42 protein-coding genes and 1 pseudogene (1 of these 43 running past the window's edge) are annotated in these 57,671 nt (G+C 45.8%); 35 read left to right on the top strand and 8 right to left on the bottom strand.

Translation table 11 applies throughout. The features are described from left to right. From H7708_RS00215 to H7708_RS00150, 14 genes are all read left to right on the top strand, one after another. Nucleotides 1-136, top strand: the 3' end of a protein-coding gene (locus H7708_RS00215) for a Na+/H+ antiporter subunit E (RefSeq protein WP_223668453.1). It extends 353 nt beyond the left edge of the window; only the last 136 of its 489 coding nucleotides appear in the window; its start codon lies beyond the left edge, outside the window; the stop codon is at nucleotides 134-136. Next, complete coding sequence (locus H7708_RS00210; RefSeq protein WP_223668452.1) at nucleotides 136-408, top strand: monovalent cation/H+ antiporter complex subunit F; 273 nt, start codon at nucleotides 136-138, stop codon at nucleotides 406-408. Before H7708_RS00215 ends, H7708_RS00210 begins: the two co-directional genes overlap by 1 nt. Beyond that, the gene (gene mnhG, locus H7708_RS00205; protein WP_223668451.1) at nucleotides 405-779 is read left to right on the top strand and encodes a monovalent cation/H(+) antiporter subunit G; all 375 of its coding nucleotides are present in this window, start codon (nucleotides 405-407) and stop codon (nucleotides 777-779) included. Before H7708_RS00210 ends, mnhG begins: the two co-directional genes overlap by 4 nt. Nucleotides 780-793: 14 nt before the next feature. Further along, nucleotides 794-1,783 (top strand): DUF4040 domain-containing protein, encoded by a 990-nt coding sequence (locus H7708_RS00200; RefSeq protein WP_407929709.1) that lies wholly within the window; start codon nucleotides 794-796, stop codon nucleotides 1,781-1,783. Next, nucleotides 1,780-2,148: a cation:proton antiporter subunit C gene (locus tag H7708_RS00195; RefSeq protein WP_223668450.1), complete on the top strand. Its 369-nt coding sequence runs from the start codon at nucleotides 1,780-1,782 to the stop codon at nucleotides 2,146-2,148. The genes H7708_RS00200 and H7708_RS00195 overlap by 4 nt, the downstream gene beginning before the upstream one ends. After that, nucleotides 2,145-3,623: a monovalent cation/H+ antiporter subunit D family protein gene (locus H7708_RS00190; protein WP_223668449.1), complete on the top strand. Its 1,479-nt coding sequence runs from the start codon at nucleotides 2,145-2,147 to the stop codon at nucleotides 3,621-3,623. Before H7708_RS00195 ends, H7708_RS00190 begins: the two co-directional genes overlap by 4 nt. After that, the gene (locus H7708_RS00185) at nucleotides 3,620-5,110 is read left to right on the top strand and encodes a monovalent cation/H+ antiporter subunit D family protein (RefSeq protein ID WP_223668448.1); all 1,491 of its coding nucleotides are present in this window, start codon (nucleotides 3,620-3,622) and stop codon (nucleotides 5,108-5,110) included. The genes H7708_RS00190 and H7708_RS00185 overlap by 4 nt, the downstream gene beginning before the upstream one ends. Next, nucleotides 5,103-5,453 (top strand): hypothetical protein, encoded by a 351-nt coding sequence (locus H7708_RS00180; protein WP_223668447.1) that lies wholly within the window; start codon nucleotides 5,103-5,105, stop codon nucleotides 5,451-5,453. Before H7708_RS00185 ends, H7708_RS00180 begins: the two co-directional genes overlap by 8 nt. Beyond that, nucleotides 5,440-7,131 (top strand): Na(+)/H(+) antiporter subunit D, encoded by a 1,692-nt coding sequence (locus H7708_RS00175; RefSeq protein WP_407929707.1) that lies wholly within the window; start codon nucleotides 5,440-5,442, stop codon nucleotides 7,129-7,131. The genes H7708_RS00180 and H7708_RS00175 overlap by 14 nt, the downstream gene beginning before the upstream one ends. A gap of 306 nt (nucleotides 7,132-7,437) precedes the next feature. Further along, the gene (fadR, locus tag H7708_RS00170; protein WP_223668445.1) at nucleotides 7,438-8,157 is read left to right on the top strand and encodes a fatty acid metabolism transcriptional regulator FadR; all 720 of its coding nucleotides are present in this window, start codon (nucleotides 7,438-7,440) and stop codon (nucleotides 8,155-8,157) included. Nucleotides 8,158-8,274: 117 nt separating this feature from the next. Next, a complete protein-coding gene (locus H7708_RS00165; protein ID WP_223668444.1) occupies nucleotides 8,275-10,434 on the top strand; it encodes a hypothetical protein in 2,160 nt (719 codons plus the stop codon). A 163-nt stretch (nucleotides 10,435-10,597) separates the two neighbouring features. Then, nucleotides 10,598-11,689, top strand: a complete 1,092-nt coding sequence (gene sohB / locus H7708_RS00160) for a protease SohB (protein ID WP_407929708.1) — start codon at nucleotides 10,598-10,600, stop codon at nucleotides 11,687-11,689. 7 nt (nucleotides 11,690-11,696) lie between these two features. After that, nucleotides 11,697-12,347 carry a methyltransferase domain-containing protein gene (locus H7708_RS00155; protein ID WP_223668442.1) on the top strand — a complete coding sequence of 217 codons (651 nt, stop codon included), beginning with the start codon at nucleotides 11,697-11,699 and terminating at the stop codon, nucleotides 12,345-12,347. Nucleotides 12,348-12,358: 11 nt separating this feature from the next. Next, nucleotides 12,359-14,275, top strand: a complete 1,917-nt coding sequence (locus tag H7708_RS00150) for a S9 family peptidase (RefSeq protein ID WP_223668441.1) — start codon at nucleotides 12,359-12,361, stop codon at nucleotides 14,273-14,275. A 246-nt stretch (nucleotides 14,276-14,521) separates the two neighbouring features. Here the strand turns inward: H7708_RS00150 and H7708_RS00145 are convergent, their stop codons facing one another. Then, nucleotides 14,522-15,052 carry a hypothetical protein gene (locus H7708_RS00145; RefSeq protein ID WP_223668440.1) on the bottom strand — a complete coding sequence of 177 codons (531 nt, stop codon included), beginning with the start codon at nucleotides 15,050-15,052 and terminating at the stop codon, nucleotides 14,522-14,524. A 19-nt stretch (nucleotides 15,053-15,071) separates the two neighbouring features. Continuing rightward, nucleotides 15,072-16,448 (bottom strand): dicarboxylate/amino acid:cation symporter, encoded by a 1,377-nt coding sequence (locus H7708_RS00140; protein WP_223668439.1) that lies wholly within the window; start codon nucleotides 16,446-16,448, stop codon nucleotides 15,072-15,074. A 347-nt stretch (nucleotides 16,449-16,795) separates the two neighbouring features. On the opposite strand from H7708_RS00140, the gene H7708_RS00135 reads away from it, so the two are divergent. Together H7708_RS00135 and H7708_RS00130 are read left to right on the top strand one after the other, a co-directional pair. Next, the gene (locus H7708_RS00135; protein ID WP_223668438.1) at nucleotides 16,796-17,191 is read left to right on the top strand and encodes a BlaI/MecI/CopY family transcriptional regulator; all 396 of its coding nucleotides are present in this window, start codon (nucleotides 16,796-16,798) and stop codon (nucleotides 17,189-17,191) included. Further along, a complete protein-coding gene (locus H7708_RS00130; RefSeq protein WP_223668437.1) occupies nucleotides 17,181-19,211 on the top strand; it encodes a TonB family protein in 2,031 nt (676 codons plus the stop codon). The genes H7708_RS00135 and H7708_RS00130 overlap by 11 nt, the downstream gene beginning before the upstream one ends. A gap of 69 nt (nucleotides 19,212-19,280) precedes the next feature. Here the strand turns inward: H7708_RS00130 and astB are convergent, their stop codons facing one another. Genes astB through astA form a run of 3 tightly spaced genes read right to left on the bottom strand, consistent with a single transcriptional unit; the run spans nucleotide 19,281 to nucleotide 23,174 of the window. Then, nucleotides 19,281-20,642 (bottom strand): N-succinylarginine dihydrolase, encoded by a 1,362-nt coding sequence (gene astB, locus H7708_RS00125; protein ID WP_223668436.1) that lies wholly within the window; start codon nucleotides 20,640-20,642, stop codon nucleotides 19,281-19,283. After that, nucleotides 20,642-22,108, bottom strand: a complete 1,467-nt coding sequence (astD, locus tag H7708_RS00120; protein ID WP_223668435.1) for a succinylglutamate-semialdehyde dehydrogenase — start codon at nucleotides 22,106-22,108, stop codon at nucleotides 20,642-20,644. Before astD ends, astB begins: the two co-directional genes overlap by 1 nt. A gap of 16 nt (nucleotides 22,109-22,124) precedes the next feature. Beyond that, nucleotides 22,125-23,174: an arginine N-succinyltransferase gene (gene astA, locus H7708_RS00115; RefSeq protein ID WP_223668434.1), complete on the bottom strand. Its 1,050-nt coding sequence runs from the start codon at nucleotides 23,172-23,174 to the stop codon at nucleotides 22,125-22,127. 233 nt (nucleotides 23,175-23,407) lie between these two features. Here astA and H7708_RS00110 point away from each other — a divergent pair, with 233 nt between their 5' ends. After that, the gene (locus H7708_RS00110; RefSeq protein ID WP_223668433.1) at nucleotides 23,408-24,616 is read left to right on the top strand and encodes an aspartate aminotransferase family protein; all 1,209 of its coding nucleotides are present in this window, start codon (nucleotides 23,408-23,410) and stop codon (nucleotides 24,614-24,616) included. Nucleotides 24,617-24,790: 174 nt separating this feature from the next. Next, nucleotides 24,791-25,465 (top strand): OmpW/AlkL family protein, encoded by a 675-nt coding sequence (locus H7708_RS00105; RefSeq protein ID WP_223668432.1) that lies wholly within the window; start codon nucleotides 24,791-24,793, stop codon nucleotides 25,463-25,465. A 323-nt stretch (nucleotides 25,466-25,788) separates the two neighbouring features. Here the strand turns inward: H7708_RS00105 and H7708_RS00100 are convergent, their stop codons facing one another. Further along, the gene (locus tag H7708_RS00100; protein ID WP_223668431.1) at nucleotides 25,789-26,460 is read right to left on the bottom strand and encodes an arylesterase; all 672 of its coding nucleotides are present in this window, start codon (nucleotides 26,458-26,460) and stop codon (nucleotides 25,789-25,791) included. Nucleotides 26,461-26,484: 24 nt separating this feature from the next. On the opposite strand from H7708_RS00100, the gene H7708_RS00095 reads away from it, so the two are divergent. From H7708_RS00095 to rlmKL, 5 genes are all read left to right on the top strand, one after another. Further along, on the top strand, nucleotides 26,485-27,189 hold the full coding sequence (locus H7708_RS00095) for an ABC transporter ATP-binding protein (protein ID WP_223668430.1): 705 nt from the start codon (nucleotides 26,485-26,487) through the stop codon (nucleotides 27,187-27,189). Further along, nucleotides 27,189-29,678, top strand: coding sequence for an ABC transporter permease (locus tag H7708_RS00090; RefSeq protein ID WP_223668429.1), 2,490 nt, complete (start codon nucleotides 27,189-27,191; stop codon nucleotides 29,676-29,678). The genes H7708_RS00095 and H7708_RS00090 overlap by 1 nt, the downstream gene beginning before the upstream one ends. A 206-nt stretch (nucleotides 29,679-29,884) precedes the next feature. After that, nucleotides 29,885-32,515, top strand: a complete 2,631-nt coding sequence (topA, locus tag H7708_RS00085; protein WP_223668428.1) for a type I DNA topoisomerase — start codon at nucleotides 29,885-29,887, stop codon at nucleotides 32,513-32,515. A 166-nt stretch (nucleotides 32,516-32,681) separates the two neighbouring features. Continuing rightward, nucleotides 32,682-33,710 (top strand): quinone-dependent dihydroorotate dehydrogenase, encoded by a 1,029-nt coding sequence (locus H7708_RS00080; RefSeq protein ID WP_223668427.1) that lies wholly within the window; start codon nucleotides 32,682-32,684, stop codon nucleotides 33,708-33,710. 11 nt (nucleotides 33,711-33,721) lie between these two features. Further along, nucleotides 33,722-35,878, top strand: a complete 2,157-nt coding sequence (gene rlmKL, locus H7708_RS00075) for a bifunctional 23S rRNA (guanine(2069)-N(7))-methyltransferase RlmK/23S rRNA (guanine(2445)-N(2))-methyltransferase RlmL (RefSeq protein ID WP_223668426.1) — start codon at nucleotides 33,722-33,724, stop codon at nucleotides 35,876-35,878. 58 nt (nucleotides 35,879-35,936) lie between these two features. Here rlmKL and H7708_RS00070 read toward each other — a convergent pair whose 3' ends face one another. Beyond that, entirely contained in the window at nucleotides 35,937-36,629 is a 693-nt protein-coding gene (locus H7708_RS00070; RefSeq protein WP_223668425.1) for a hypothetical protein, read from the bottom strand. Between the two features lie 139 nt (nucleotides 36,630-36,768). Between H7708_RS00070 and H7708_RS00065 the strand changes: the two genes are divergently transcribed. The 11 genes and pseudogenes from H7708_RS00065 (at nucleotide 36,769) to H7708_RS00015 (ending at nucleotide 51,402) form a co-directional block, all read left to right on the top strand. Then, the gene (locus H7708_RS00065; protein ID WP_223668424.1) at nucleotides 36,769-37,026 is read left to right on the top strand and encodes a glutaredoxin family protein; all 258 of its coding nucleotides are present in this window, start codon (nucleotides 36,769-36,771) and stop codon (nucleotides 37,024-37,026) included. Between the two features lie 206 nt (nucleotides 37,027-37,232). Next, on the top strand, nucleotides 37,233-37,862 hold the full coding sequence (locus tag H7708_RS00060; protein ID WP_223668423.1) for a TetR/AcrR family transcriptional regulator: 630 nt from the start codon (nucleotides 37,233-37,235) through the stop codon (nucleotides 37,860-37,862). A 31-nt stretch (nucleotides 37,863-37,893) separates the two neighbouring features. Continuing rightward, a complete protein-coding gene (locus H7708_RS00055) occupies nucleotides 37,894-40,341 on the top strand; it encodes an acyl-CoA dehydrogenase (protein ID WP_223668422.1) in 2,448 nt (815 codons plus the stop codon). 199 nt (nucleotides 40,342-40,540) lie between these two features. After that, nucleotides 40,541-41,683, top strand: a pseudogene (locus tag H7708_RS00050) (2-isopropylmalate synthase); the annotation flags it as partial. Between the two features lie 11 nt (nucleotides 41,684-41,694). Next, nucleotides 41,695-42,171: a hypothetical protein gene (locus tag H7708_RS00045; protein WP_223668421.1), complete on the top strand. Its 477-nt coding sequence runs from the start codon at nucleotides 41,695-41,697 to the stop codon at nucleotides 42,169-42,171. Nucleotides 42,172-42,173: 2 nt separating this feature from the next. Then, the gene (rimI, locus tag H7708_RS00040; protein WP_223668420.1) at nucleotides 42,174-42,632 is read left to right on the top strand and encodes a ribosomal protein S18-alanine N-acetyltransferase; all 459 of its coding nucleotides are present in this window, start codon (nucleotides 42,174-42,176) and stop codon (nucleotides 42,630-42,632) included. A 47-nt stretch (nucleotides 42,633-42,679) separates the two neighbouring features. Continuing rightward, entirely contained in the window at nucleotides 42,680-43,945 is a 1,266-nt protein-coding gene (locus H7708_RS00035; protein WP_223668419.1) for a mechanosensitive ion channel family protein, read from the top strand. Between the two features lie 86 nt (nucleotides 43,946-44,031). Beyond that, the gene (prfC, locus tag H7708_RS00030; RefSeq protein ID WP_223668418.1) at nucleotides 44,032-45,609 is read left to right on the top strand and encodes a peptide chain release factor 3; all 1,578 of its coding nucleotides are present in this window, start codon (nucleotides 44,032-44,034) and stop codon (nucleotides 45,607-45,609) included. A gap of 8 nt (nucleotides 45,610-45,617) precedes the next feature. Next, nucleotides 45,618-46,415 (top strand): TatD family hydrolase, encoded by a 798-nt coding sequence (locus tag H7708_RS00025; protein ID WP_223668417.1) that lies wholly within the window; start codon nucleotides 45,618-45,620, stop codon nucleotides 46,413-46,415. 160 nt (nucleotides 46,416-46,575) lie between these two features. Continuing rightward, nucleotides 46,576-49,497 (top strand): TonB-dependent receptor plug domain-containing protein, encoded by a 2,922-nt coding sequence (locus H7708_RS00020; RefSeq protein WP_223668416.1) that lies wholly within the window; start codon nucleotides 46,576-46,578, stop codon nucleotides 49,495-49,497. Between the two features lie 135 nt (nucleotides 49,498-49,632). Continuing rightward, complete coding sequence (locus H7708_RS00015) at nucleotides 49,633-51,402, top strand: GspE/PulE family protein (protein WP_223668415.1); 1,770 nt, start codon at nucleotides 49,633-49,635, stop codon at nucleotides 51,400-51,402. A 25-nt stretch (nucleotides 51,403-51,427) separates the two neighbouring features. Here H7708_RS00015 and mltF read toward each other — a convergent pair whose 3' ends face one another. Further along, a complete protein-coding gene (gene mltF / locus H7708_RS00010; protein WP_223668414.1) occupies nucleotides 51,428-52,906 on the bottom strand; it encodes a membrane-bound lytic murein transglycosylase MltF in 1,479 nt (492 codons plus the stop codon). A 175-nt stretch (nucleotides 52,907-53,081) separates the two neighbouring features. Between mltF and purL the strand changes: the two genes are divergently transcribed. Further along, nucleotides 53,082-56,978, top strand: coding sequence for a phosphoribosylformylglycinamidine synthase (gene purL, locus H7708_RS00005; protein ID WP_223668413.1), 3,897 nt, complete (start codon nucleotides 53,082-53,084; stop codon nucleotides 56,976-56,978). Nucleotides 56,979-57,671 lie beyond the last annotated feature (693 nt).

Genomic DNA, 57,671 nt, shown 5'->3' with positions numbered 1-57,671 from the left:
CATTACGTTAACCCCCGGAACTACGACTCTTGATATTGAAGGCGACACAATGATTGTGTACGCACTGTCCTATGATGCGATTGAATATCTTCAAGGCGGAGATATGGATCGTCGTGTTAAGCGTTTGGAGGAATAATGTTTCTAGCCGCTATAATTGCCATTTTGGTAGCCATGGCGTTGGCTTTAGTGCGCGCTTTTATAGGGCCAACGCTATATGACCGCATATTGGCCGTTAATATGTTCGGTACCAAAACCGTTTTATTCATTGCGATTTTAGGGTATTTGATGGGGCGCCCGGACTTTCTGGATGTGGCACTTGTTTATGCCCTGATCAACTTTATCGCCATCATTGGCGTATTACGCTTTTTTGAGTACAAAAAAGCTGATCCAGAAGAGGAGGTTAAATGAGCTTCTTTATCGATGGTTTAAGCTGGGCGCTACTCATCATTGGCGGCTTTATTTGCTTTTCCGGTGCGATTGGAATTCATCGTTTTCCTGAATTCTTTAGTCGCATGCACGCAGCAAGCGTGACGGATACTTTAGGCAGTGGCTTAATCCTGATTGGATTAATGCTTCAAACCGGAGGCGAGGTCATTGTCCTGGTTAAGTTAATATTGATTTTGCTGTTTATCTTAATTACCAGTCCGACGGCCAGTCATGCGCTAGCAAAAGCTGCACTGCATGGTGGTCTTCGTCCAATGCAAGGAAGCCATAAAAACGATAAGGAAGATGTATTGAACAAGTTCGGACGTCAAAATACGTCTGATGATGAACAATAATAAGGAGTCGAGTCATAGAAATTTTAATTAATGTCATATTGTTGGCGTTCTTAGCGATGACAGCTCTGTCCTTAGCCTTCACTAAGGACCTGTTTGCTTCAGTCATGCTAACGGGGATTTACAGCCTGTTATCGGCTGGGTTCTTTGTTTTAATGGATGCGGTTGACGTTGCTTTTACTGAAGCTGCGGTTGGCGCCGGTATTTCAACGATTCTGATGTTGACGACCCTGACCATGACCGGGCGCTTTGAAAATAGAAAGCTACACCATCCCAAGATAGCCCTCAGCGTGGTTATTGTGACGGGCATTATGCTCGTCATGGGTACGGTGGATATGCCGGCTTTCGGTTCGCCATCGGCACCGGCACAAACCCATGTCGCCCCTTACTATATTCAGCAGTCGGCACAGGATATTGATATTCCCAATATCGTTACTTCGGTGTTAGCCAGTTATCGTGGTTTCGATACCTTTGGTGAAGTAGTGGTGGTATTCACTGCTGTTATCGGTGTTCTGGCATTGCTTGAGTTTGCTCGCGTCGAGCGTGCAGACAGTGAAAAGCCCGTCCCAATGTTGCAGCATAAGATCTTACGTATCGTCAGCAAGATTTTGATTCCACCGATTATGCTGTTCGCCTTATACGTACAGTTTCACGGCGAATATAGTCCCGGTGGAGGATTCCAGGCGGGTGTGATTTTTGCTTCGAGCATTATTCTTTACGCCATGTTGTTTGGTATCGAGCAGACTCGAAAAGCTGTTTCTGTGCCTGTGGTTAAAGTGCTTTCGGCTTTGGGCGTACTGATTTATGGCAGCGTGGGTATCGCCAGTATGTTGAATGGCGGCACCTATCTGAATTACAGCGTATTAGCCGAGAACGATGTAACTGGCCAGCATATTGGCATTATCGTGATTGAGCTGGGCGTTGGTATCACTGTTGCAACGGCAATGATTTTGATCTTCTTAACCTTTGCCAGAAGAATTGGCAAAACTGAAGAGGAGACGGCATGAATTTTCTCGAACAGTACAATTACTGGATTGTAATATTACTAATGATGAGTGGGTTTTATATTGTTATCGCCCACGGTAATTTGGTCAAAAAGTTAATGGGGTTGACCATTTTTCAGACTTCAGTCTTCATCTTATACATCAGTATCAGTAAGGTTATCGGTGGCACTGCGCCCATTCTCGATGATCAATATGAAGTCTACACAAACCCTTTGCCTCACGTGCTTATTCTGACGGCGATTGTCGTTGGTGTGGCGACAACAGCTCTGGGCCTTGCTCTGGCTGTGCGCATTAAAGAAGCATACGGCACTGTAGAAGAAGACGTTATTCAAGAAAAAGACTTGCAGCAAGAGGGTTCTACAGAGTGATTCAACATTTACCGATTTTGCAGGTAATTATTCCATTACTTGCAGCACCGATATGTTTTATTTTGCGTGAAGCGAAGCTTGTTCGCTGGTTCGTGCTGCTGGCCAATATTATGGCTTTTGTCGTCAGTATCATGCTATTGCAGCAGGTCAATGTTCACGGCACCCTGGTCTATACTTTGGGTGGCTGGGAAGCACCTATTGGTATTGAGTACCGGATTGATGAGTTAAATGCTTACTTGCTGATTCTGGTCACTTCCATCAGCACCGTTACTTTGATGGCTGCTGGTTCCAGTCTGAACAAGGAGATGAAAGAGAGTAAGCAGACCTACTTTTATATAGCCTATATGTTGTGTTTGACTGGGTTGTTGGGCATTTTAGCGACAGGCGATGCGTTTAACGTCTTCGTTTTCCTCGAAATTTCGTCATTAGCTTCTTATACCATGATTGCCATGGGTAATGATCGTCGCTCACTTTGGGCTTCCTACCAGTATTTGATCATGGGGACCATCGGTGCGACCTTTATCCTGATTGGTATTGGTTTGATGTACATGATGACCGGTACGCTTAATATGCACGACCTGGCCGAGCGACTGGTTGAAGTGGAGCAGACTAAAACAGTCTTTACAGCATTCGCGTTCTTTCTGGTCGGTGTGTGTTTGAAGCTGGCTTTATTCCCGCTGCACTTATGGTTGCCGAACGCTTATGCTTATGCGCCCTCTATCGCTACCGTCTTTCTGGCAGCTACGGCGACCAAGGTGGCTATCTATATCTTGTTGCGCTTTATTTTCTCCGTGTACGGCTTTGAGTTTTCATTCTCACATCTGCCGTTGACTGAAATACTGGTGAGTCTGGGGTTAGTGGGTATTATTGCCGCTTCTATCGTTGCCATCTATCAGACCAATGTGAAGCGACTATTTGCTTACTCCAGTGTCAGTCAAATTGGTTATATGATCCTGGGACTGGGTATTGGCAACAAAACGGGCCTTACAGCGACACTGTTACACTTGTTCAATCACGCGTTAATGAAAAGTGCTATTTTCCTTGCGTTAGCTGGTGTGGTTTATCGAATAGGTAACGTTAATATAAAAAACTTCGCTGGATTAGGGCGTCAGATGCCCTGGACCATGGCTGCGATCGTGATTGGTGGCTTAAGCTTAATAGGCGTGCCGTTGACGGTTGGCTTTGTCAGTAAGTGGTATCTGGTTTTAGCATTGCTGGAAAATGGCTGGTGGCCCATTGCGGTATTGGTTTTGGTCGGCTCCTTGCTTGCCATCGCTTATATCTGGCGCATCGTTGAAGTGGCTTACTTTAAAGCACCATTGCAAAATAACCAGTCGCATAAGGAAGCGCCGCCGGCAATTCTTATCCCGGCCTGGATTTTTGTTATTGCAAATTTCTACTTCGGTATTGATACCAGTTTCACAGCCGGTTTATCAGAAAGGACGGCGGAATTATTGTTTGGGGTGGTGAAATGATGGAGCAAGAGTTATTAATGCAGTGGATCATCATACTGCCACTATTAGCAATCCCTGGGATCTTATTGTTCCATAAGCAACCGAATCTACGCGAAGCGATCACTTTAATCGCTGGTGCTTTGCTATTGGTTGCTGTGGTAGCTTTCTATCAGGGCTTTGACGCTGGTAATGCGCCTTATATCCATTGGTGGGAGTTGATGCCTGGTTTGGATATTGCATTTCGGGCTGAGCCACTGGGAGTACTGTTCACGTTAGTTGCAGGTTCATTGTGGTTAGTGACTTCAATTTACGCCATTGGCTATATGCGTGGCCATAACGAGGCTAATCAGACGCGCTTTTATGCCTGCTTCGCGGTCGCGATTTCGGCCGTGATGGGGTTGGCGTTTGCCGATAACCTGTTCACCTTGTTCGTGTTTTATGAGGTCTTGACCCTGTCAACCTATCCACTGGTGACACATGCAGGAACTGATAAGGCGCGTCACGGTGGTCGAGTCTATTTATCAATATTACTGACCACTTCGATACTGTTCCTGTTGTTTGGCATTATCGGCACTTGGAGCGTGACTGATACCCTGACCTTTGCCGAAGGCGGCATTTTTGACGACTCGGTTTCGCCTGTAGTAGCAGGAGTTCTATTGGTGCTGTTTGTTTTTGGTATCGGTAAAGCTGCGGTGATGCCATTCCATCGCTGGTTACCGGCAGCCATGGTCGCGCCAACGCCAGTGAGTGCTCTGTTACATGCCGTAGCAGTTGTAAAGGCGGGTGTTTTCTCCATTCTTAAGGTCTGTGTCTATGTATTTGGCATTGACCTGCTTAATGAGCTAACCATCACTGACTGGTTGCTGTATGTAGCCACCGCATCGGTTCTGTTAGCATCGCTGGTCGCCATGCGTCAGGATAACCTGAAAAAACGTTTAGCTTACTCCACCGTCAGTCAGCTGGGGTATATTACCATTGGTGCCTTATTGGCAACCCAGGCGGGAGTACTCGGGGGAGCACTGCACATTGTGGCGCATGCTTTCGGTAAGATTACGCTGTTCTTCTGCGCCGGCGCCATTATGGTGGCAGCGCATAAGACTGAAATCAGTGATATGCGCGGACTTGGCAAAACTATGCCGGTTACCATGATCGCTTTCTTTATCGGTAGCTTAAGTATTATCGGCTTACCGCCCGCGATGGGCATGTGGAGTAAGTGGTATCTGTTGATGGGGACCCTGGAAGCTGAGCAGTGGGCTGTGATGATTGTATTGATGATCAGTTCTCTTTTGAACATTGCTTACTTACTGCCGATTCCAATTCGCGCCTTTTTTGACGGTAAGAGAAGCGTCGTTTCCATTAATCGAGGTGAGATTAAAGAAGCACCCTGGCCGAGTTTGTTGGCACTGAGCATTACTGCCATCATGACCATTGTCTTCTTTTTCTGGCCACAGGTCTTTTACGGACTAGCAGAAACATTGGCTGGCGTCGCTGGAGGTACAAATGGCTGAGAATAATAATAGCGAAAAAAAGTACTTGTTCGATAAACCAAAAAACGTTAAGCGTTTACTCTATGGTTTGTATAGCTGCTGTATTGCCTTAGTGCTGTTGGAGTTTGTGATCCACCGCCATATCTATCACTCATGGGAAGAGCTTTTTGGCTTTTACCCCATCTACGGCTTTATCGGCTGTGTGCTTTTGGTACTGATTGCAAAGTGGATGAGAACTTTTTTAATGCGTGATGAAGACTATTACGACAAGCTTGAACAGAAGCAGCATCAGCTAAAGACAGATGCTGAGACATCTAGCGAATCAACGAAAGACTCGAAAGGGGGCAGCGATGTGGATGCCTGAGTTACCAGCTTTCGTCCCTTTTTTCATTGGTGCGGTACTTGCTCTTGTTACCAGCGGCAAAGTACGTCAGGCCATTCTATTAATCACGCCGGTACTGAGTGGTTTGCACTTACTTACCGTACCGGTGGGAACCATACTGAGCTTTGACTTCCTGAGCTTCCAGTTACAAGTTTTTGAAGTTGATAAACTAAGCCTGTTATTCGGTTATATTTTCCATATAGCAGCCTTTATCTGCATGCTCTTTGCGCTACACGTTAAAGATACACTTCAGCAGGTCAGTGGCCTGTTATATGCTGGCAGCGCTATCGGTGCTGTCTTTGCAGGTGACTTAATCACCTTGTTTATCTTTTGGGAATTGCTGGCGGTAACATCAGTCTTCCTGATCTGGGCGCGTCGCACAGAGCGCTCCTATATTGCTGGTTTGCGTTATTTGATCATTCAGGTTCTGTCTGGAGTAATCCTGCTGGTTGGTATTATTTTCTATGCCTATAAGAACCAGTCCATTGATTTTGAGTTTATCGGCCTTGGCGATACTGCCAGCTGGCTTATTTTCATCGCCTTCGGTATTAAGTGTGCCTTCCCGATGCTGCACAATTGGCTGACGGATGCTTACCCTGAGGCAACGCCAACAGGGACCGTGTTCCTGAGTGCTTTCACCACAAAAGTAGCGGTATACGCTCTGGCTCGTGCTTATCCGGGTACCGAGCTGCTGATTTATATTGGCGTTATCATGGCCTGCTTCCCAATTTTCTTTGCTGTGATTGAAAATGACCTGAGACGTGTACTGGCTTACAGTATGATTAACCAGATCGGCTTTATGGTAGTGGGTATCGGTATCGGTACGGCGCTGGCTGTCAATGGTGCCGTTTCTCACGCCTTTAACGATATCCTATTTAAGGGATTGTTATTCATGTCGATGGGCGCCGTCCTGCACATGACAGGTAAGATCGATGGTTCCCGCCTGGGTGGTCTCTATAAGACGATGCCGAAAACCGCCATTTTATGTATGGTTGGAGCCGCGTCGATTTCGGCTTTCCCGCTGTTCAGCGGTTTCGTCAGTAAGTCGATGGTGATGTCAGCCGCATTGAATAATGGTTATGGCTGGGCATGGGCTTTGTTGCTGTTCTCGGCAGCGGGTGTGTTCCACCATGCGGGTATTAAAATTCCTTACTTTGCCTTCTTCGCACACGACTCGGGGATTCGAACCAGTGAGCCGCCGAAAAATATGCTGATGGCCATGAGTATCGCCGCAGTATTATGTATTGCGATAGGTGTCTATCCACAGGCGTTATATAGCTTGTTGCCATTCGATACCGGATATAATCCATATGATGCTACGCACGTATTAACACAAACTCAGTTACTGTTCTTCTCCGCGTTGGCCTTCGTCTGGTTAAACTTGAGAGGTATGTACCCACCTGAGTTACCATCGGTGAATCTGGATATTGACTGGATTTACCGTCGACTGTTCCCGGCGATACTAACACCATTTTTCAGCACCTTTTGGGCCATTGATAGAGCCGTTCGTCGTGTCTTTATGCGTGGGGTTAACGGCCTATTAGATATGATCTCACGCCACGAGCCTGACGGTATTCTGTCACGAACCCAGCTATCTGGCAGTATGGTGGTTTGGGTCACCATTGTATTAGCGGTTTACCTGATACTAAGCTTTTGGTAGCTAAAATGGTTATTGTGATGAGAGAAGCCGGCTTTTGCCGGTTTCTTTTTGTGGGGTACTAACCTTGCTGGAATACAATACCCTTGACCGGCGAGGTTTATCTTTTCAGGGTTTTAGGGTATTTTACTGCGATGCATAACGATACTAAATCTGATAATTAGGCGCTAAGCCTGATCTGAACTTTGGGTTATTTCCTAAGGGTGTTTGTGTTACAGCTGGAAATGATCCCGACTATATGCTAAAAAACGAGGTGAGGGTTGACCTCTTACCAGTTATATAACATTACTAAATAAGCGGGGATAGCTGATGGCTTCTACAGCTAAAGCATTAACGCCAGCAGCATTTGCTGAGCAGTACATTGTTGAATCGATTTGGAATGGCAAATTTCCAGCAGGAACTATTTTACCTGCGGAGCGTGAGCTTGCTGAAATTATTGGAGTAACTCGAACCACGTTGCGTGAAGTATTACAGCGTTTAGCTCGTGACGGTTGGTTAACCATTCAACACGGCAAACCGACTAAAGTGAATGATATCTGGCAGTCAGCCACACTTAATGTCTTAGATACATTGGTGACTTTGGACGATGCCGGTTCCATGACGCTGGCGGATAACCTGTTAAGAGCACGCACATCCATTGTCAGTATCTTCATGCGTGATGCGGTAAAAAAAGAGCCTGAGAAGCTACTAGAAGTCCTCGCCGATTTGGATAAGGTTCCAAACACTGCTGAAGGTTATATTGACTTTGATTGGCATTTTCATCACTCAGCGACCCGAGCCTGTGGTAACCCTATCTATACATTGATGTTAAACGGGTTTGAGGCAATATATTACAAAATAGGTCGCTTTTACTTTGGCTGGGAACAAACTCGACGTCTTGCTCATAACTACTATCGCCAATTAGAAGAAGCTATCAAAGATAAAGATGTGGAAAAGGTTAACAAGATTCTGTGGGACTACGGTCATCAGAGTGGCGAGTTGTGGAATAAGGCCAAGGGTGAAATGACATCTTTTAGTGAAATCAGCTAGATTTCATCTGGTAAGTCCACTTGCCAATGGGGTATCTTACAGAGTAGGATTAAAACAATTTTTGAATAAAGATAATGAAATCGGTTAAAACCGCTCACTGATCAACGGGAGTTAGAAATGAAGAAAGCTTTTTACGGAGTGACGCTAATCGGCAGTTTAGTGCTGACTGCGTGTAGTGATGGGCCTGCTGAGCCTAAAATACCAGGTTCTGGTGATGGTAGTACTAAATTTATTGCTCCGGTATATGCTCCTGGGGACGGGGAAATTCCTGTTCCAAACGATCTATTATTCAGTGGTTCAACGGATTTAACGCTTAATATTCCAACCGGTGATCCTGCAGACATGTCGGATCCGCAAAATGCTATCAGTGGCTTAGATGGTTGGTCGACACATGCACCATTTAATATTGAGTTCCGCGGGGCTATCGATGGTGCTAGCGTAGTGCCTGGACAGACGGTACGCCTGTTTAAAGTATCGGTTGCGCGCGGTGAAACTTCGCCTGGCTCGGGTATCCCAAAACCAACCGGTCCAGTGACTGGCGTTGAAAGAGAATTGGCTGCTGGCACTGAGTTTGTTGCTGTGCCAAATGGCCCGGCTGCAGTTGCGGTCGTTCCGCTGACACCGCTCGATCCGCAAGCCAGCTATATGGTGATTGTTACTGACGGCATTAGCGACGTAAATGGCAATGCGCTGATTGAAGATCCGCAGTTCGCAGTCGCTAAATCACCGGATCCAATTCCTGAAGGTTCAGCGACAGCAGGTTTAGAACCGGTACGCCAACTGGTTAATGCGATGCTGGCAGCTGCAGAAGGTGCGGGCGTTGAGCGTGATGGTGTAGTTCTTGCCTATCAATTTACGGTGCAATCGGTCGCTGACTCTCTAGTGGCATCAAAATCTGTCTACCTTGATTCTGCTTTAGCTACCGCGGGTAGCTCGAGCTTTTCAAGCTTAATGACTGATACCACGCCATTTACCGGCATTGGTGCTGCAGATTTATACAAGGGTGCGGTGACATTACCTTATTTATTATCAGCACCTTCTCTAGAAAACCCGACTGCACCACTTAACAGTCAATGGATTGGCGCCGATATGGTTCCTACCGATCAAGGTTTGGTACCTAACCCACTAGCTGGTGCCAATATTACTTATGCCAATAAGTTACCGCAAAGAACGGGTGAAGAGTCTGTACCGTTATTGGTTTCTCTTCCAAAGAATATCCAGTGCCCCAAACCTTACCCGGTGATGATCTTCCAGCACGGAATTACTAGTGATCGTACAGCGATGCTGGGTATCGCTGACACCATGGCCAGTGCCTGTACCGCAGTTGTCTCGATGGATTTACCGTTACACGGAGTTGCCGAAGATAACCCCGTTCACCAAGGTTTGCAGCAAGCCACTGGTGGCGCCATTGGAATTTTTGAGGGGTACTCGCCAAACTCGGTCCGTGAGCGTACTTTTGGTGTGGATTATGTAGTTAACGACTCCAGTCCAACGCAGCCGGGGCAGGATGGTCAGCCTGACTCTTCGGGAGCGCACTTCATTAACTTACAAAACCTATTAGTTTCTCGTGACAACGTGCGTCAGGGTGTTTTGGACTTATTAGCCTTAGAGGCTGAAATTCCTAATATGGATATTGATGGTGATACGGTACCAGACTTTGACGGCTCGAAAATTAGTTTTATGGGGCACTCGTTAGGCGGTATAGTCGGTTCAGATTATATGGCTTTGACGCCCAATACCAAGCAAGGCGTGTTAGCAACTACGAGTGGCAGCATTGCGCAGTTACTGAATGGTTCACCAACCTTCGGCCCAGTTATTCGTGGTGGCTTATCAGCGGCTTCCGGTGTGCCAACGGATGATCCTTCGTTTGTTCCTGAAGTCTTATCGCCATTCCTGTTCGCGGCGCAAACGGTGGTTGATTCGGCGGATCCTGTAAACTACGCAGCGATTGCAGTAGCTAATAATAAACCTACTTTAGCGATTCAGGTTCAAGGCGATACGGTAGTAACTAATACTGTCGACGGTGCCCCTCTCGCGGGTTCAACGCCACATGCTGCATTATTAGGTTTGCCAGTAGTCGTCGAGACAACACAGACGTCTCGCGCTTCAATTAAAGTCTCTACCGGTACTCACGCTACACCATTGACACCAGCGGGTCCAAATGGTGCGACAGAGTTTATCAATCAGACCACGTTAATGCAGAACGCAATTGCCAAATTTATCGCTTCTGGTGGTACTTTGGTAGAAATTACAGACCCATCGCTCGTTGAAGAGTAGTCTGGAATCCATTAGGATGAAAAGCCCTCGTTAGGAGGGCTTTTTTTGTGGTGATTTAAAAACTATAGCATGGCGATTTTTATCCAATTTGTTTAGGTTTTACAGTAAAATCACTGCTTACTGATTGATAACGCCTGATGGGCATTAGTATAAGGTTGCTATGATTGAGTTTTTTACGGAATATGGGCTTTTCTTACTGAAAGCTGGAACTATCATTGTTGGTATCATGCTCGTTTTAGGCTTGATTATTAACGCTGGGCAAAAGCAGCAGCAGGCCATCCCAAAAGGGGAGATGAGGGTAACCAACCTGGGCGATGCTATTAAAGAGCGGAGCCAGGTTATTCAACATGAAGTGATGTCAAAGCATCAATTTAAGCAGGCTCAAAAACGCGACAAAGAGCAGGAGAAAGCGAAACAGAAGGAAGAAAAGCAGCAGCTGAAAGCCTTGAAGAAGGCCGATCAAAAAGTAGATTCAGGTGAGACTGCTTCTGAGACGAGAGCTCGGGTCTATGTGATAGACTTTGATGGCGATATTGAAGCCAGCGACGTGGAGTCCATGCGCGAAGAGATTACCACCATTTTATCGGCTGCAAATGAGGGTGATGAAATCATGGTTCGCCTAAAAAGTCCCGGCGGTATGGTTCATTCCTATGGCTTGGCTGCTTCACAGCTACAGCGGGTGCGTGAGGCAGGTTATAAGCTGACCATTGCCGTTGATGAGGTTGCCGCCAGCGGCGGTTATATGATGGCTTGTGTTGCTGATAAAATTACCGCTGCGCCATTTGCGATCATCGGCTCGATAGGGGTGGTGGCAGAGTTGCCTAATTTTAATCGTTTGCTGAAAAAAGCGAATGTTGACTATGAGCAGCACACCGCTGGTGATTACAAGCGAACACTAACCATGTTCGGCGAAAATACTTCTCATGGCCGTGATAAATTTAAGCAGGATCTGGAAGAAACACATCAGTTATTTAAATCCTTTATTAATGCTAACCGCCCACAGCTGGAATTGGATAAAGTCGCGACAGGTGAGCACTGGTACGGCACTCAGGCAAAAGAATTAGGCTTAGTCGATCATTTGAAAACCAGCGACGATATGATTATCGAGGCACTTAAAGAAAAAGATGTTTATGCGGTGAAATATACTATCAAAAAACCGATCAGTGAGCGGTTATCGGTCAGTTTCAGTCGTGGAATGGAACGTTTAGTTAATCGACTGCTCCACCGTTCTTCGCGTCAAGATTTATTTAAATAGGTGGCGCGTGGATTTTGAGTTTTGGGATAACTGCTGGTCTCGACCATCGCAACCATTCCATTTAAAGCAGACACACCATTTTTTATTGCGATATTATCAGCAGTACTTCGCTGGTAAAAAGAAGGCTCTGCTGCCGCTGTGTGGAAAATCTCAGGATCTTATTTTTCTGGCTCGGAATAATATGCATGCAGTTGGCGTTGAATTTAACCCTAAAGCTGTTGAATCTTTTTGGCAGGCCAATCAGTTAGAGCCAGAGTCTCGTGATGTTGCTGGGAAAAAGCATTTCCGAGCCAGCAACACCGAGCTGTGGCAGTGTGACTTCTTTGAACTCTCGATAAAGGATACAGGTGTATTTGACGTTATCTTTGACAGGGCGGCATTGATTGCTCTTCCTGAGCAACTTCGACAACAATACGCTAACCATTTGCAGAATTTCTTAACTACGGATGGCGTGTTACTAGTGGTGACCATGGATTATGAACCGAATGAGATGAGTGGACCGCCGTTTTATGTGTCGCTCGACGAACTGCAAGAGCTGTTTAGCGAAGCTACTATCACAGAGCTGGATCGTCATACTATTATTGAGTCCCATCCTCGGTGGCAGGAGCTGCAGTTAAGCTGGTTAGATGAGATCGTGTATGAAATTCGTTTTAATTAATTGAGTGATGTATGAGTGAACAACAAAAAATAGTTAAATCTTTTGGTCTATGGGAGTCTCCCATCAGCGCTGAACAGTTGGCCAGCAAGTCAACGCGACTTGGACAAATTCACGCTACTTCAAAAGCCGTGTACTGGCTTGAGGGGAGACCAGAAGAGCAAGGTCGAGGTGTTATTGTCCGCTGTATCAATGGTCAGCGCGAAGATATGACACCGGAGCCCTATAACGTTCGCACTCGTGTACACGAATACGGTGGGGCAGACTTCTGGCTCAATGAGGACTACCTGTTATTTGTCGATGATGAAGAGCAGCGGCTCTATCGACAGGACCTGAAGACGCTAACGATTGAGGCTTTGACTCCTGAACCGCCGACAAAAAGAAGTTGGCGCTATAACGATGGCTGTATTGCGCCGGAGGGGGACTATACGGTCTGTGTGCGTGAACGCCACGAAAGCAATGAGGTGATTAACGAGTTGGTCAAGATCCCCTTGGACGGTACTCAGTCGGTTGAAGTTATCGCGCAAGGTTATGATTTTTACTCCAACCCGCGCATCAGCCCTGACGGAAAACGTATTAGCTGGTTATGCTGGAACCACCCCAATATGCCGTGGGATGAAACCGAGATCTGGTGTGCTGACTGGACCGGCGGTGCTGTAGCAAACCCGCAGGCAGTTATAGCTCAAAAGAATATTTCTGCCTACCAGCCCGACTGGAGTCATGACAATCAGTTAATATTTGGTGCCGACTATGACGGTTGGTGGCACCTGTATCGGCTCGGTGCCGAAAAAGCGTTGCATCAATTTTCAGAAATCGAGTTTGGCCTGCCGCAATGGGTCTTTGGTTGTCATATCTGGCAACAATTGGACGCAAGCACCCTGCTGGCGATTGGTACTCGAAAAGCATCGCAGGCGTTATATCTGATTAACCTTGAAACGCGCTCGATAAGTCTTCTGACAGAGCAGTGGACGGCATTTAATGGGCAAATGGTCGTTAGTCGTTCCGACCAGGGCAGTAAGGTTTACTTTATCGCTGCCAACCCAACCCAGCCAGAGTCTGTTATTGAGTTATCCCTTAATGAGCAGCACCAGATTGAAAGCCATTCTGTATTATCCGAATTAGAGCAAAATACGCCTGAGGATGACATTTCCAAGGCGCAACATGTCAGCTTTGATACCTCGCATGGCGATATCGCACATGGCTTCTTTTACCCACCAACTAACAGTGGATACGAGGCTCCGGCTGGTGAAAAGCCGCCTCTGATCGTCATGAGTCACGGTGGACCTACTGCCATGGCAGACAGCGGATTAGATTCAAAAATACAGTTTTGGACCAGTCGCGGCTTTGCGGTTGCGGACGTCAACTACCGCGGCAGTACCGGTTATGGCCGAGCTTATCGTGACAGGCTGCGGGGCCAGTGGGGGCTGCTCGACGTCGATGACTGTATCGCCATGGGGCGTTACCTGGCGCAGCAAGGCTTGGTTGATGGTGAGCGCATGGCTATTCGCGGCGGCTCGGCAGGCGGTTATACCACCTTGTGTGCTCTGACATTCCACGATGCTTTTAAGGCCGGTATGAGCCGTTATGGCGTGGCGGATCTGGTGTCTTTATCGCAGGATAGTCACAAATTTGAAATACGCTACCTGGATAGTCTGGTAGGATCTTACCCGGAGCAGGCAGGAACTTATCAAGAGCGCTCCCCAGTAAATTATACTGATCAACTATCTTGTCCGATTCTTATTTTACAGGGGGTAGAGGATAAAGTGGTGCCACCGAATCAGGCTGAAGCGATGGTCGAGGCGCTTAAGGCTAAAGGTTTACCTTATGAGTATATTACCTTCGAAGGTGAAGGCCATGGCTTTAGAAAACCGGATACTATCATTAAGGCGTTTAATACAGAGCTGCGTTTTTATCAGCAATATTTGTTATAAGCTTTGATTATTTCGGTTAAGTTTATTGGAGATACTACAGAAGGGAACCGTAATGGTTTAGATAGACGTCGTTACCCCTGCTGAGCTGAATAGCATGGTGCAAACCTGGAAGACATTGATGTGATATAGTTCGTCTATGGTTAGTTAGTTGAACCTTCGTGACTTTAAGTGTCTTGGTAAAAGTCTTCAATTGAGGGGGCGTGTTGGACTCAGTGATAATAAAGACTTCTATGAGCTTTTTTGCCGTTATTCGTTTTGAGAAAATTGATAGTTGTCAATTAAGGTAAAGTAGCCGTCTTCTGGAACTAGCATTAAGTCAGCCTGAATCGTGAAGTGCTCCGGGGGACCTCCCTCAAACCTCCAGCTAATTGTAAAGTGGAATTTATTGTCGCCAGAGCGTGTATGCAGGGCTGGTGATTGCTGTAGCGCCCGGAACTCTTTTATCGCTGGCCCTGATAGCTTAAACACAGTGGTATGCTTCACTATTTTATTTCCAAGCCAGCTTTTTTCAGAAATTGCGTCATCGCTGATGATGTCCAGGCTAAGAGTTTTATCTATTTTATGATTCGGGGTTAAAAGTTTGAATTGAAGTTGAGTGCTATCCTTAACAAACTTCCTGGGGGTATTGGTGATGATTTTCGCGCGAATATCTTTAGCATCCAGCTCAACAAAATCTTCCTCATCAAATGTCGACATGCTGAGCATGGTGGATAGTGGGATGTGTGAGCACCCCACTATCAATAGGCACAGAAATAAAGGCCAAAGATTCCTTTTCATTGCTATCCTTTACAGTTGTTCAGTCATCGAAATTACTGTGGTTGAACGGATCGTTGAAGGTTTTCAGTTCAATTTCGTTTTCGGACTTTGCGACGATCGTCGTAACCGCGGCATCACCAGTAATATTGACTGCCGTTCGTGTCATATCCAGCAGACGATCAATCCCTAAGATCATACCAATGGCCTCCACCGGAAGGTTGACCTGAGTCAGTACACCCGCCAGTAAAATCAAACCAACACTCGGCACACCGGCTGTACCAATTGAGGCCAGTGTGGCTGTTAAGACTACTGTCAGTAGTTGCGCCATGCTTAGGTCGACACCGTAGGCCTGAGCGATAAACAGGGTAGCAATACCTTGCATGATGGCAGTGCCGTCCATATTAATGGTTGCACCGAGTGGCAGGGTGAAAGAAAAGGTGTTTTTATGAACACCAAGGTTCATTTCGGCGCAGCGCATTGTTACGGGTAAGGTTGCGTTACTGCTTGAAGTACCAAAAGCAGTAATCATCGCTGGCCACATACCTTTGAAAAAGTTAATTGGGTTGAGGCGGGCAAAAAGCGTAATTAGTACGCTGTAGCTTAGTACTGCATGTAGTATCAAGCCTGCTATAACCAGAATAAAGTAGCTGCCCAGGGAACCTACCAGATCGGAGAACGGGAAGGTGGCAAAGGTTTTAGCGATCAGGAAAAACACGCCGTAAGGTGCAAATCGCATGACGATATTAACCAGTTCCATAACGACTTTATTGGCGTCGTTAAACCAGTTGCCAATGCGTTTACCCTGTTCCCCAGATAAGGTAATAGCCAGGCCAATCAGAATCGCAAATACGATAATTTGCAACATATTGGCATTGAACATGGCTTCGAACGGGTTGGTTGGAATGATGTTGATAATGACATCGGTTAGAGGCGGTTTTTCGCTGGCATCAAAAGTGGCATCACCAACTGGCATGCCAATTCCGGGCTGGAAAATAGAAGCTAAGGTTAACGCCAGTGTTAACGCAATAGCCGTAGTAAGTAAGTACAAACCAATAGACTTTAAACTCAAACGGCCAAGTTTTGATGGATCGGCCAATGAGCAAACACCGCAAACCAGTGAGACTAAAACCAATGGAACCATTAACATTTTTAATGCATTGATGAAGAGGCTACCACCGATGTTAAACAGGCCTTCAACCATATAGTTATAAGCCCAGCTTTGTTCCTGCAAAATACTACAGTTGGCCTCGCCAGCGGCTAATAAAGCTTTTTTGCCGGCCCAGCTGTCCATGTCCAGTGCCATGGTTTTAGTTTGAGTTAAAAAACCAGAGCAGTCGTAGCCACCGAATTGCAGGAATAAAAAACCAACAATGGCTCCCACAACCATGAAAATTAGAATCTTAACGCTTAAGTTCATTGTTTTAGTCGTTAGTTGAAGATTTATGAACTCTAAGTCATTGCACAAAAAACTGCAAATCTATGGGGCTACTTATTCTCCATAAGTCTCCACTGCTGAGCAGTAAAGTAAGCTCAGCTTAAGGGTGTGCCTAAAAAACTATCACTCTTTGTTGTGAGCGACGGGTTGAGGGTGATAAACCTTGAGTCTCACGCCGTGATTGCTAGTTCTTTAGCCACAACAGAGAAGCCTTATGAAAAACAAGTAACTTCAAGCTTGACTGACAACGATTACAGGTGTAATCTTTAAGTTGTGGATTACAGCTGTAATCATAAATATAGAATGAAATTAACTGATGTGAGTCGAGTATGACGATCAGAGTGAGTGAAGCAGAAAAAAATGTGATGGATATTCTGTGGCAGGAATCTCCATTATCCAGTACTGAAGTGGTCGAAAAACTCCAGTCGCAGGACTGGAGCGAAAAAACGGTAAAGACCTTTTTGAACCGACTAGTCAAAAAGGGTGTCGTGACGTATCAGAAAGATGGTCGTCGGTATTTGTACTCTCCCGCCATAGAGCGAGATGAGTTCCTGGCCGATGAGAGCGAAGGTTTTCTGGATAAAGTCTTTAAAGGCAATATGAAAGAATTACTGGCAACGTTTGTCGAGAACAAACAACTATCAAAGGACGAATTGAATTATCTGAAAAGCTTGCTTGATGATCAGGAAGATAAGGATGACAAGGAGCGTGACGATGTTAAGTGAATTGCAGTTTAATGGCTGGCTGGATACCTTCTGGCAGTTTAATCTCGATCTGAGCGTTATCGTACTCACGGTGTTGCTGGTACGATTTTTTATCCGTAAAACGACTAAAAGCTATAATTCGTATTTGTTGTGGTTGGCCATTCCAGCCGGATTCCTGTTGGCGAAAATTATCGCTTCGATTGACTTTACCTCAGCCAGCTCTAGTTACATTGGACAGGCGGTTTCGGTTATGGTGATTAAGCCAGTCGAAACCCTGCAAAACTATTGGTGGCTAGGCGCTATCTGGCTGTCGGGAACAACGCTGTTATTATTACGATTATTGATCCAGCATGTTGAGTTACGACGAGATCTGAAGACGATCCAACGTGCGTTGACTGAGTTAACGGGATATGAGCTCTTTAAATCAAGACGCTATAACCTGATAGCCGTTGATCAGAAAGACATGTCACCAGCGGTTTATGGCTTTATCAAGCCCAAGATTTATTTCCCGCTACATGTGGCGGAGAAGTTATCAGTCCAGCAAATCCAGTTAATTATTGAGCACGAAGAGCAGCATATTAAGCAAAAGCACTTATGGCTCAATCTGTTATGGGATGTGCTGGTCTGTATTGGCTGGTTTAATCCACTGATTTATATTGCTCGAAAAAATTTCCGGCATGATCAGGAGTTGTTCTGTGATTATCTGGTGTTAAATAAAACCGATAGCTCACGAACCAAAGATTATGGTCATGCACTGCTTTCAACAGTTTCTGCCACTCACTCTGTCAGTTTGCTCTGCTCATGGAAGGTTTTTAACCAACTTGAGGAGCGTATTATGAATATCACAAAACCCATCAATCGTACCGGTAAAGTAGCTATGTCTTTAGGCGCGGCACTGGTATTAAGTTGTTGTGCGGTTTATGCAGCTAATAAGGAGATTAAAGAAGAAAGAGTTATCACCAGTGAAAATATTATGATCGATGATAGTGGTCATAAAAAAGTTATTCAAAAGTTTAGTAATGACGAGGGTATTGTTTATACACAAGAAGGTGATAAGTATTATATTATCGAAAACAATGGCAATAAACGTGCAATGACCGCTGCAGAGCGGGCAGAGTTCGAAAAGATTCATGAAGAAGCCGAGCAACAATTGCATTTGTCTGAAGAAGAGTTGCGTATGGCTGAAAAAGAAATTGAAAAGGCGCATCGCGAACTGGAATTGCATGTCGATGAAATTAAAATCGCCGAAAAAGAGGTGCAGCGTGCTCATGAAGAAATTGCCTTGGCACAGGAAGAAATTGTACGAGTGTACGAAAAGGGACAAATTTCTAAAGAAGAAATGAAGCATGCGAGAAAAGAGTTAGAGCGCGCAAAGAAGCAGATGAATGTCGAAAAGTTGCGCAAGAAAATTCGTATCGACGTTGAACGGGCTAAACGTGATCTAGAGAAAGCACGTACTGAAATTAGAAAGCAACGCGCTAAAGGTATGAAGGTTCCACCTCAGCCTTCAAGAGTTTTTGAAGCTAAGAATATTGATGTCAAAGTAATATCCGACGCTTCGGGTAAAAAGCGTAAAGTAGTTCGCTTGTCGAACGATAATGATAAGGTTTACTTAGTTGATGATGGACAGTATTTTATTGAAGAGAGTGGCAAGAGGAGAAAAATGACTACAGAGGAACGAGCTGAGTTTGAAGAGAAAATAATGTTCATCCCTCAACCCCCAAGAATGCCTGAGGCGCCGAAAGCTCCAAAACCTCCAAAGGCTCATAAAAGCGCGAAAGCTGATGATTTAACGGTACTTGAGCAACCTCGTGCTAACTACCCTGAAGAAGCGATGGCGAACGATATTGAAGGCTACGTGAATTTAACTTTTGATATTAACGGGCAAGGTAAGGCGGCCAATGTTCGAGTAAAAAGCTCTAGTGCTAATGGTATCTTTAATAAGGAAGCCATTGATGCGATTAAAAAGTGGCGCTTTGCTGAAAAGGACTACGGCAAGAAAGCTGTGTTGTATCAGATGAAGTTTGCTTTAGAGAATTAATATTCATGCTAATAAAAAGCCCGCTTTATCGCGGGCTTTTTTGTGTCTCTTACGTTTTAAAACTTAAAACTAGACAAGTTGGAACGGGTAAACCGAACCTAAGCTTAAGATCTGAGTTAACTCGTCTAATGCTGTGCGCGATTCTGTTAGTAAGCTTGGATCGGCCAAGTCAATTTCTTCCAGTGTCTCGCGATAACGCTTATCGACCCAGGTATTTAACTGGTTAAATAAGTCATCAGACATCAGCACGTTTTGGTTCATGGCGCTAACTTCTGTTTCATTAAGTACGACACGTTGACGCAGACATGCCGGGCCACCGCCGTTTTGCATGGATTGTTTCACATCGAAGATTTTCACTTCTTTGATTGGCGTGTCTTGCTCCACTAACCAGTCCAGATACTCTTTGACTGAAGGTATCGTTTCACATTCGCCCGGAGCAATAATCGCCATGTTGCCGTCTTCTAACGAAACCAGCTGGCTGTTAAAGAGATAAGACTTAACAGCATCCTCAACTGGAACATCATTAGCACCCACTTCCACCACGTGGAATTCTTCGCCGTCAAATGCCTGCTCTAACTCGGTGTAGACCTGCATTTGATTTAGGAAGGCTTTTTGGTGGGTAAATAACACATTACCGTTACCGACCGATATCACGTCATTGTGAAACACGCCTTTATCAATTACATGCGGATTTTGTTGTGCGAACACTACATTGTCACTGTCCAACATGTGTAAACGGGCAACTGCCTGGGAAGCTTCGAAAGTTTGGCGAGCCGGATATTTGTGTGGCGCTGGCTTGCTGCTATCAAAAGCATATTTTCCATAAACGAAAAAGTGCAGGCCTTTTTTGCCATAACCTTTCTCAGCATTGACATCGACAAAGCGCGTATGATTTGCGGCACCTTCGTCACCAAAGTGGTCGCCCATAGGCAGAGCCGGGTGGTGTGCAAAGTGCTTATCATTGTTGAACATGGCTTTAAGAACGCGGCCCGTTGTTGGATGCTCAATCGAACGATGGAATTTGTTTGCAAGATTTGCTGGTGTAAAGTGCGCCTTGCCGTCTGCAGTATCGCTAGATGGCGCCATAGTACAGGCATTTGCGGTCCACATGCTCGACGCCGAACTGCAGGCAGCTAAAACCTTAGGTGCCTGTTTGGCAGCTTTGATGATGACCTGAGCATCGCTGCCGGTAAAGCCTAACTTGCGCAGTGTAAATACGTCAGGACGTTCCATAGGCGCTAATACACCCTGTTTAAGTCCCATATCATGCAGTGCCTTCATTTTTGCCAGGCCTTGCTTAGCCGCCTCTTTAGGTCTAGCGACCAGGTTTGCATTTGCTGTCGAAGCGACGTTACCGTGCGACAGGCCTGCATAGTTATGTGTTGGGCCGACGAGACCGTCAAAGTTAAACTCAAAAGCTCTCTTGCTCATTAAAGTTTCACTCCTGGAGCTAGGTTTTCAGGTAATAAGCATGCATTATTCTCGATCGAAGCGACCGGATATGCGCAGTAATCGGCAGCATAATAAGCACTTGGCCGATGGTTGCCTGAGTTACCTACCCCACCAAACGGAGCTGTGCCAGCTGCACCCGTAGTTTGGTTGTTCCAGTTAACGATACCCGCACGAATTTTAGTATAGAATTCTTCATATTGTGCTTTGTTATCGCTTAATAAGCCTGCTGATAAGCCGAAGCGCGTATTGTTCGACTCTACAATAGCATCTTCAAAGTTATCGTAACGGATAACCTGCAATAAAGGGCCAAAGTATTCTTCGTCTTCAAGTTCAACGTCGCTTACTTCGAGAATGGCCGGGTTGACAAAGCCGGTACCTTTTTCTAAATGCTCCATTTTGACTAAAGCTTTAGCACCTTTGGTGATTAAGTTGTCTTGTGCAGCTAATAGATCAAGCGCTGCTTTTTCCGAGACCACAGGGCCGATAAATGGTTGCTCATCATCATTGTAATGGCTGACGCGAATATTGGCAGTTGCTTCGGTCAGTTTGTCTAAGAAGATATCGCCTTCTTTAGTCTTCGGAACAAACAGACGACGCGCACAGGTACAGCGCTGTCCGGCCGATAGGTAAGCAGATTGAATGGTGTGATAAACCGCACCATTAACATCGTTAATATCACCAACGATTAATGGGTTATTACCACCCATTTCAAGAGCTAATACTTTGCCGGGTTGGCCGGCAACCTGTTTATGTAAAATGTTACCGACAGTTTCACTACCCGTGAATAAGATGCCGTCTACCTGAGGGTGGCTAGCCAGTGCCACGCCTGTGTCGACTTCACCCTGAACCAGGTTAATGACGCCTGCTGGTAAGCCTGCAGATTCCCACAAGCGAATCGTTAGTTCTGCTATTGCAGGCGTTAATTCGCTTGGTTTAAAGACAATAGTGTTACCTGCGATTAGCGCCGGAACTATGTGTCCATTCGGTAAGTGTGCTGGGAAGTTATAAGGCCCAAAAACTGCTAATACACCGTGGGGCTTATGACGAAGCGCCGTCTGACCCGTAGCTGTTTCTGTTTCTTTAATGCCAGTGCGTTCATGGTAGGCTTTAATAGAAATATCAATTTTACCAGCCATGGCGCCTGCTTCGGTTAATGTTTCCCAGAAAGGTTTACCTGTTTCCTGAGAAATTAACTCGGCGATCTTTTCTTTGTTATCTCTAACCAGTTGCTCAAACTTTTTAATGATGGCAATGCGATCATCAAGGCTATATTGGCTCCATTCCCAGCCTGCTTTCTGTGCGGCCATAATCGCGTCGCTAACCTGATCGGGAGTCGCGCTGTTGGATTCCCAAACGGTACTGCCATCGGCTGGATTGATGGATTTGAAAGACGAGCCTTCGCCAGCAAGCCATTGATTATTAATAAATAAATTTTTGTGCAACATATAATAAAACCTGAATCTATTGAGTTTTCTTCGAGCCTGAAGATCTGCGTTTGTTAAATAGCGGTACTGCTCTGACTGTATCGCCAGCATCCAAACCAAGTGAGTCTATCAATGATTGAGGAATCACAATTTGGTCACCCTCAATACGGCTTTGAGCTACGATGCATCGATAGTCTTCTAATTTACGATTACTAATCATGATTGGCAAGGTATTGTCACCTGCTTCTCCAGCAACCAGCTCGACGATGTGACTGTGTGCTATTGTTCTGATGGCATTTCGCTGAACTTCAACCGTTGGACCACCATCGAATACATCGACGTAATTCTGGTGAGTGAAGCCTTCTTTCTTTAATAACGATAATGCGGGGGCTGTATCAGCATGGACTCTGCCGATGACTGCGCGGGCTTCTTCTGGAAGTAAATCGACATAAATAGGGTATTTTGGCATCAATTCCGAAATGAAGGTATTACTTCCCAGGCCACGTACGGCATCAGCCTTGGCGAAATCCATCTTGAAGAAACGTTTGCCGACAGCTTCCCAGAACGGCGAAAAACCGTTGTCATCGGAATAACCGCGCATTTCAGCAATGATTTTCTCCGAAAAACGTTCCGGATGATCGGCAAGGAATAGAAAGCGTGACTTAGACAATAAATGGCCGTTGATTCCGCCGCGGTGTTCTTCGGCTAAAAACAGTGTCGCAATCTCGGTCGCGCCAGTGTAATCATTACCCAAAATCAGCATTTGATGAGGGTTATAAACTCCTAAATCAGGGCTGGTGCTAACTTGAGTGCTGAGCTTGTAACTAAAAAAAGCATCGTCCAGGCCAACAGCTGAGACTAACGCACTGGTGCCAATTACTTTTCCTTCCTGGCTATCTTCAAGCACAAAAAAGTAGCACTCAGAGCCAGGCTGCTTAATATCTTCGGACAGCGCCTGTTGGGAATTAGTGATTCTGTTTGAAATTGTTTCAGGGTTGTTAGGCAGGGTCGTCAGCCCTGTCCCAGCGCTGGCGGCTAACTCTAAAATATCTTCTAAATCAGTGCTTTGTGCAGGGCGAATTACCATAACTATGCGATCTAAGTCCTTAAATTTGTACTATGCAAAATTAGTATTTGAAAATCAGGGAAGGGGATGATAGACAAAAGTTCCCCTGAGTAAAAGCGTTATTCTGAAGTAAAAAGTAGTATTTTTCCAGCGAAGACTGGAATTTTGAACTGAAAACAGGGATCATGTCCGGCTAATCATTGATGAATATGTAACGCTGAGATCGTCAGCTTAGACAAAAATAAGGTGTTTTTATGTCGAAAAGTTATACTAGAGCGACCTTTGATGAGGTCATGGTCCCTAATTACAATCCATCGGAAATTATTCCGGAGCGTGGCGAAGGTTCGCGAGTATGGGATCAGAATGGAAACGAATATGTAGACTTTGCTGGTGGTATCGCGGTCAGCATTCTAGGCCATAAACACCCGGGCATGGTTAAGGCGCTTAAAGATCAGGCCGACAAAATCTGGCACTTGAGTAATGTCTTTACCAACAAGCCGGCATTAGAGCTTGCGGACAAACTGACGGCTGCGACTTTTGCCGATAAAGTATTCTTCGCTAACTCTGGTGGTGAAGCTAACGAAGCTGCTTTCAAATTAGCTCGTCGTTATGCACACGACAACTTTGGCCCAGAGAAGAGTGAAATCATCTCGTTCTCTAAATCATTCCATGGTCGTACCTTATTTACTGTTTGTGTGGGTGGTCAGCCTAAATATACGGAAGGTTTTGAGCCGTTGCCAGGCGGTATTTTGCATACGGAATATAACAATATCGACGCCTTTAAAGAGTTAATCTCTGATAAAACTTGTGCGGTTGTTATGGAGCCGATTCAGGGTGAAGGCGGTATTATTCCAGCTGATCCAGAGTTTGTGAAAGAAGTTCGCGAACTGTGTGACAAGCACAATGCGCTATTAGTGTTTGACGAAGTTCAAACGGGCTTTGGTCGTACGGGTGATTTGTATGCCTACATGGGCATGGGCGTCACGCCAGACATTTTAACTACGGCTAAATCAATGGGCGGTGGTTTCCCAATCGGCGCCATGATTACGACATCTAAAATTGCGGCGAGTCTTGTTCCAGGTACCCATGGTAGTACTTATGGCGGTAACCCGCTGGGTTGTGCCGTGTCGCTAGCAGTTTTAGACGCAATCAATACGCCAGAAATGATGACAACGGTTAAAGAGCAAAGCGCGAAAATCGTTAAGGGCTTAGAAACTATCGGTGAAAAATACGGTGTATTCTCTGAAGTTCGTGGTAAAGGTATGTTGCTTGGTGCCGTATTGTCTGATGAGTGGAAAGGTAAAGCGCGTAAATTCCTTGAAGCAGGTTGGGCGAATGGCGTTATGTGTCTTGTTGCGGGTGCAGATGTTGTACGTTTAGCGCCTGCGGCGACAATTACGGATGCCGACATTGAAGATGGCCTAGCGCGATTAGATAAGGCTATAGCGTCTTTAGTGGCTTAATTCCTTAAGTCAAAATTGCAAAAAAGGCTCCAGAAATGGGGCCTTTTTTGATCTAAAACAAGAAAATCCAATGCACATATGCAAGAGGCAGTAAATTCTTGATCTGCATCAACTTTTTAAACCTCGAAGCACTTTAATGTAGTCACGATTCTTAATAATAGAAGGATAGTGATAATGGTACAATTATTTAAAAATTTAACTGCTTTTGCTGTGGGGGCTGCTTTAACTGCCGGTTCGATGGAAGCCATGGCGCATAAAGAAGGGGACTTTATTCTTCGTGTGGGTGCTGCTCACGTCAGTCCAAACGACGATAGCTCTAACGTGTTAGGTAGCGATGATGGGGTAACAGTCGATTCTGCTACTGGCCTGGGCTTTAGCGGTACTTGGATGTTGAGCGATCGTTGGGGCTTTGAGGTTTTAGCGGCGTTGCCTTTTGAGCATGATATTGATGGCAGCGGTAGTTTGTCGGGACTCCCTGTGGGTTCGACCAAACATCTTCCACCAACGGCATCGTTCCAGTACTACCCTGATGTTGGCGGCGATTCCTTTAATCCATATTTTGGTTTGGGTGTTAATTATACCTATTTCTTTGATGAAGAAGCCTCGCCTGAGTTAAAGGCGGCACTTGGTACTGAACAGGTTGAATTATCGCTAGATAACTCAGTGGGTATTGCTGGACAAATTGGAGCTGACTGGAAGGTTGGCGATAACTGGTTTATCAATACCGGCGTCTGGTATGTCGATATCGATACCGATGCAGATGTCATTGTAGGTGGTGCGACAGCCACAACAGTCGAGGTTGAAATTGATCCATGGGTTGCCATGGTTGGTTTTGCCTGGCGTTTTTAATGTTGGAAAAGTTTCGCTTTTCAGCGAGTTACTTTCTCTTGTGCGTGCAAGAGAAAGTAACCAAAGAGAAGCACGCCCCAATATTGAGGTCATAAATGACTACCTTCACAACAATTTATCCATTTAACGCATCGTGAAATACAGTCCATCCTTGGCCTGAATTTCACTAATCAAATCATCCAAGATTTGATTTGCTATGGATAAATCGTTCCTCAGCTCAACATTAAGGGGATTATTGGTGCTACTATCCACCTCCGTCATCCCGCGGCTTGAGCGCAGTTGTAGGGTGCGTCGTGACGCACCATTTCGATGAGCCTCGTGTATCAATTGGCTTTAAGCGTTTCCTGAACCTTCGGCCAGACATTATTCAGCAAAGTTGGTTGTGCTTTTTCGTTGGGATGGATGCCGTCATCTTGCATCAGTTCGTTTTTGCCGCCGACATCTTTAAGTAAAAAAGGGACCAGGCCGATCTGGTGTTCATTAGCAAGTTGCTGGTAATTTTCGAAAAATGCCTGTGCGTATTTCTCACCGTAGTTCGGTGGTATCTGGATCCCGAGCAGTAATACTTCTGCTCCAGCGTTTTTAGATTGCTTTACCAAGGTGCTCAAGTTTGATTTGATAACGTTGGGCGGAAAGCCGCGTAAACCATCGTTACCGCCGAGTTCGATAATGACAAGCTCAGGACTGTAAACTTCCAGTAATTTAGGTAAGCGTTTTAATCCTTGAGTGGTGGTATCGCCACTGATGCTGCTATTTATGACGTCATAATTGATGTTTTCTTCACCTAGCTTCTGCTCTAATAATGCTACCCATGTTTTGTCCGGACTAAAGTTATAGCCCGAGCTTAAGCTGTCACCCAAGACTAAGATAGTGCCTTGGCTTTGCGCTTGGGTGGTAGGAGCCATGCTCAAGGTCAATACTGTAACAACTGGAAACAAAATCCAGGCCAAAAACTGTTTAAACATGGTAAGTTTGTTATTAATCTGCTGAATCATACGCACCGAGAAATTTAAAGTATTATGTTACGAACCAATGAATTAACCAAAATTGTTGACTCACAAGGTCAAGATTTGACCATTCTATCTGACGTTAGTTTAACCGTAAATGAACGAGATACGGTAGCCATTGTTGGCGTGTCTGGCTCAGGTAAGTCGACCTTACTGTCTCTATTGGCAGGCCTTGATATTCCCAGTAAGGGCGAGGTATACCTTGCTGGGCAGCCTCTGCATGAGCTGGATGAGGATCAGAGAGCTGCTGTAAGGGCGCAAAATGTCGGTTTTGTCTTCCAGTCTTTTCATTTGTTGCCGGGACTGAGCGCATTGGAAAATGTGATGTTACCGATTGAGTTAAAGGAACAGGGCAATGCGAAGCAACGTGCTGCTGAGTTGTTAGAGAAAGTTGGTTTAAAAGAGCGTTTACATCACTATCCTAATCAGTTATCGGGTGGTGAGCAGCAGCGTGTTGCTATTGCCCGGGCCTTTGCCAGCGAACCAAAAATTCTGTTTGCTGATGAACCGACCGGTAATCTCGATACTAAAAATGGTAACAAAGTCAGCGATCTGCTGTTTGAGCTGAATCAGCAGCTTGGCACAACTCTGGTGCTGGTTACCCACGATGATCGCCTGGCAGAGCGTTGTCAGCGGGTGGTTCGGCTGGAAGCTGGCCGAGTCGTCAGTGACGATACATCGGCAGACTCTCAAGCAGCGGTGATGGGGCAAGAATAATGTTGAGGATGGCAATGCGAACCTTCCGCCGTGACTGGAAGGCCGGAGAAGTCAAAGTCCTGTTATTTGCCTTGATGGTTGCTGTTATGGCAATGGTTGCCATTGGCTCGATCACGGATCGCGTTCATCGTGCTATGGGCGAACAAAGCAGTGAGTTTTTAGGTGCAGATTATACTTTCGAGTCGCCGAGGCCGATTGATCCGAGCTGGGTCGATAAAGGGTTAAGTTCCGGTTTAGAGATTACCGAGTCGCAGTCGTTTGCTACGGTTTTATCGCAAGGGGATAATTTTCAGCTGGTTAGTGTGCGTGCGTTAGCGGGTAAATATCCGCTGAAAGGAACGGTTGAGATGGCCGATAAACCATTCTCACAGGGCGTTGTGCAGCAGTCACAACCTGATGCCGGCACTATCTGGGTTGAGCCGCGGATCCTTGGTGTTTTAGGAATTGAAGTCGGCGATACAATTGATTTTGGCTCAATACAGCTAACTGTGGATGGCGTTATTGTGGCGGCGCCGGGACAGGCCAGTGAAGTATTTAACGTCGCGCCGAAAGTTTTAATCAATCAGGCCGATGTCGAGCCTGCGAATATTATTCAGCCGGGCAGTCGTATTGAATATACGTTGTTTATTGCCGGAGAGCCTGAGCAGCGCGAGCCTTATATTCAGTGGATAAAACAACAGAAGAATCCGAGCCAGGAAATCACCGGCGGTAAGGAAGGTACCCCAGCTTTAAAAGCAGCGCTAGATCGGGCTGAAACGTTTTTGCGTCTGGCCAGTTTGATTTCTGTCGTGCTAGCCGGTGTGGCGATTGCGGTTGCTGCTGGTCGCTATAGCCACCGTCACTTTGATTACTCGGCCATTTATCGCTGTCTTGGCATGCAGATTGGGCAGGTTCACAAGTTATATCTGTGGCAATTATTAATGATTGGCGTTATCGGCTCTGTAATTGGTTTGGCGCTTGGGCTTGGACTGCAGGCTTTGGTCATCAACCAATTCGCCGATTACTTACCAAAGCCAATGGTTGGGTTAAGCGTGGCTCCCGTTTTATCAGGAGCACTGAGTGGCCTGGTTGTGCTATTAGGCTTTGCATTGCCATCCTTTTTACAAATTGCCAAAGTGCCGCCGCTTAGAGTGTTGCGCAAAGAGCTGTTGCCGCGTGCCATGTCGAGTTGGGTGATTTATTTGTTGGCTATTGGTGTGATGGCGCTACTGATGTGGTGGCAGAGTCAGTCGTTACAACTTGTCGGAATTTTATTAGTGGTCGCGGTTGTAACCTACCTGTTAATCCGTTTAATTGCCTGGCTTATTTTCAAGACTGGCATCTGGCTCGGTAAGCGCGGCTCTGCGCCGGTACGCTTTGGTGTTGGACAGTTGAAACAGTACCCAGCATTTACTATCAGTCAAATCAGTGCTTTTGGTCTAGCCTTCATTATTATGTTATCGACAGTGCTTATTCGCAGTGAGTTATTAAGCGAGTGGCAGAGTCAGTTACCGGAAGATGCGCCGAATCATTTTTTAATTAATGTACAGGAAAATGAAGTCGAACCACTGGAAAGTTTACTGACGCAAAATAACGTACAAACCGAAGGCATTTATCCCATGGTGCGCGGCCGCGTGACCGGTTTAAACGATATGACCTTGGAAGAGGCGCTGAATGAAGAGCAGCGACGTACCGGCGCTTTACGACGCGAGTTGAATTTAACCTGGATGGCGGATGTGCCTTCTGCCAATAAAGTGACCCAGGGGCAATGGTGGTCAGAAGCTGATATTCAAGATGATGTCGCTGAAATCTCGATCGGTGAAGAATTAGCTAACCGTTTGGCGTTGGAGCTGGGTGATATGATCCACTTTTCGATTGGCGGATTAGAGCTCGAGGGCAAGATTAGCAACCTTCGTTCTATTCAGTGGGATTCTTTTCAGCCCAATTTCTTTATTATTTTTGAACCGGGCGCTCTGGATGATTTCCCAGCGAGTTATATCACCAGTTTTCACCTGCCGTTGGAAAACAAAAATGTTTTAAACCAGATCTTGAAACAGATGCCAACGATCACCATTATCGAGCTTGATGCGATCATGGCGCAGGTCCAGTCAATTCTGGAACAGGTGACACTGGCGGTAGAGTTTATCATGCTGTTTGTGTTGTTGGCAGGTGTTGCTGTACTGTATGCTGTGCTCCAGGTCAGTCGGGAAGAACGAGTGTTATCGGCGACTCTATTGAAAGCTTTGGGTGCGCGTAAAAAGTTTATCCGTTCGAGTATTCTCGCCGAGCTGATATTGCTTGGACTATTCTCGGGCGTGCTGGGAGTTATCGGTGGGGAAGTTCTGGTCAGCATCCTGTACTGGAAAGCAATGAAAATTGATGTTGTGCTGCATCCCTGGTTCTGGTTGTGGGTGCCTCTGATTAGCATTGCCTTTATCGGTATTACCGGTTGGTTAGGCTTGCGCCATCTACTGAATCAGCCTGCGCATCAGGTGTTAAGAGAGTATTGATCGTAAATTAATCGCTCGCTTATTCGGCCCGTTCAAAATAGTGTTGAGCGGGTCGATGAATGACGTAATAAGTAAAATAAAGCTAGACACCGACTGGCTTTGGTTGTTATTAATAAAAAAGGAGAAACAGGTATCGCACCGTAAGCGCCCTGTTTTTTGTGTATTTAAAACAAATAAATTGTTGATTTTAAAAAGATTATTCTATTATGGGTAAATCCTTAGTGATAGTGGAGTCGCCAGCTAAGGCGAAGACCATTAATAAATATTTAGGCAATGACTACATCGTAAAGTCGAGTGTAGGGCATATCCGCGACCTTCCAACAGGTTCAGGTAACAAGAAGCCGGTCGATGCCAAAGAGCGTGCGCGTAAAGCCGCTGAGACTCGAAAACTATCGCCAGAAGAGAAGGCTAAGCATAAAGCGCGTAAAGAAAAGAAAGCGCTTTTTGATCGTATGGGCATTAATCCTGAAAAAGGGTGGGATGCCAGATATGAGGTATTACCCGGCAAAGAAAAAGTTCTTAATGAACTCAAAAAGCTGGCAAAAAATGCTGACCAAATCTATCTCGCGACGGATTTGGATAGAGAAGGAGAAGCTATCGCATGGCACCTGCGTGAGTCTTTAGGTGGTGATGATAGTCGTTATAAGCGAGTGATTTTTAACGAAATCACCAAGAAGGCGATCCAGGAAGCCTTTAAACATCCGGGGCATTTGGACATGAACTATGTTCATGCCCAGCAGGCGCGACGCTTCCTTGACCGCGTGGTTGGCTTTATGGTGTCACCATTATTATGGCGCAAGATTTCTCGCGGTTTATCGGCAGGACGTGTGCAGTCGGTTGCTGTACGTCTGTTGGTGGAGCGTGAGCGTGAAATTCGAGCCTTTATTCCAGAAGAATACTGGGATGTGCATGCGGATACCCTGACGCAGGGCAGTCAAGATTTGCGCTTGATGGTCAATAAGCACCAAGGTAAGAGCTTCAAGCCAACCAATGAAGCTGATACCAATAAGGCGTTGGAGGCGTTGAAAGGTCAAACTTACAGCGTTTCTTCGCGTGAAGATAAGCCGCAAAAGAGTAAGGCGCCAAAGCCGTTTATTACTTCGACTCTTCAACAGGCTGCGAGCACCCGTCTTGGTTTTGGTGTTAAAAAGACCATGATGATGGCGCAGCGTTTGTACGAAGCGGGTTATATTACGTATATGCGTACTGATTCGACGAATCTGAGTGCAGATGCGGTTTCCAGTTGTCGTGATTATATTGGTGATAATTACGGCAATAAATATTTACCAAAAGATCCAAACGTCTATTCGAGTAAAGAGGGTGCTCAGGAAGCGCACGAAGCGATACGTCCGTCCGATGTTGGTGTCCGAGTATCGCAATTAAAGAATATGGAAAAAGATGCTGAGCGCCTGTATGAACTGATCTGGCGTCAGTTTGTTGCATGTCAGATGGTTCCAGCGGAATTTGATGTCACCAGCTTGAAGGTTAAGGCCGGCGATTATGAATTAAAGGCGCGTGGTCGTGTCATGAGCTTTGATGGTTGGACTAAGGTACAGCCAATGCAGAGTCGCGGTAAAGAAGACGTGGAGCTGCCCGATGTTAAAGAGGGGGAAGAGCTGAAATTGCAAAAGCTCGATCCAAAACAACACTTCACCAAGCCTCCAGCACGTTATTCGGAAGCCGCTCTGGTAAAAGAGTTGGAGAAGCGCGGTATTGGGCGTCCTTCGACTTATGCTTCGATTATTTCGACAATTCAGGATCGCGGTTATGTGCGACTTGAGAATAAACGTTTCTATGCGCAGAAAATGGGTGAAATCGTGACTGATCGTCTGGTCGAGAGTTTTGACGATTTATTGGATTACTCATTTACCGCAACCATGGAAAAGCATCTGGATGAGATCGCCAAAGGGCACTCTGACTGGCGTATTACGCTGGACGATTTCTATGATGAGTTTTCAGCACAATTAGCGAAAGCGGATAAAACCCAGGATGAAGGTGGCATGCGCCGCAATGAGGCCGTCGAGACTGAGCTAATGTGCGGTAAGTGTAACGAGCATCATCTGGCTATCCGAAATGCCAGTACCGGCGTGTTTCTGGGCTGTATGGGCTATTCATTACCGCCGAAAGAGCGTTGTAAAAACACGGTCAATCTTATTCCCGGTGAAGAGTTTGTAGCCACTGATGATGAAGATGAAGCGCGTTATTTGCATACGCGTAAGCGTTGTCCTAAGTGTAATTCAACCATGGATGATTACCTGGTGGATGAAAAGACCAAGCTTTTTATATGTGGCAACAATCCCGATTGTGACGGTTACGAGATCGAGAAGGGCGAGTACAAGATTAAAGGTTATGATGGCCCTGTACTCGAGTGTGATAAGTGTGGCAGCGACATGCAGTTAAAAACAGGACGTTTTGGTAAATACTTTGGCTGTACTAACGAAGATTGCAAGAATACGAGAAAACTGCTGAAAAATGGTGAACCAGCGCCACCAAAAGCCGATCCGATCCCGATGCCAGAACTGATGTGTGACAAGGTGGATGACCATTATGTGTTGCGTGATGGCGCGGCCGGTATCTTTCTGGCAGCGAGTAAGTTTCCACGTAACCGCGAGACTCGTGCACCGGCAGTTGATGAAATCTTGATGGTTAAGGACCAGCTGGATCCAAAGTACAAATTCCTGGCCGAGGCTCCGACCAAAGATCCTGATGGCAATCGGACTTTTGTTAAGTTTAGTCGTAAGACCAAGCAGCAATACGTTGCCGGCGTTAAAGAGGACGGTAAAGCCAGCGGCTGGTCTGCGTTTTATGTCAACGGCAAATGGCAGGAAAAAGAATAGTTATATCTACTGCGCTTAGCTATACTTTGTTGAAATCCACTTTCTAAATACTCGTTTACTAGTGTAAACTTCGTGTTCTAAAGTGGATTTCGTCGCGTCTAGCTGTTGCTGGTGACGATATAACCACGGTTCTTTGGTATAAAGTCAATTATTGTCGGGACAAACCATGTACTCGTTACTTCGTTCTATCCTTTTTCAGCTCGATGCTGAGCGTTCACATCACCTATCACTCAACTCACTAAAATTAGCAGAAAAGCTAAAGTTAACGGGCATGTTAGCTAAACCTGCGGTTCAGGACCCGGTAGAAGTCATGGGCGTCAAGTTCCCCAACCGCGTGGGTTTAGCGGCGGGGTTGGATAAAAATGGTGAATATGTTGATGCCTTGGCAAAAATGGGCTTTGGTTTTATCGAAGTCGGGACCGTTACTCCAAGACCGCAACCGGGTAACCCTAAACCACGTCTCTTTCGGATAAAAGAAGCGGAGGCGATCATTAACCGCATGGGCTTTAACAATGATGGTGTGGAGCAGTTGCTGGAGAATGTCGCCAGCGCCAAATTCGACGGTGTCTTAGGGATTAATATTGGTAAGAATTTTGATACGCCGGTTGAAAAAGCGGTAGATGACTATCTTATCGGCATGGAGAAAATCTATTCCAGGGCTGATTACATGGTGGTAAATATTTCATCGCCTAACACGCCTGGGCTACGGGATCTTCAGTTCGGTGATACGTTGAAAGACTTATTGGATAATCTGAAAAAGAAACAACAGCAGCTGCATCAGGAGCACAAGACGTATAAGCCGCTCGCCATTAAGATTGCGCCGGACCTGTCCAGCGATAATATTGAGGAGCTGGCTAATACCTTTACTCAGTTCGAAATGGATGGGGTGATCGCAACCAATACGACCTTTGACCGCAGCCAGGTTGAAGGTATGAAGAATGCTGATGAGCAGGGTGGCTTAAGCGGTAAGCCGCTTTCCAGCCAGTCGAACAAAGTGATTAAACGCCTGGTTGATGCCATGGATGATAAAATTCCGGTGATTGGTGTAGGCGGAATCAATGACGCTGAGTCAGCTCTGGAAAAGCTTGAAGCCGGAGCCCGTTTGGTACAAATCTATTCTGGTTTTATTTATCATGGACCTCAACTGGTACACGATATAGCTAAAGCCATTAAACACCATTACGCCACTAAGTAATCGAGAACACTATGCAGTTTTACGCCATTTGCCCTAAGGGTGTTGAGTCTTTACTAGCTGAAGAGTTAACTTCACTCGGTGCAACAGACATTAAAGAACACCCGACACACGTTACCTTTGAAGGGGATTTGGCCGTTGCCTATCGCGCTTGTTTGCACTCCCGTTTAGCCAACAGAATTTACCATTGCCTACTCGACGATACTTTTGATTCCGTCGAGGAACTCTACCAGAAAGTGAATCAAATCGAGTGGAGTTGGCATTTCGACCTTAAGCAAACCTTTGCCGTGACCTGCGTCGCTCGAAAAAACAAACATATTCGACACTCGGGTTTTGGTGGACAGAAAGTTAAAGACGCGATTGTCGATCACTATCAGGAGCGTTACGAACAGCGCCCTTCTGTCGATAAGGATGAGCCTGACTTCAGGGTTCATGCACTGATTAATGGTTTGCAGCTAAAAGTTGGTATCGACTTATGCGGCCATGGTTTGCACCAACGAGGTTACCGTGCCGATGGTGGCAGAGCGCCGATTAAGGAAAACCTGGCTGCGGCCTTATTAATTCGAGCGGGCTGGCCAGAGTTGGCTAAACAGGGATATGACTTTCATGATCCTATGTGTGGTAGCGGCACCCTGTTAATTGAAGCGGCCATGATGGCTACGGATATGGCACCGGGACTGCTGAATCATGAGTTCGCTTTTTTGCAGTGGAAACAGCATGATGATGAGTTATGGCAGGAAATATTAGCCAGCGCCAAAGTGCAGGCGGAAAAAGGCAAGCAGAATCTGTCTAATCACTTTTACGGCAGTGATAGCTTTCGCAAAAGTTTGCCCGTAGCCGAAGAAAACTGTCGAGCGAGCGGCTTAACCGATTTTATTTCCATCGAAGAGCAGGATATCCGCCACCCCAAACAGGAGTTAATCAGCGACAAAGGACTCTTGCTGTCAAACCCGCCTTATGCTGAACGTTTGGGCGAAGAAGAGCAGGTGACTCAGTTGTATCGTGACTTTGGTAACTACATCAAGGTGCGCTGTCAGGGATGGCAGGCTGCGTTCATCACGACTGATGAGCGTTTCGCAAAAGCGGTCGGCATCCGTTCGCACAAGCAGTATAAATTTAAGAACGGTGCTCTGGACTGTAAATTATATTTGTTCGATGTGAACGAAGATAATTATTACACACCATTCGATCCAACGGCATTCAACCCCAACTGGGAAAACAATCTTTCGGAAGGCGCCAACATGCTGAAGAACCGTATCCGAAAGAATATGCAACGACTAAAGTCTTACCTGAAACAAAATGATGTCAGTTGTTACCGCCTGTATGATGCGGACCTACCTGAATACTCGGCAGCGATTGATGTGTATGGTGATGAAGCCCATATTCAGGAGTATATGCCGCCTAAAGAGGTGCCAGAAAAGGTCAGTAATAAACGTTTGAATGAAATCGTTCGTGTTACGGCTGGTATTCTGGAGTTACCCGAAGCTGAATTACATATAAAACAGCGTAAGCGACAAAAAGGTAAGCAGCAATATACAAAACAGTCGCAACAGGATGATTTTAAAATTGTTGAAGAGAATGGCTTTAAGTTTCAGGTGAACTTAACCCAGTATCTGGATACTGGGTTATTCTTAGATCATCGTAAGACACGAAAAATGATCCTCAATGAAGCTGATGGCAAAAAGTTTTTAAACCTCTTTGCTTATACAGGTTCAGTTAGTGTCTATGCGGCTCTGGGGGGAGCTAAAACCACCACGGTCGATATGTCTAATACATACCTTAATTGGGCTAAAAAGAATTTTAGTTTGAATTCAATTGCACCTTATGGGCATAACTTTATTCAGTCAGACTGTATGCAATGGCTGGAAGAGCAGGAACCCGTTGCAGACTATGATTTAATCTTTCTTGACCCTCCAACTTTCTCCAACTCTAAGCGCATGGAGCAGACGTTTGACGTGCAGCGCGATCAGGAGAAATTGCTTAACTTAACCATGGGGCTGTTGAATCCTCAGGGAAAGCTCTACTTTTCTAATAATTTCAAAAAGTTTATTTTAGAGCCTAAATTAAAGGAAAAGTATGTGATTCATGAGATTACGGGGAAGACTTTACCTCCTGACTTTAAAAATAGTCGTAACCATCATCGCTGTTGGCTAATTCAGCATAAGGCATAAATACTATAAAAAAGCCCAGTAAAAACTGGGCTTTTTATCAAGAAAAGAAAACTTTCGGTTACTTCTTCTTACGAGTAACACGCTTTTTAGCAGGAGTCTTCTTCTTAGCTGCTGCTTTTTTCTTAGCAGGAGCTTTCTTTTTGGCTGGTGCCTTTTTCTTCTTGGCAGCCGTTTTCTTTTTAGCTGGTGCTTTCTTTTTTGTAGCCGCTTTCTTTTTAGCCGGTGCTTTCTTCTTAGCAGCGGCTTTCTTTTTCGCTGCGGCAGCTTTAGCTTTGGCTTTAGCAGCTTTCTTCTTCTCTGCTGCTTTTTTCTTAGCAGCGGCCTTTTTAGCAGCTGCTTTTTCACGCGCAATGCGTTTCTTTTCTGCAGCTTTGGCTTTCTTCGCTTCTTTAGCGGCCCATTCTTTTTCAAACTTGGCAATTGCTTTTTCCAGTGCTGCCTGTTTCCTGGCAGCAGCGCGACCATCGGCAAGAGCAGCTTTCGCTTTTGCTTGTGCTTTTACAGCTTGGTTAACGGCTGTTTTAGCTTTACGAGCAGCGTCTTTCGCTTTTTTTGCGCTAGCCTTACTCGTTTTGGTTGGTTTGTCTTTTGCTTTCTTAGTAGCGACTTTAGCTTTGTCGTTAGCTTTTTTCGCAGCTTCACGAGCTTTCTTTGCTGCGGTTGCCGCTTTGTTAGCTGCTGCTTCTAGCTGCTTCAAAGTTGGAGACTTTGATTTAGCTTTTGCAGTAGACTTCACTGGTTTTCTAGCCATGATTGTTTCCCCTATTTGTCGCGTGATGTTTTTGATTAAATTTCAATCAAATTATACGGAAAGAATTTTGTAATGTTAAACATTAATTATGATAAAGTGGCCTTATTGAAGAGTTTTTTTATGTTTTTTATTAAAAAGTATGCCAAATAAGCAAGAAATAATTTTTTATACGACTTTTGGTTGTCATTTATGCGAACAAGTTGAAGCAATGATTCTTACATTAAATCAACAAAAAAATTTGGCAAAAAAATATGACATTATTGCGTTCGATATCATTGATGATGAAAAAACATTAGAACAATATCGAACAACAATTCCGGTTTTAGAAAATCAAATCACAAAAGAAAAATTATTTTGGCCTTTTACTTTTGAACAACTCGAACAGTGGTTGAGTTAACGAAATAAAACTTAACTTTTATTTTGTTCTCATTGAATGTCTAGTCAATGCGACTCAAGTTTGCTTTGTGTCGTTCTCCTAAAGTTCATGTGCGACTTAATTTGACTAGTGTGTCTATCAGGCAACACTAGCGTACAAACTTGACAAAATCTTGTTTTGAACGTATGTTTCAAACAACTGTTTTAGTTGTTTATGGCCAAATTATCATGAGCACAAACGATTCAACCCAAACGAAAATCCTTGATGCTGCTGAGTTTTTATTCGCCGAGCGAGGTTTTGCCGAAACCAGCCTGAGAACGATAACCAGCCGTGCCAAAGTCAATTTAGCCAGTGTGAACTATCACTTTGGTTCAAAGAAGTCATTGATTCAGGCGGTATTTGATCGCTTCTTGCAGGATTTTACCTTGCAATTAAGCATTCGACTGAATGAGTTGGAGCAGGAGCCAGCCAGTGAACTTAAAGCCGAGGTATTACTCGGAGCTTTAATCGATCCCTTATTGTCGCTGAATAAAACACGGAAAAATGCAGTATCAATTTTTATGCGCCTGTTAGGGCGTGCTTATGCAGAAACACAGGGCCACTTACGTCGTTACGTCACAGAGCGCTACGGACATGTTCTGGTGCGCTTTACTCACTTATTTCAAAAAGGCTATCCGGGTTTAACTAATGATCAAATTTTCTGGCGACTGCATTATATGTTGGGAAGTTTGATTTTTACCTTGGCTGGCAGTGACGCTTTACGTCAAATATCTGAGGCAGATTTTAATCGTAGTCTGGAAGTTAAAGATGTTATTCAGGAAATGGTGCCATTTTTAGCAGCCGGTATGAAAGCATAATATGAAGTATCTTAATCGTTGAGGAAGAAGAATGATCGGGTTAGTTGAGCTATTAATCATGCTAGCAGTTATGGGCTTTTGTGCCTATCAGCGCATGGTCATGAGAAAAGCAATGATCATAAATGGGGTTGCTTTAGCTGTATTGTTGTTATTGGTCGATAATTCATGGGGATTCTATCTATCGTTATTAGTTTACGCCGTTGTCTCTCTGTTTTATTACTTACCGGATCTACGTGTCGACTGGATTTCTCGTAAGCTGTATCACTTTATGCAACAAGTGTTACCGCCAATGAATGATACCGAAAAAACGGCTCTGGAAGCGGGGGACGTTTGGTGGGAAGGCGAGTTGTTCCGGGGAAAGCCTGACTGGGATACCTTGCTAAATTATAAAAAACCAACGTTAACCGAAGAAGAGCAATCGTTCGTTGATAACGAAACGGAAGCGCTGTGTGAGATGTTGGATGATTGGGACATTGTGCATAAGCGCAAAGACTTACCGCCTGAGGTCTGGGACTTTATTAAAGAGAAAGGCTTCCTTGGGATGATCATTCCAAAGGAATATGGTGGTAAAGGCTTTTCTGCGCTGGCGCACTCAACGGTAGTGACTAAACTGGCGACACGTTGTCCAAGTGCTGCGGTTACAGTAATGGTTCCTAACTCCTTAGGGCCTGGTGAGCTGCTACTGCATTACGGTACGCAAGAACAAAAAGATCATTACCTGCCTCGCCTGGCAGCCGGTAAGGAAATTCCTTGTTTTGCTTTAACGTCACCGGTCGCTGGTTCTGATGCCGGTGCCATTCCGGATAAAGGTGTGGTCTGTAAAGGTGAGTTTAATGGTGAAGAGACTCTGGGTATTAAGCTGACCTGGAACAAACGCTATATTACGTTGGCTCCGGTCGCTACTATCGTCGGGCTGGCTTTTAAATTATACGACCCTGATGGTTTATTAGGGGATGAAGGTAAGGAAGACTACGGCATAACCTGTGCCTTGATTCCTTCAGATCATCCCGGTGTTGAGATTGGCCGACGTCATTTGCCGATGAATCAGGCTTTCATGAACGGTACCACCAAAGGTAAAGATGTCTTTATTCCGATGAGCATGCTGATCGGTGGTGAAGACTATGCTGGTCAGGGCTGGCGCATGTTGATGGAAAGTCTGGCAGCCGGTCGCTCTATTTCGCTGCCGGCAATGGGTACAGCTGTCGCACAATTGTCTTACAAAATGACCGGTGCTTATGCTCTGGTCCGTGAACAGTTCAAGTTGCCAATTGGGCGCTTTGAAGGTGTGGAAGAAGCTATGGCGCAGATTGCGGGCTTAACCTACCGTACCGAAGCAAGCCGAGTGATGACTGCTGGCGCGGTCGACCTTGGGGTAAAACCATCGGTGGTATCGGCGATTGCGAAATACCATATGACTGAAATGGGTCGTGACATTATGAATCACGCCATGGATGTTCATGCTGGACGTGCGATTATTATGGGCGAGCGCAACTATCTGGCGAATGGTTATATGAATCAGCCGATCGGTATTACGGTAGAAGGTGCGAATATTCTGACTCGTAATTTAATGATCTTTGGCCAGGGCGCGGTACGCTGTCATCCTTATGTACTGCGTGAAATGTTGGCTGCGCAACTGGATGATGAAGAAGAGGGCGTTAGACGTTTTGATAGTTTACTGTTCCGTCATATTGGTTATGGCGTCAGTAACTTCTTCCGTACACTAGGCTTGGGTATGACTGCCGCTAAAATCGCCGATAAACCTGTGGCTGGTGAAACTGGTAAGTACTACCAGCAGTTAACGCGTATGAGTTCGGCGCTTGCGTTAACCTCTGACGTTGCCATGGGCATGCTGGGCGGTGACTTGAAGCGTAAAGAGCGACTGTCAGCAAGATTGGCTGATGTATTGAGTCACTTATACTTATGTTCAACAGTACTGAAGTATTACGAAGATCAAGAGCGTCCTCTGTCTGATTTGCCTTACGTTAAGTGGAATATGGAGTATGGTCTGTACCAGATGCAGGAAGCATTCTATGACTTCTTTGAGAACTTCCCGAATAAGGTGGTGGGAAAAGGTTTACGTCTGATCGCTTTCCCTTATGGCAAAAGCTACAGCAAACCATCGGATCGGCTTGAGCGTGAGCTGGTGAAACCAATGATGAAAGACTGTGATCTTCGGGATCGCATCACGCAGTTTGCTTATGTCGGTAAGACAGAAGATGACGTTACTGGACGTGTCGAACTTGCCTTTAAGAAGGTGTTGGCTGCCGATGAAGTGCGTCAAAAATTACGTAGTGCGATGAAAGCAAAAGAGTTGGATAAGAACTTAACTAACCTTGAGCGAATTGAGCAAGCAATTGAAAAGGGCATCATTAATGAAGACGAAAAACAGATCCTGACGGATGCTGAAACGGCCCGGATGGATGTCATTCAGGTTGATGATTATGCCCATGAGCAAATTTCCGGCGTTATTTCTGATTAAAACTTAATCAGTTTAAGTTTATTTAAGGCGCCTTCGGCGCCTTTTCTTTATAAATCAATAGCCTGATAACTTGTCGAACCTCTCTGTGCTTTATGTTCTGGTTCATCAATATTTGGTATTCTGAAGCATTGAGTTTATGATATGTGTATATACCAAGTAGGTTATACGACATACGATTAAATACTGAGAGACCATATATATGTCAAAAGATAAATTAGTGATTTTTGATACGACTTTGCGCGATGGCGAGCAGAGTCCTGGCGCATCCATGGATAAAGAAGAAAAATTAGAGATTGCGCAACAGTTAGAAAAAATGCGAGTTGATGTGATTGAAGCGGGTTTCGCCGTCGCGAGCCCCGGCGATTTTGAAGCGGTTAAATTAGTTGCTGATAATATTAAAGATAGCACAATTTGTTCCTTGTCACGTGCTGTAGCGAAAGATATTGAAGTGGCGGGTGATGCCCTTAAAGGTGCGAACTCTGGACGTATTCACACCTTTATCGCAACCTCTCCATTGCACATGAAATACAAACTGCAAATGCAACCTGATGATGTTATTGAACAGGCGGTAAAGTCGGTGTCTTTAGCACGTAGCTTGTGTGACGATGTTGAATTTTCATGTGAAGATGCCGGTCGCTCGGATCTGGACTTTATGTGTCGCATTATCGAAAAAGTCATTGATGCCGGTGCGCGTACCATTAATATCCCGGATACAGTTGGCTATAACATGCCAGAGCAATACGCCAATACCATCCAGCAGTTAATCGAGCGCATTCCTAACTCCGATAAAGCGATCTTCTCCGTACACTGCCATAACGATTTAGGGTTAGCGGTTGCCAACTCATTGGCGGCCGTACAGAAAGGAGCGCGTCAGGTGGAATGTACCATTAATGGACTGGGTGAGCGTGCGGGTAACGCCTCGTTAGAAGAAGTGGTGATGGCGATTAAAACCCGTCCTGATTTCTTTGACGTTGAGGTGGACATTGATACGCGTCATATCGTTCCAACATCGCAGCTGGTTTCAAAAGTCACTGGCTTTCCTGTTCAACCCAACAAAGCGATTGTTGGTGATAATGCTTTCGCTCATGAGTCGGGCATTCATCAGGACGGCGTACTGAAAAATCGTGAAACATACGAAATCATGCGTGCGGAAGACGTTGGTTGGGCTAACAACCGCATGGTTTTGGGTAAACATTCAGGCCGCAACGCCTTCAAGAGTCACTTAGCTGAACTTGGCGTGCAGTTTGAAACTCACGATGACCTGCAGGAAGCGTTTATCGCCTTCAAAAAACTCGCTGATGAGAAACATGATATTTTAGATGAAGATTTATTAAAAATCGTTAAGCATTAATCATGTCTCAGTGGAATAAAGCCTATCTGGATGCATTGGAGGTACCTGTATGGGTGCCTCTAAATGCTCATGAAACCGCAAAAGAACAAGAAGCGTCGAGTGGACCGGCACCGGAACCTGAGGCTTCTCAGACTCGTGAACCACTTAAACTCAAACTATTGCAGGGTGATAACAGAGCAAAATTTGCATTTGTTATATCAGAAGACGAAGATTTAAAAACAGCATTGCTAACGTTTCAACAGATACAGTTTGCCTGGCAAGCCTGGCTGGATAAGCCATTGCCCGCAGCCTTGCTGCAAACGGTTTCACTTTCCGATTCAGATGATAACTTAATCGGTATCGAAGATTTTCATGGTCAGCTGATTGACTGTCGTCAATCGGCCAACGCTTTAGAGCGAGCAGCTCTCTCAGCACCAACGTTTGATTTCAAGCAAGCGGATAAAAAAGCCTGGTGGCAATTGTTACAGCGTCTTCATTAACGATGTCAGGCATAATCATTCGCCCATTAGAGGTGGTTGACCTCGAGTCCATCACTGCTATTGAACAACAAGCCCATGACTACCCATGGAAGCAGTCGATTCACCTTTCCTGTATTGAGCAAGAATATCCGAGCAAGGTTTTAGAGCTTAGCGGGCAGGTGGTGGCGTATGCGGTTTATAATTATTTATATGATGAGTGCCATCTTATGAATATTACGACCAGGCCAGACTGTCAGGGTAAGGGACTTGCCACCCAGTTGATACACCACATGTACCAGGTTGCCAGACAGCAAGGTATGCAAAGTATCTTATTAGAAGTTCGAGAGTCTAATCTCCCGGCGATACAGTTTTATGTCAAAGAAGGCTTTCAGGAAATTGGTCAGCGCCCCGGTTACTATCCTACACAGGAGGGTCGTGAAGGGGCTTTGGTGATGAGAAAAGACTTAACTTCATTGCCTTGAAGCTTTAGACTTAGCTCAATTGTTAAAGATTGAAAAGGCAATCAGGAATGCAGCAACAATTCAGTCAATGGCTACAGGCACAGGGGTATGAGTTTTCTGACATTACAGCTTTGCTGTCAGTGTTAGGGCTAATCCTTGTCATCTCCATCGCAATTCACTTCATTTTCCATCGTATCGTATTGCGTTTTGTCGAGCGCATGGCGCAGAAGTCACGCCGCCGCTGGCGAACAGTTTTCTTTGAACGCAAGTTATTCAGTCGGATCGCTTTTATTCTACAGGGCGTGATCATTTATATCCAAGCTTCGCTTTGGCTTAAACCTGATACCGTAGTTTTAGAGTGGATCCAGACGGTTACCATATTATGGATCCTGCTATATATCCTGTTAACGGTATTTTCATTACTCGATGCATTGCTCGATATGTCTCAGGGCGAGTCTCGATTAAAAGGGTTACCGTTACGCGGCTTATTTCAGAGTGTCAAAATCATTGCTTCGGTAGTTATTACTATCCTTGCGGTATCAGCTCTGGTTGGTAAATCCCCATTGATTATTCTAAGCGGTCTGGGAGCCATGACTGCGGTGATTATGTTGGTCTTTAAAGATCCGATTATGGGGCTTGTTGCAGGCATTCAGTTATCGGCAAACAACATGTTGGAAGTTGGTGATTGGCTGGAAATGCCGGCCTACGGTGCTGATGGGGATGTTATCGAAATTGCTCTGACCACGGTCAAGGTACGTAACTGGGATAAAACCATTACCACCGTTCCAACTTACGCGCTGATTTCGGATTCGTTTAAAAACTGGCGTGGGATGGAGCAATCGGGTGGGCGACGTATTTGCCGTCAGGTTCTGATTGATGCTACCAGCGTTGGTTTTTTAAATGAAGACGACATTGCCAGACTGAAAAAAGCTAAACTGCTGGCGCCTTATCTGGAGCAAAAGCAGACTGAAATTAGTCAGTATAATGAACAGAATGAGTTTGACTTGAGTTCGTTAGTGAATGGTCGTCGTATGACGAACTTGGGTACCTTTAGAGCTTATCTGCTGAATTACCTGGAGAGTCGTCAGGATATCCGGCAGGATATGACCTTGTTAGTGCGTCAGGGGCAATCGTCATCGAGCGGTATTCCGATGGAGGTCTATGCCTTTACCGCCACCACTAAGTGGGCCGAATATGAGAATATTCAGTCAGATATTTTTGACCATATCTTCGCGGTGTTACCGGAATTTGGTTTGCGTCTGCATCAGTCGCCCACAGGACATGACTTTTCAAAGTTAGCTCAAGCCAAAGATAGTACACTCAGTGGTCGCTAAAAGCCTCATAAATAGCTTATAATGCCCGCTTTTGCGGGCTGATGCTCCGTTTCCATTAATTATTGTACGAGTAAAAAGAGAGTGGCATGTCTAAGTTGACGTCTGAAATAGAAAATCGCCGTACCTTTGCGATTATTTCTCACCCGGATGCGGGTAAAACAACCATTACGGAAAAGGTTTTGTTATTCGGTAAACAAATCCAGGAAGCCGGTGTGGTCAAAGGACGTAAGGGTAAGCACGCCACTTCTGACTGGATGGAAATGGAGAAAGAGCGTGGTATCTCCGTAACGACCTCCGTGATGCAGTTTCCGTATGGCGGTAAGACCGTTAACTTATTGGATACGCCGGGCCACGAAGACTTCTCGGAAGACACCTATCGGACCCTGACCGCCGTGGATTCGGCGTTGATGGTAATTGATGGCGCTAAAGGTGTTGAGGCGAGAACCATTAAGTTGATGGAAGTGTGTCGTTTGCGTGATACACCCATCGTTACTTTCATGAACAAGATGGATCGCGATATCCGTGATCCGATAGAACTTCTGGATGAAGTTGAAGAAGTCTTAAAGATTAAGTGTGCGCCAGTATCCTGGCCAATAGGTATGGGGAAACAATTTAAAGGCGTTTACCACTTGCTGGAAGATAAAGTTTATCTTTATCAGTCAGGGCAGGGCCATACCATTCAGGAAGAGCGTGTGATTGAAGGTCTGGATAATCCAGACCTGGATGAAGCGATTGGAACTTTGGCCGATGATTTGAGAGACGAGCTGGAGTTGGTGCTGGGCGCGAGTCATGAGTTTGACCTGCAGGAGTTTCTGGACGGCAAGTTAACGCCAGTATTTTTCGGGACGGCATTGGGTAACTTTGGCGTGGACCATATGCTGGATGGCTTAACCACATGGGCGCCATCGCCGTTGCCTCGAGAAACTGATGAACGAGCGGTTAAGGCGACGGAAGAAAAGTTCTCCGGCTTTGTCTTCAAGATTCAGGCCAATATGGATCCACAACATCGCGACCGTATCGCGTTTGTGCGTATTTGCAGTGGTCGGTACCAGAAAGGTATGAAAATGCGTCACGTCCGTTTGGGGCGTGATATTGCGGTGAATAATGCACTGACTTTCCTTGCTGGCGATCGTGAGCATCTGGAAGAAGCCTATGCGGGCGATATTATTGGCCTGCATAATCACGGCACTATCCAGATCGGTGATACCTTCACTGAAGGTGAAGAGTTGAAGTTCCGTGGTATTCCAAACTTTGCTCCGGAGTTATTCCGACGTGTCCGTTTGCGTGATCCAATGAAGAACAAAGCATTGTTAAAAGGACTGGTTCAATTATCGGAAGAAGGCGCAACTCAGGTTTTCAGGCCACAGAATTCAAATGACCTAATTTTGGGGGCTGTCGGTGTACTACAGTTTGACGTGGTTGCAGCGCGACTGAAAAATGAATATAAAGTAGAGTGTATCTATGATCAGGTGAGCGTCGCCACGGCACGTTGGGTGACTTGTGACGACGAGAAAATGTTTGAAGAGTTTAAGCGTAAGAACGCAGATAATATAGCTCTGGATGGTGGTGATAACTGGAGTTATCTAGCGCCGACCATGGTTAACCTCAACCTGGCGATGGAGCGCTGGCCTGATGTGAATTTCCTGGAAACACGGGAGCACTAACTAACTGAATGTTTAAGCCTAAAGCTAAAACGCCAAATATTAAGCTGTTTGACAGCCATTGCCATCTTGATTTTCCTGTCTTTGACAATGAACGAGATGTCATTTTTGAGCAGATGCGTAAAGTGGGTATTGAGGGCATTCTGATTCCTGGGGTACAGAAAGATAACTGGCGCTTTATTCGCCAGTTAGCCGCAACGAGGCCGGAAGTATCCGTTGCTCTTGGTCTGCACCCCATGTTTCTTAAAGAACACAAAAAGTCCCATATCCATGATCTGGAACTTGCTGCGGGGATTAAGCCCCTGGCTGCTATCGGAGAAATTGGTTTAGACTTTTACGACAAACATCTCGATCGAAAAACACAGATCAGTCTATTTAAAGCACAGCTGGACATTGCGAAGTCCTGTCATTTACCAGTAGTTCTGCATGTACGTAAAGCGCATGAAGATGTGTTGCTTTACCTGAAATCCATGAAGTTTACAGAAGGTGGAATCGTGCATGCTTTTAATGGCAGCATGCAGCAGGCCGAGCGCTATCGCGACCTTGGATTTAAGTTAGGTTTTGGTGGTGCAATGACTTATCCAAGAGCGGTAAAGCTGCGAGATTTAGCTAAGAATTTACCGTTGACAGACATCGTTTTGGAAACCGATGCGCCGGATATGATGCCTGCTAACTGTGATAAAGATCATAATAGCCCTCTATTGATTTTCAAAAATTTCAATACATTAGTCGAACTTCGTGAGGAGACTGCCAGTCAGATTGCGGAGCAAACCACGGCTAATTCTCGTCAGGTTCTACGTGTAACCTAATGTATAAAGTCAGATGATGTCACATTCTAGATAAATCCCGGTTGTTGTTGTTTACTTCTTGAGCTATAAATCTTGAAGCTGCGCGGAGTTTGAATTCATTAAAATTGCGCAGCAATAGTTATAAATACAATGAACTAATAAATAACAAATGGGGTTTATCATGGATAAAAATCTTTTTTTTCCACCCGTAAAGAAGTTGTTGGTTGCCACTGCTGTATTAGCAACATTAGGCACTAGCAACTCCACCATAGCAGCTGAAGAAGAAACTGGTGCAGAAGCCGAACGAATTGTCGTGACGGGTTCTCGTATTCGTCAGGCACAGGCGGAAGGTGCCAACCCGGTTCAAGTACTTGATCGAGAGTACCTGGAGCAAACTGGTATGAAAACCGTCGGTGATATTCTGGCGCGTTTACCAGCAGCAGGCTCAGCACTGAATACTCGCTTCAACAGTAGCGGTAACTTTGGTTTCCCACCGGATGGTGGTGGTGTCGGTGCCGGTGCGGCACAAGTATCATTGCGCCACATGAAATCAAAACGAACTCTGGTACTGGTCGATGGTATTCGCTGGGTTAATGGCTCGTCGGCATCCGGTGTTTCCAATTCGGTGGATTTAAATACCATTCCTATCACTATGATCGAGCGTATTGAAATTCTGGAAGATGGTGCTTCTTCAATTTACGGTTCAGATGCTATTGCCGGTGTGGTAAATGTGATTACACGTAAAGATTTTGAGGGCATGGAGTTTAATGCCTATGGCGGTATGTTTGATGAAGGGGATGGTGAAACGGAGCAGTTTGACCTGGCTTTTGGTGGAACGGGCGACAAGCACCGCGTCTTTTTTAGCTTGAGTCATTACAACCAGGACGCGGTAGACTCAACTCAACGTGAGTTATCGGCATTGCCTAAGCCACATACTGGCCTGACGCGTGGTAGTTCGGGTACACCTCAGGGCCGTTTCCTGTTCTTAGGTCAGGATAATGATGGTGATGGTGATCCTGATGTTAATAACTTAACGATTAATGATGGTGTGACTGGAATACCAACTTATGATCCGAATAATCCGGGAGGGCCGGGTGATGATTTCCACGGCTTTACCAACAATGATCGTTATAATTACGCCGAGTACAACATGTATGTGACGCCAAGCCAGAGAACCTCCATTTTTGGTCAGGCTGATTATCAAATTTCTGATAGTGTGAACTTCTACGCTAAAGCGTTGTATAACAACCGTAAGTCGACTAACCGCGCAGCTCCAGAGCCTTTATTCCTTGGACCTCAAGCGGGTACGGGCGGCCTGGCGGATACGGTCAGTGTTCATGAAACTAACCCATTTAACCCGTTTGGTATGACGCTGGATGAGAATAACCTGATTTTCATCGGTCGTCGTCCGATTGAAGGTGGTCCTCGTATTTTTAAGCAGAATGTTGATACGACTTATGTTGGACTGGGTTTCAATGGCGACTTCTTTGCTGGCGACAGCAGTTTTTATTGGGACCTCAACTACACGCACGGTAAAAACGAAGCCAAGCAAACCACTTACGGAAGCTACAATATCCGCCATATTAAAAATGCGCTAGGTCCATTGGCTGATTGTGAGGCATTAGCAGGTTGTGTGCCGTTGAATGTTTTCGGTGGGCAGGGAGATGGTTCCGGAACCATAACTCAGGATATGTTGGATTACATTCAACCCGTGCTGACGGATCAGAGTGAAAACGTTATTGATACGATTTCAGCAAACATCACTGGCGATCTATTTGAGATGCCTGCGGGTTATGCTTCATTCGCAGCAGGTATCGAATCTCGAGAGTATCGCGGTTTTTATCAGCCGGATGCTATTGTCGTAGCTGGAAACAGTAACGGTGTACCATCTTCGCCAACCAATGGCTCGTATGACGTTGATGAATACTATGCTGAGTTTAAACTGCCATTATTGGCCGATATGGCGGCTGCTGAAGAGTTGAGTTTAACTTTGGCAGCCAGAAACTCTGACTATAGCACCTTCGGTTCAGAAACCACGACTAAGTTCGGTCTGTTGTGGCGTATTACCGATAGCTTTATGTTACGCGGTTCCAGCTCGGAAGGCTTCCGCGCGCCAAGTATCGGTGAGTTGTTCTCCAGCGGCTCGCGTTTTGACGCGGAACTGGCCGATCGCTGTAGTAATTATGTCGGTACACAGTTTGAAGCAAACTGTCGTGCGTTAGGCATTCCCGAAGGTTACGAGCAACTGAATAGCCAGATCTCAGTCACTACTGGTGGTAACCCAGACTTACAGCCAGAAACCTCAGACAGTACAACCTTTGGTTTTGTTTACAGCCCACAGTGGAATATTGACTGGATCAATACCCTGGATGTCAAAGGGACTTATTATAAGCATGAGCTAGAAGGTGCTATTGAAGCGATTGATGCACAGGCACAGCTTGATCTCTGTGTGAATACGTTATCACCGGAGTTCTGTAATGGTATTAGCCGTACCAGTGGCGGTGCGATTAACGGCTTTAATAACCGCCTGGTGAATATCGGTGCTATCGAAACATCTGGCTATGATATCGCAATTAACTACACCAGCCCGCAGTATAACTGGGGTATGTTGGATATCAGCTGGGTAAATACCTTCGTGGATGAGTATGTTGAAGAGTCACTGGGGCAACGCGTTGATTTAGCAGGTCTTGAGCGTAATGACAGTGGTATTCCTGAGTGGAAGTCGCGCCTGGCGATGGGGTGGAAGTATGAAAATATGGCCTTTAACTGGACTGTGCGTCATGTTGATGGGCTAACCGAGTCCTGTAGTGACTTCTTGGACGGTACCGCGGATAGCTTAACAGCACTTGGGCTGTGCTCTAACCCAAACAGTACGGATGATTCACTATCAATCAACAAGCTCGACTCTCGCACCTACAGCGACTTTCAGTTCAGTTATTTCCCAGAGCTTGAGGGAATGGACATGGAATTAACCGTTGGTGTTAATAACGCGTTTAACGCGCACCCACCAGCGTGTTATAGCTGTTCTTTGAATGGCTACGATCCTTCAGTCTATGATCCGGAAGGTAGCTTCAGTTACTTATCGGTAAAGATGAAGTTCTAAGCTAAAGTAAAACTCGGAATAAAATGGGGCTTCGGCCCCATTTTTGCTATTTATTGTTAACTAACTCTTTGAAAAATCAACAAGATGCTTTAATCTGGAGCTAGAAATCATAAGCTGGAATGGCTATAACAACGCATGACTTCACCATTATCGACCATCCATATTCTGCAGCTGTTATTAAAAGCTGACTGGATCTCTCAGGAGCAATTTGAGGCGGCCAAGATTCACCTGCGTCGCGCTGATCATAAACTGCACCCGATTGAGCAGCTAGCTCAGTTGTCTTTAACCAGACACGATAAGCATCAGAAAATTATTGATGAAGAAGTGCTTACTCGCTTTTTAGCCGGGCTCTACAAATTGCCCTATTACCGTATTGATCCGCTTAAGGTGAAAGTAGATGAAGTGACGAAGGTCATGTCTTACGCTTATGCACAGCGCCACGGCATTTTGGCGGTTGAAGTTGATGAAGGTCAGGGGACAGTTAAAGTTGCAGTGATGAATCCAGAGGATTTATCGTGGAAAGAAAGTTTGGCACAAATTGTTAGTAAGGAGATTGTTCCTGTTTTTGCCAATCCAGCATCAATAAAGCGTTATCAAAGAGAATTCTATCAGCTCTCTGCATCGGTAGCTGGTGCTAAAAACACTAAGATGCAAGCCGACTCCAATGTTCAAAATCTTGAGCAGTTAATTGAGCTCAAAGAGGGCGAAGAAGCCGATGCTAACGATAAGCATATCGTGCAAATTGTGGACTGGCTGTTGCAGTATGCGTTTAAAGAGCGTGCCAGTGATATTCATATCGAGCCACGTCGTGAAGTCGGCAAAATCCGATTTCGAATTGATGGGGTTTTGCATAATGTTTATGAGCTTCCTATCGCCATCACTCATGCTGTTATTTCTCGCTTAAAAATATTAGGTCGTATGGATTTGGCCGAGCGCCGCAAACCGTTAGATGGTCGGGTAAAAACGAAAGCACCAAACGGACAGGAAATTGAGCTGCGTTTATCAACATTACCAACGGCTTTCGGTGAAAAATTTGTTGGGCGGATTTTCGATCCGACGGTATTAACTCGTGAGTTTTCTGAACTGGGCTTAGAGCCCGAAACAGAACATACCTGGCGTGAGTTGATCGGTCAGACGACGGGCATTGTTTTATTAACCGGGCCGACGGGCTCCGGCAAAACGACTACGCTGTATACATCGTTGAAGTTACTAGCTACCTCAGAAGTTAACGTCTGTACGATTGAAGATCCGATTGAAATGGTCGATCCGAAGTTGAATCAAATGCAAGTTCATCATGATATTAATCTCGACTTCGCTGCCGGCGTAAAAGCGCTACTACGGCAAGATCCAGACATCATCATGATTGGTGAGATCCGCGATCAGGAAACGGCACAAATGGCAGTGCAGGCCGCTTTGACCGGACACCTAGTAATATCGACGCTACACACTAACGACGCGCCGTCCGCCATCAGCCGGTTGATTGAAGTCGGAGTGGAGCCTTATCTGTTAAATGCCACTATGCTTGGGGTGATGGCACAACGTTTGGTAAGAACCCTGTGCGCAAAATGCAAACAAAAAACCGAGGTGAATTCGGATGCCTGGCAAGTGTTAACTTACGGCCATACCAGTAGTTCGCTACAAATGCCAGAGTATGTTTATGAACCTGTTGGTTGTGATGATTGCCGTCATACAGGCTATCAAGGTCGCCAAGGGATTTACGAACTGATGCGGGTAACGGATGAGTTAAAAGATCTGATCCATGATGACGCACAAATTAAAGCACTGCGCCAGCAGGCTCAGCACGATGGCATGAACCTTTTGCGCATCAGTGGTGCTTATAAAGTGGCGCAAGGTCTGACAACCATCGAAGAAGTGTTACGAGTCGCACCGAAAGACAATAACTAGGTGACGCAGTAATAGGTTTTGCCTGTTACTGCTTTTCATCCTCGATGTTACCCTGGTCACCCATTGCTTCGTCTATCACTTCCTCTGCGGGTTCAATAGTTTCTTCAGAAGGCTCTTCTTCGACCAGTTCAGCGGTACCTGCTTTAGGTTCCTCGACCTTTTTTAACACCTGGTAATAGCGCCTAATATTGTTCACATATTTCACGGGTTCATCGCCACGCGCGTAACCAAAGCGAGTCTGTGAATACCATTTTTTCTGACGCAGTAGCGGTAAGAATTTTTTTACCACAAGCCATTTGTCTGGATTTTCGCCAGCTTTTTGGGCCAGACGTCTGGCATCTTCCAAGTGACCAAAGCCCACATTATAACCAGCCAGCGCAAACCAGGTGCGATCGGGATCGCTAATGCGCTCAGGGATTTTATCCTTCATTAAGCGAAAATATTCTGCACCGCCCATAATACTCTGCTTGGCATCAATACGGTTTTTAATCCCCAGTTGGCGGGCCGTATCTTGCGTGAGCATCATCAAACCTCTGACGCCCGTAGGTGAGCGCGCTTTGGGGTTCCAGTGTGATTCCTGGTAGCCCATCGCTGCCAGGAAGCGCCAGTCCAGATCGTCCCCGGCAGCCTCGTAGAAATGCGGCTTAAACTCTGGCAGTTTGCTGTCTATGGCGCGGTGAAAGGCGCGACTGCCGACGTAGTCAAACTTGGACAGGTGGCCGTAGTAGCGCTCGATTAAGTAAGACAGGGTTCCGTCTTCCCTGATCCGGCTGAAAAACTCTATCACTTTGATAAATAGACTATTATCTTCGCTTTTTCTGAAGGCCCATGCCAGTTCTTCTGGTTCAGATACGCTGAATGCGACGGCTAACTCCGGTTGTACCTGGCGCATTAAGTCCAGCTCATTGGAGTCGACAATAGTGTATGTGATTTCACCAGAGAGAACCTGATCCAGAAGATCCTGGGTCGTCAGATCCGAGCGTTCAACCCAACTTAAATTAGGGTAATCTTCACGCACATCGTATAAGTCTTCCGAGTGAGAGCTTTTCGCCATGACGGTGAGTTGCTCATCAACTTGGGAAAAATCTCGTGGCCGGTCGGTACCTTTAAGGTACACCAACTTACTGGTGATGTTTTGATAAGGAGGCCCGAAACGCAAGGTCTCCTGTCGTTGTTTGGTGACCGTCAGCCCGGCAGCGGCAAAATCCACCTTGCCTTGCTCTACTTCTTTTAAGATCTTGGCTATATCGTTGTGAGTGACGATCTCAACCCGCACGCCCAGATCTTCAGCGAACAGTTTGACCAGTTCGTACTCAAAGCCCGAAAAGCCCTGTTCCCCGACGGACATGGTAGTGGGGGAGATGCGGCTATAGACCTTGATATAGCCCTGTTCCTGAATGCGTTCCAGTTGTGTTTTTTGCTGGTAATCGCATGAGGTCAGGCTGCCAATGGCGATGAGGAATAGCGCGAATAAGCCAAGTTTTTTGTAGGAGCTTGTTATCATTAAAAATTTATTACCTGATGAGCGACTACAGGCATTATGAAGGTAAATACTAAAAAAGTGCAAATTTAAGCGTTTAAATTTCCCCAATGACTTATCAAAAAGTCCCAGATGGAGTAAAATTTGCGCACTTGTTGCTATCCACCCTTCACACAGTTTAGATAAGTTAGAGAAGTTTATGCTCATACTACGCGGAAACCCAGCCTACTCACAGTTCCAGAAACAACGTTTACTTGAAGAAGCTAGTGCCATAGAGCCTAGAATTGCTGAAGTTTATGGTGAATTTGTCCACTATGTTCATACCAGTGGCGAATTGACAGAAGATGAACTACAGGTATTAGACCGCTTACTTGAGTATGGCCCGGCTCGGGTTGCCAGTGAGCATACTGGGCATCGCATGATCGTGGTACCACGTCCGGGAACTATTTCTCCGTGGTCATCGAAAGCGACAGATATTGCGCAAAACTGTGGTTTAGACAAAATTATCCGTATCGAGCGTGGTGTGGCTGTTTACTTCAATAACCCTGAGGGCGAGCCAATCGCTGCGGACGTCGCCGAGCGTTTAAAGCCGATTATTCACGATCGGATGACGCAGGCGGTTTTAAGCCAGCACCAGGAAGCTGAGCAGCTTTTTGTACAGGATAGCCCAAAGCCGTACGCCACGGTGGATATCCTCAAAGGTGGTCGTGAAGCGCTGGAAGTCGCTAACGTTGAGATTGGTCTGGCGTTAGCGGATGATGAAATTGATTATCTGGTCGAGAGTTTTACGCAGTTGGGGCGCAACCCGATTGATGTTGAGCTGATGATGTTTGCGCAGGCGAACTCAGAGCACTGCCGTCATAAGATTTTCAATGCATCCTGGACCATCGACGGTATTGAGAAAGACCTGTCTTTATTCAAAATGATTAAAAACACTTATGCCAATAATTCGGAAGGTGTCTTGTCTGCTTATAAAGATAATGCGGCAGTTTTTGAAGGTTTCAGTGCGCACCGTTTCTTCTCGAATGCCGAAACTAATGAATACGAATATCACCTTGAGCCGGTTCATGTGCTGTGTAAGGTCGAAACTCACAACCACCCAACCTGTATTTCTCCATACCCAGGTGCTTCTACGGGGTCCGGTGGTGAAATTCGAGATGAAGGCGCGACGGGTATTGGTGGTAAGCCAAAAGTTGGCTTAACCGGGTTTACTGTATCTAACTTACGTGTACCAGGTTACGAGCAGCCGTGGGAAACTGATTTCGGTAAGCCAGACCGTATCGTGACCGCCTTAGATATTATGCTGGAAGGCCCGATTGGTGGCGCCAGCTTTAACAACGAATTTGGTCGCCCAGCGGTGAACGGTTATTTCCGTACCTTCGAGGAAAAATTCAACTTCGAATATGGCGAAGAAGTTCGCGGTTACCACAAGCCGATTATGATTGCTGGCGGCATGGGTAACATCCGCGAGCAGCATGTTGAGAAAAAAGAAATTAAGCCGGGTTATAAAGTTATCGTGCTCGGTGGCCCTGCGATGTTAATCGGTCTGGGCGGTGGTGCTGCTTCATCCATGGCATCAGGTTCCAGTCAGGAAGACTTAGATTTTGCTTCCGTTCAGCGTGATAATCCAGAAATGGAACGTCGCTGTCAGGAAGTGATTGACCGCTGCTGGTCAATGGGCGAGCGAAACCCAATCGAATTTATCCATGATGTGGGTGCCGGTGGTTTATCTAACGCTATCCCTGAGCTGGTTCACGACGGCGAGCGTGGCGGTAAGTTTGAACTGCGCCGTGTACCGAATGCCGAGAAGGGCATGGCTCCAGTAGAAATCTGGTGTAACGAAGCGCAGGAGCGTTATGTACTGGCGGTTTCGCCAGACAGTCTGGAGCGTTTCGAAGCAATCTGTTCGCGCGAGCGCTGCCCGTTTGCAGTGGTTGGTGAAGCGACTGAAGAGCTGCACTTGGAAGTGAACGATGAGCATTTCGAGAATAAACCAGTCGACTTGCCAATGGATATTTTGTTCGGTAAGCCGCCAAAGATGCATCGCGAAGCAAAAACGTTATCCAAACCTTCGACGGAGCTGCCTCAGGTTGCTAATATTAATGATGCTATCGACCGTATTCTGGCCCTGCCGGCGGTTGCCGATAAGACCTTCTTAATTACCATTGGCGACCGTACTGTTGGCGGTATGGTATCGCGTGACCAGATGGTTGGCCCATGGCAGGTTCCTGTGGCTGACTGTGCGGTAACGACCTCAACGCATAACAGCTACTCAGGCGAAGCCATGTCGATGGGCGAGCGTACTCCGGCAGCATTGCTGGACAGTGCCGCTGCAGCCCGTATGGCGGTTGGTGAGTCTCTGACTAACATTGCCGCAGCAAAGATTGAAGATATTCGTAAAATCCGTCTGTCAGCAAACTGGATGGCCGCTGCCGGTGCACCGGGCGAGGATGCTAATCTTTATGAAGCCGTACAGGCAGTAGGTATGGAATTATGCCCAGAATTAGGTATTACCATTCCGGTGGGCAAAGATTCCATGTCGATGAAGACGGTATGGGAAGACAAGGGTGAAAAGAAAAGTGTCACTTCACCACTTTCGCTGATTATTTCAGCTTTTGCACCAGTGACTGACGTGCGCAAGAGCTTAACGCCTCAGCTTCGCACCAATAAAGGTGAGACAGAGTTGTTGTTGATTGATCTGGGCCGTGGTAAGAACCGTCTGGGAGCAACCGCCTTTACTCAGGTCTATAAGCTATTGGGTAGCGAACCGGCGAACGTAGATTCAAGCGCGGATCTGAAGAACTTCTTCGATGCAGTGCAGACATTAAACCGTGACGATCTGGTTCATGCTTATCATGACCGTTCAGACGGTGGTTTATTGACGACCCTGGTTGAGATGGGCTTTGCTGGACATTGTGGTATCAGCGTTGACCTAAGTGGTTTGAAAGGTACTGCCGAAGAGATTCTGTTCAACGAAGAGTTGGGTGCGGTACTACAGGTTCCAGCGGCCAAGCGCTCTGAAGTTGAAGCAATTCTGGAAGAGCATAAGGTTGATGAGTTCAGCCACTTCATCGGTGTACCAGCGGAAACACAAACCTTCAGTATTACTAAAGACGGCGACGACATCGTCTCTCGTGAGATGAAAGATCTACGCGCTATCTGGTCAGAACTGACTTATCACATGCAAAAGCTTCGCGATAATCCGAAGTGTGCCGAAGAAGAGTATCAGGCGAAACTGGATATGAGTAATCCGGGAATTAAGCCAAAGCTAACGTTTGATATTCATGAAAATGTTGCAGCACCATTTATTAATGGCGGTGTACGTCCGAGAGTAGCGGTTCTGCGTGAACAGGGCGTTAACAGTCACCTCGAAATGGCAGCGGCATTGACTAAAGCTGGTTTCGAATGTGTTGACGTCCACATGAGCGACATCTTAAGCGGTCGTGTCAGCCTGAATGACTTTATTGGCGCCATGGCTTGTGGTGGCTTCTCGTACGGTGACGTGCTGGGTGCTGGTGAAGGTTGGGCTAAATCGATCTTATTTAATAGCCGCGCTCGTGATGAATTCGAAGCCTTCTTTAACCGCGGTGATACGTTCAGTCTTGGTATCTGTAACGGCTGTCAGATGATGTCGAACCTGAAAGAATTGATTCCAGGAGCGGATCACTGGCCACATTTTGTGAAAAACGAATCCGCTCAGTTTGAAGCACGTTTTGCCATGGTCGAAGTTGCTAAATCACCATCGCTATTCATGCAAGATATGGAAGGTTCACGCCTGCCAATCGCCGTATCGCATGGAGAAGGTCGAGCACAGTTTAAGTCTGACGAAGCAGCTGAGCAGGTTAACCAGTCAGGACTGGTTACTGCACGTTACGTCAACAACTACGGTGAAATTGCAGACACTTATCCTGCTAACCCGAACGGCTCAGTACACGGTATTACGGGCCTAACTACGACAGATGGTCGAGTCACTATTATGATGCCACACCCAGAGCGAGTTGCTCGTACGGTGCAGAACTCGTGGAGACCGGATGAGTGGAGTGAAGATGGGGCGTGGCAGCGCATTTTCTATAACGCCCGTAAGCACATAGGGTAAAACCGCCTTTTTCTCCCTATGCTTTGTTGTATCAAGATTTTAAAGTGACTCATTTACTACTAGTAAACTCGTCATTTAAAATCTTGATACGCCGTGCCTAGAAAGAAAAATTCTGATTTTACTGTAAGTAACTCCATCAAGAATCATGTCATTCCCACGGAAGTGGGAATCTCAAAAATCTAGCACTAAACCTCGATATCACTATCGTTTGTTCGAGGCTACGCTTACTCAATTACCCCTTAAAGTTAGCCGAGTGGGGCAAAGTATAGCGTAAATTGGGTTGTGACCAACGGAAATCCCTTTAGGGAGATAGCCCAATTTAATCAAAACGGGTAGGTGACTGAAACGAATCCCTTTAGGGGATGTCGAGTTTGATGGCGCGTGAATAACTTTGTTGAGCGAGGGGAGTGCGAAGCACCTAGCGTCCGGGGTGGACTTCTCTTTGGTTCGTTTTTTCCTAAAGGGACTCCTTTAGGTCACTTAGGCATGCAAAGAAAATGAACACTAAAAGCTCCTAGCAGGTAGGTTGTAGTGATTTCATGAACCCCAACAACTTTCAATCTTGTTGAATCGCCCCGATATTCCTAGACACTTTTTAGCTATACAATGAAGCTAAAGAGGAGAATGAAATGTCATCCAAGCGATATACCGAAGAATTTAAAATTCAGGCCGTCAAGCACATTACAGAAAGCG

The sequence above is a fragment of the Kangiella shandongensis genome, from assembly GCF_020005365.1.
Classification (GTDB): Bacteria; Pseudomonadota; Gammaproteobacteria; order Enterobacterales; family Kangiellaceae; genus Kangiella; species Kangiella shandongensis.
Note: the sequence above shows the minus strand (reverse complement) of the source record. Positions and strands in the feature narration are given on the sequence as shown.

Coding starts and splice junctions, on each gene's coding strand:
- H7708_RS00045 (WP_223668421.1), top strand. CDS start 41,695: ATGTCTCAGTGGAATAAAGCCTATCTGGATGCATTGGAGGTACCTGTA.
- H7708_RS00070 (WP_223668425.1), bottom strand. CDS start 36,629: ATGGCTAGAAAACCAGTGAAGTCTACTGCAAAAGCTAAATCAAAGTCT.
- H7708_RS00025 (WP_223668417.1), top strand. CDS start 45,618: ATGTTTAAGCCTAAAGCTAAAACGCCAAATATTAAGCTGTTTGACAGC.
- mnhG (WP_223668451.1), top strand. CDS start 405: ATGAGCTTCTTTATCGATGGTTTAAGCTGGGCGCTACTCATCATTGGC.
- rimI (WP_223668420.1), top strand. CDS start 42,174: ATGTCAGGCATAATCATTCGCCCATTAGAGGTGGTTGACCTCGAGTCC.
- H7708_RS00060 (WP_223668423.1), top strand. CDS start 37,233: ATGAGCACAAACGATTCAACCCAAACGAAAATCCTTGATGCTGCTGAG.
- H7708_RS00210 (WP_223668452.1), top strand. CDS start 136: ATGTTTCTAGCCGCTATAATTGCCATTTTGGTAGCCATGGCGTTGGCT.
- H7708_RS00105 (WP_223668432.1), top strand. CDS start 24,791: ATGGTACAATTATTTAAAAATTTAACTGCTTTTGCTGTGGGGGCTGCT.
- H7708_RS00140 (WP_223668439.1), bottom strand. CDS start 16,448: ATGAACTTAAGCGTTAAGATTCTAATTTTCATGGTTGTGGGAGCCATT.
- topA (WP_223668428.1), top strand. CDS start 29,885: ATGGGTAAATCCTTAGTGATAGTGGAGTCGCCAGCTAAGGCGAAGACC.
- H7708_RS00090 (WP_223668429.1), top strand. CDS start 27,189: ATGTTGAGGATGGCAATGCGAACCTTCCGCCGTGACTGGAAGGCCGGA.
- H7708_RS00015 (WP_223668415.1), top strand. CDS start 49,633: ATGACTTCACCATTATCGACCATCCATATTCTGCAGCTGTTATTAAAA.
- astB (WP_223668436.1), bottom strand. CDS start 20,642: ATGAGCAAGAGAGCTTTTGAGTTTAACTTTGACGGTCTCGTCGGCCCA.
- H7708_RS00135 (WP_223668438.1), top strand. CDS start 16,796: ATGACGATCAGAGTGAGTGAAGCAGAAAAAAATGTGATGGATATTCTG.
- H7708_RS00035 (WP_223668419.1), top strand. CDS start 42,680: ATGCAGCAACAATTCAGTCAATGGCTACAGGCACAGGGGTATGAGTTT.
- H7708_RS00020 (WP_223668416.1), top strand. CDS start 46,576: ATGGATAAAAATCTTTTTTTTCCACCCGTAAAGAAGTTGTTGGTTGCC.
- H7708_RS00095 (WP_223668430.1), top strand. CDS start 26,485: ATGTTACGAACCAATGAATTAACCAAAATTGTTGACTCACAAGGTCAA.
- H7708_RS00130 (WP_223668437.1), top strand. CDS start 17,181: ATGTTAAGTGAATTGCAGTTTAATGGCTGGCTGGATACCTTCTGGCAG.
- astD (WP_223668435.1), bottom strand. CDS start 22,108: ATGTTGCACAAAAATTTATTTATTAATAATCAATGGCTTGCTGGCGAA.
- prfC (WP_223668418.1), top strand. CDS start 44,032: ATGTCTAAGTTGACGTCTGAAATAGAAAATCGCCGTACCTTTGCGATT.
- H7708_RS00165 (WP_223668444.1), top strand. CDS start 8,275: ATGAAGAAAGCTTTTTACGGAGTGACGCTAATCGGCAGTTTAGTGCTG.
- H7708_RS00055 (WP_223668422.1), top strand. CDS start 37,894: ATGATCGGGTTAGTTGAGCTATTAATCATGCTAGCAGTTATGGGCTTT.
- H7708_RS00180 (WP_223668447.1), top strand. CDS start 5,103: ATGGCTGAGAATAATAATAGCGAAAAAAAGTACTTGTTCGATAAACCA.
- H7708_RS00100 (WP_223668431.1), bottom strand. CDS start 26,460: ATGATTCAGCAGATTAATAACAAACTTACCATGTTTAAACAGTTTTTG.
- rlmKL (WP_223668426.1), top strand. CDS start 33,722: ATGCAGTTTTACGCCATTTGCCCTAAGGGTGTTGAGTCTTTACTAGCT.
- H7708_RS00150 (WP_223668441.1), top strand. CDS start 12,359: ATGAGTGAACAACAAAAAATAGTTAAATCTTTTGGTCTATGGGAGTCT.
- H7708_RS00175 (WP_407929707.1), top strand. CDS start 5,440: ATGTGGATGCCTGAGTTACCAGCTTTCGTCCCTTTTTTCATTGGTGCG.
- H7708_RS00065 (WP_223668424.1), top strand. CDS start 36,769: ATGCCAAATAAGCAAGAAATAATTTTTTATACGACTTTTGGTTGTCAT.
- H7708_RS00080 (WP_223668427.1), top strand. CDS start 32,682: ATGTACTCGTTACTTCGTTCTATCCTTTTTCAGCTCGATGCTGAGCGT.
- astA (WP_223668434.1), bottom strand. CDS start 23,174: ATGGTAATTCGCCCTGCACAAAGCACTGATTTAGAAGATATTTTAGAG.
- H7708_RS00195 (WP_223668450.1), top strand. CDS start 1,780: ATGAATTTTCTCGAACAGTACAATTACTGGATTGTAATATTACTAATG.
- H7708_RS00145 (WP_223668440.1), bottom strand. CDS start 15,052: ATGAAAAGGAATCTTTGGCCTTTATTTCTGTGCCTATTGATAGTGGGG.
- mltF (WP_223668414.1), bottom strand. CDS start 52,906: ATGATAACAAGCTCCTACAAAAAACTTGGCTTATTCGCGCTATTCCTC.
- H7708_RS00110 (WP_223668433.1), top strand. CDS start 23,408: ATGTCGAAAAGTTATACTAGAGCGACCTTTGATGAGGTCATGGTCCCT.
- fadR (WP_223668445.1), top strand. CDS start 7,438: ATGGCTTCTACAGCTAAAGCATTAACGCCAGCAGCATTTGCTGAGCAG.
- H7708_RS00185 (WP_223668448.1), top strand. CDS start 3,620: ATGATGGAGCAAGAGTTATTAATGCAGTGGATCATCATACTGCCACTA.
- purL (WP_223668413.1), top strand. CDS start 53,082: ATGCTCATACTACGCGGAAACCCAGCCTACTCACAGTTCCAGAAACAA.